Below are 57,671 nucleotides of genomic sequence, written 5' to 3' on the forward strand. Positions count from 1 at the left end.
GCGCCCACCATGAAGAGATCGCCGTGCGCGAAGTTGATGAGCCGGATGATGCCGTAGACCATCGTGTAGCCGAGGGCGACGAGCGCGTAGAACGAGCCGATCGTCAGCCCCTCGACGACGAACTGGAGAAAGGTGCTCATGGGCGGCCCGGGGCGCTTACTTCATCGCCACCCACTTGCCGCTCGCATCCTGCCGCTGATACGGCTCGAACTGGTCGTTGCGCACGATGATCGTGATGTACACGGCGCGGCTGCGATCGCCCTTCGGATTGAAGCCGATCTGCCCGGTGAGGCCCGGATAATTCGTGATCTTGTGCAGCGCCGCAGCGATATCGGCGGGCTTGGTCGATTTCGCGTCGGCAATCGCCTTGGCCGTCACGCCCACGGCGTCGTATTCATACACGGAATACGGTCCCGGCCCTTGCCCATAGGTCTTCGTGTACTGGTCCACGTAGTCGTGCGCGCCCGAAAGGAACTGCGCGAGCGGCGAGGTCGTGATGATCATGCCGTCCGCGGCCGGGCCCGCCGTCTTCATGAGCGTCGGGTCGTTGGTGGCGTCGCCGCCCATGAAGGTCATTTTCAGGCCCACCTGGCGTGCTTCCTTGACGAGCAGGCCGGCTTCGGAGAAATAACCCGTGTAGTAGATCACGTCCGGCTTGAGCGATGAAACCTTGGTGAGCGTGGGCGAATAATCCATCTGGCCCGGCGTGATCGAGTCGGCGTAGACCACGTCCACGCCCATCTTCTTGAGCGCTTCGACCGTGTTCTGCGCGAGGCCCTTCGAGTAAGTCGTGTTGTCGTCGATCACCGCCACGCGCTTCACGTTCAGCGCGTTCTTCATGAAGCTCGCCGCGAAGGGCCCTTGCTGGTCGTCGCGGCCTATCGTGCGAAACACCGTGTCGTAGCCCATTTCGGTGAGCTTGGGATTGGTCGAGGCGTCAAGCACGTAGGGAATCCCGGCCCGGTGGAACGCCGTCAGTTCGGGCAGCGCCGCGCTCGAACAATAGCCGCCCGCCACGGCCACCACGCCCGCGTCCACGAGTTTCTGCGCGGCCTGCACCGCCGTTTGCGCGTCGCACGCGTCGTCCTCGGGCACGAGTTCGATCTGCTTGCCGAGCACGCCGCCCGCCGCGTTGATCTTCGCGGCCGCGAGCTTCGCGCCGTTCACGATGTCCGTGCCGGCAGCAGCGCTGCTGCCCGAAAGCGGCACGGGCACGCCGATCTTGATGGTCTGGCCATACGCGAGACCCGGCACGAGGCCCGGCGCGAGCGCGGCCAGCGCAAAAAGGGCGGCGCCTAACGTTGCGTGCAACGTGCCCCGCTGGCGGGGTGCGTCGGGCGTGCCATTGTTCTGAAGATTCATGTGAGCGGCTCCTGACTATGGACCCGACCGGGCGATGCCGCAACGCAGGCGAGCCCGCGCGGTCAGTTAGCAAAACGAAATAATTCGTCCGGTACGAGACCCCGCGAACGTCGCGCGCTCATGGCGTGCGGCCTGCAAGGGAACCCGGCGCATCATGACTTATCCATGATAGGTGCCCGCGACCGTTTAAATGGTATAGGGTATGCGCGTATACAAACCGCGTGCGCGCGGAGCGCCGCGAGGCAACTTTGTATACACGCGCAGAGCGGGAAAATGGGGACCGCCGTGCCGGGCGAAGCTATCCGGGCGAAGCTATCTGCGGTATTGCACCGCGGCGCGCTCAAAGACGTTTGTGAACGTTTTTGAGCGCATCCGCCTCTCTCAGTGCGCCACGCGATGGTCGATCAACTCCTTCACCACGCGCGGGTCGGCCAGCGTCGAAACATCGCCCAGGTTTTCATACTCGCCATCGGCGATCTTGCGCAGAATGCGACGCATGATCTTGCCAGAACGCGTTTTCGGCAACACCGGGGCCCACTGGATGAAATCGGGGCTCGCGATCGGCCCGATCTCCTGGCGCACGCGCGCCACGAGCGCCGCGCGCAGCGCATCGCTCGGCTCCACGCCCGCCTTCAGCGTCACATAGGCATAGATGCCCTGCCCCTTGAGCGAATGCGGAAAGCCTACTACGGCCGCTTCCGCCACGTCGGGGTGCGAGACCAGCGCGCTCTCCACCTCCGCCGTCCCCAGCCGGTGCCCCGAGACGTTCACCACATCGTCGATACGCCCCGTGATCCAGTAGTCGCCATCGGCGTCGCGGTAGCAGCCGTCGCCCGTGTAATACTTGCCTTCGAACTGGCTGTAATAGACCTGACGCATGCGCTCGGGGTCGCCGTAGACGTAGCGCATTTGCCCCGGCCACGAGTCGAGCATGCAGAGGCTGCCGGCCGCCGGGCCGTCGAGCACGTTGCCCTTTTCGTCGACGATCGCCGGGCGGATGCCGAAGAACGGCCGCGTGGCCGAGCCCGGCTTGAGCGTGGTCGCACCCGGCAGCGCCGTGATCATGATGCCGCCCGTTTCGGTTTGCCACCAGGTATCGACAACGGGGCAGCGCTTGTCGCCCACCACTTCGTAATACCAGAGCCATGCCGCCGGATTGATCGGTTCGCCCACCGTGCCGAGCAGGCGCAGCGACTTGCGCGAAGTGCGCTTGACCGGCCCCTCGCCGTCGCGCACGAGCGCGCGAATGGCCGTGGGCGCGGTGTAGATGATCTGCACGTTGTGCTTGTCGCACACCTGCCAGAAGCGCGAACTGTCGGGATAGTTCGGCAAGCCTTCGAACATGAGCGTGGTCGCGCCATTGGCAAGCGGCCCGTAGACGATGTAGCTGTGCCCCGTCACCCAGCCCACATCGGCCGTGCACCAGTACACATCGCCGTCGTGATAGTCGAACACGTACTGGTGCGTGAGCGACACATAGGTCAAGTAACCGCCCGTGGTGTGGACAACGCCTTTGGGCTTGCCCGTCGAGCCGGAGGTGTAGAGGATATACAGCGCATCTTCGGCGTTCATTTCCTCCACCGGACAATCCGCAGGACTCCGATCGATCAGTTCGTGATACCAGTGGTCGCGCCCTTCGCGCCAGTCGATCTTGCCACCCGTGCGCCGTACCACCACGCACGCGCTCACCTCGGGGCATTTCGCCATGGCGGCGTCGGCGCTGGCCTTCATTGCGATCGTGCGGCCGCCGCGCACGCCTTCGTCGGCCGTAATGACGAGCGTCGAAGCGCAGTCCTGAATGCGGTTGGCAAGCGCCTCGGGCGAGAAGCCGCCGAACACCACCGAATGGATCGCGCCGATGCGCGCGCAGGCGAGCATCGCCACCGCGGCCTCGGGAATCATCGGCATATAGATCGTCACGCGCTCGCCGCGCTTCACGCCCAGCGACTTGAGCGCATTGGCGAACTTGCACACCTCGGCATGCAACTCGCGATACGTGATGGTCCGGCTCACCGCGGGATCGTCGCCCTCCCAGATGATGGCGGGCCGCTCGCCACGCGCGGCCACATGCCGGTCGAGACAGTTGCTCGATACGTTGAGCGTGCCGTCGTAGAACCAGCGTATGTGCAGGTCGCGGCTCGCGAACGAGACGTCCTTCACGCGGGTGTACGGTTTGATCCAGTCGAGCCGTTTGCCCTGTTCGCCCCAGAACGCTTCGGGGTCCTCGGTCGAGCGGCGGTACATCGCTTCATAACCGGCCTGGTCGACCCATGCCTTCGCGGCCCATTCCGCGGAAGGCGGAAAGACCAGATGCTCATCCATGACGTGCTCCTCGGGATGAAGCGCCGCCGGGCGCGATGGCGCGGCGGCGCCGGAAACGCTCAAGCCGCGTGCGGATGCGGTTCGATGTAGGGATGCGTGGGCAGCACGGTGCGCCCAAAGCTTTCGTTGATCACCATGGCCGCCGACGCGTAGAACGCCAGCGCCGCCGTGACGAGCCCCGCATAGCCGCCCAGACGCGTGATGGCCGTCATGTCGGTCCAGATGCCAATGGCCAGCAGTCCGAAGGTAATCCACAGCGCGAGAAACACGAGTTGCACCGACGTACTCGTGTGCATGGAGCCAATCCACATATAGAACGTGAACACGCCCCAAACGAGCAGATACCAGCCAACGAACGACTCGGGCACCTTCGTGCCGAGGAACCCGACGAAAAGCGCGAAGGACCACCAGAACGCGCCGTAGCTCAGGAACGCCACGGTGCCGAGGGTATTGCCGCGCGGAAACTCCATGACGCCCGCGATCATCTGTGCGGTGCCGCCAAATGCAAACGCAAGCGCGAGCACGAGGCCCATCGCATCGGCGCTGTACCAGCCCGCGTTGATCATGCTGAGCATCCACGTGGTGAATGCGAAACCGGCGAGGCCTAGCGGCGCCGGATTGGAAAGCTTGCCGCCCATGGTTGTCCTCCTTGCGCCGGTCGGCAACCCGTTGCACGGCCGCATGCGCGCAAAATAAGTGCACCTTCGTGCATTATAGTCAATACATCACAACGTGATATATTTACCGATAATGACGCGGTAAAGGATGCGCATACGACGTACCTGGGCGGCACACGTCTGAGGAAAGCGTTCGTGTGTTCGAACGGGAGACGCAAAGAAGGAGCGCGCCGGAGCGTCGCGCTCCGGCGCATGCATCATGGCGATGCGATCAGGCGTAAACCGTTTTTCCCGCCAGCGCGTTGCGAATCGCGCCGGCGAGATCGCCCGCGGCGAATTTCGCCACATAGCCGCTCGCGCCCGCGTTCTTCACGTGCGCTTCGTTCGCGGTGCCCGTGAGCGACGAGTGGATCACCACGGGAATGTCCACGGTGCGCGGGTCCGCCTTGATCTTGCGCGTCAAGGTGAAGCCGTCCATCTCCGGCATTTCGAGGTCGGTGAGCACGAGCGCGATGCGGTCCTTCGCGCGCAAGCCTTCGCGCTCCGCGCTCGTCGCGATCGCTTCGAGCTGCTTCCACGCTTCGAGGCCCGTTTTCGCCATCGTGTACTCCACGCCCAGCGCGCTGAGGCTCTGCCCGATCAGCTCGCGCGCGAAGCCCGAGTCGTCGGCCGCCAGCACCTTCGCGCCCGGCGGAATCACCGCGGGCTCGCCCACTTCTTCCGGCACGACTGCGCCATGCTGCGCCGGGAACACGTCGCGCAGCACCTGCTCCACGTCCACCACCTGCACGAGCTTCGTGCTCTCGGGATCGTTGCCGAGGCGCGCGATGCTCGTCACGCGGTTGCCCATCGTCACGTCGGCGGTGAGCACCTGGCTCCATTCGAGCCGCACGATCTCGTCCACGCTTTCGAGCGCGAAGCCCTGCGTGGAGCGCGCGAATTCCGTGACGAGCAAAATGTTGCGGCCCGTGGCCGGTTCACAGCCCATCAGCTTGGGCAAGTCGATCACGGGCATCACCTGGCCCCGGATGTTGGCCGCGCCGAGCACATAGGGGGACGATGCCGCGATCGGCGTGATCGCCGGCATGCTCAGGATTTCCCGCACCTTGAAGACGTTGATGCCGAAAATCTCGCCCACCTCGCTGCCCGGCGCCGCGCCGAGCCGGAACAGCAAGAGTTCGAACTGGTTCGTGCTCGTCAGGCGGGTTCGTTCGTCGATTGCGAAGCCGCTTTCCATGATTCCCTCGTGTCTCTGTCGTGTGATGTGATGCGTCCGGCACCTCAATCGTCTACGGCCTGGCACGGGAAATCTTGAGGCTTGTGCGCAAGGCCGCCCGTGCCGGATCAAGTTTGGCTCACGCGTCCGCCCGCACGCGCTGCGCGCCATGCTCGCGCAGCAGCGCCGCGCAGGCCTGCGCGCTCACCGGCTTGCCGAACAGGTAGCCCTGCTGGCGCTCACAGGCAAGCGAGCGCAGAAACGACGACTGCTCGGTCGTTTCCACGCCTTCGGCCGTCACCCGCATGCCGAGCGAGTGCGCCATCGCCACGACGGCCTGGGTGATCGCCACCGAGTCGCGATTGTCCGGCAGGCCCGCCACGAACGTGCGATCGACCTTCAGGTGATGCAGCGGAAAGCGCTTCAGATACGAAAGCGACGAATAGCCCGTGCCGAAGTCGTCCACCGAGATGCGCACGCCAATGTCGTCGAGCGCGCGCAGGATGGGCAGCACGCTCTGGTTGTCGCTCATGAGGATGCCCTCTGTGATCTCCACTTCGAGCGCCTCGGGCGCGAGGCCCGATTTCGCGAGACAGCTTTGCACCTGCTCGACCACGCCGTCGGCGATCTGGCGCGGCGAGAAGTTGACGGCCATCACAAAGTCGGGCGCGAGCAGGCGCCGCCATTGCGCGGCCTGGCGGCACGCGTGTTCGAGCACCCACTGGCCGATGGGCACGATCATGCCGGTGTCCTCAGCCACGGGGATGAACTCCACCGGCGACACGTGGCCAAGCTCGCCGCTCTCCCAGCGCAACAGCGCCTCCGCGCCGATCATGAGGCCGCTCGCGCCGTCGACGATGGGCTGATAGACGAGCCGCAACTCGCCCGCGGCGAGCGCCCGGCGCAAGCCCCGCTCCACCTGGAAGCGGCGTTGCAGGCGCTGGCGCAGCTCGGTCGTGAAGAACTGGAACTGGTTGGTGCCGCGCTGCTTGGCGGCGTACATCGCCGAGTCGGCGTTGCGCATGAGCGCGGCGGCGCTGCGGCCGTCGTCGGGATACACGCTGATGCCGATCGAGGCGCCCAGGTAATACTCGTTGCCCGCCACCGCGAACGGCGCGGCAATGGCGTCGAGCACGCGCTGCGCGAGCGCGACCAGCTCGGCCACGTCGTCGAAGCGCCGCACGGCGATCACGAATTCGTCGCCGCCCACGCGGGCGAGCGTATCGGCCTCACTCACGCAGCCGGTCAAACGCCGCCCCACGTCGCGCAGCAGCAGGTCGCCCGCCTCGTGGCCGCCCGTGTCGTTGACCTTCTTGAAGCCGTCGAGATCGACGAAGAGGAGCGCGGGCCGCTCCGTGCCGCTCGCGCTTTCGAGCAGCGCATGCATGCGCTCGGCGAGGAAGGTGCGGTTGTAGAGGCCCGTGAGCGCGTCGCGCGTGGCGAGGTAGCGCAGTTGCTGCTGCGCCTCGCGCACCGGCCCGATGTCGGTGAACGAGACCACCACGGAAATCGCCTCGCTCTCGCCCGCCCGGAAGATCGGCAGCACGTTCTCGTTCACCCACACGACCTCGCCGTCGGCAAGCTCAAGCCCCACGGTCTCGCCGAGCACGGCCTCGCCCGTGTCCAGCGCCCGCATGCTGGGACGCTTCGAGAGCGGCAAGGGCACGCCGTTTTCGTCGAGCACGCGCGGGATCAGATGCAGGATGCTGCGGCCGATGGCGTCCTCGGGCAGGCGCAGAATGCGCCGCGCGCTGCGGTTGCAGGCGAGCACGGTGTCGTTGCGCGACTGCATCACGACGCCTTCGTTGAGGTGGTCCACCACGAGGCGGTGGTGCTCCTCGCTGCGCGCGAGCCGCTCGGCGATGGTCTGCTGGTTGAGCATGACCGCCACGCTGCGGGCGATGTCGCACAGCAGGGCCTCCTCAGCCGCGTTGGGCCGCCACGGGCGGTTCTGGTAGACGGCGAGCGCGCCAAGCACGCCGCCGTTGTCGTCGTCGAGCGGCGTGGTCCAGACCGCGCGCAGCCCGCTGTCGAGCGCGATGCGCCGGTATTCGCCCCACGTGTGCGCCGCCTCGAAGTCCTCCACGCAAACCGTGCGCCGCTCGTAGATGGCCGTGCCCGTGGGGCTCGTGCCGGGCCCCACGGGCGTGCCGTCGAACGCGGCGTGATAGTGCGCGGGCAACGACGGCGCGCTGCCGATGCGCAAGCGCCGCCCGTCGCCGTCGAGCCGCAGGATCGAGCAGTTCGCGCCCGCGCCCAGCAGCCGCTCGGCGCGGCAACACACCTCGGCCAGCAACTCCGGCAGCGGCATGCCGCGCGACACGAGGCGCAGCACGCCGCGCTCGGAGGCGAGCGCCTCGTCAGCCCCGCTCGCGCGGTTCACGCCGTTCGACGCTCCCTGCACGCCCGCCTGAACGTCCCATGATCCCGCTGCGCCGAACGCTCCCGCCGCTTCGGAATTGACCATACCCTCGTCCCCTCTTGTTGCCGTGGCGCGCACCGCGCGCCTGAAGCCCGTACCCGGTTCGATCTCAAGTGTGGTGCGCGGCGCACCGCCTGCCGCCAGGCGAGCGATGGGGCCGCCCCTGCATTAACGGCAGGGGCGGCGGGATCTTGAAGCGTGGGGGAAATACAAACGACGGGGCGCGTCAAGCGCCCAGGCGCGGCGGGAGGGAAACGGGGATAAGCGTCGGCGCGCAAGGCCTCAAGGGGTTAAGCCTCGCCCCGCTCGTCCTTGCCATCCTTGTGGAACACGCGCCTGGTCGCGCGCTTGGTGGCCTCGTAACCTTCGCGCGACGCATGCGCGATACCGTGGCCCACGGCCTTCGCCGCGCTCGCGGTGGCGTGGCCGAAGTCGCGCGCGGCGTGGCCGGTTTTCGTGGCCGCCTCCTTCGAATCGTGCTTGATATTCTCCTTCACTTCGTGGAGATCGGCGTGCGCCATCGAGCTCGCCATGCCGAGCACGAGGGCCGCGAGTATGAACCGTTTGGCTTTCATCGTAGGCTCCCTTTGAGGTTGCTATCGAATGACCGCGGACGCGTCGAGCATCACCGCCGCGCGTCCCGTGAGCAGCACGCGGTCGTCGCCGCGCACCGTAAAGGCGTAGAGGATGCTGTTGCCGGTGCCGCTCACGCGCTCGGCGTCGATTGTGAGCGGCGTGTCGAGCGTATCGAGCCGCTCGATGTGCGCCTGGACGTTGCGCACGCTCGCGAGATAGCCCACGCGCGGGCGGCCGGCCGGCGCGCCGTCGTGCGAGGCTTGCGAGTTTTGCAGCACGCCCAGTATCGCGCCGTGCACGGCCATGGCTTGCGCCGCGTACTCCACGCCGCAAACCGCCGAAAGACGCCCGCGCAGACGCAGCGGATTGTGCGGGTCGCGATGGCTCGTCGCCGTGCAGCGAATGCGCGTGTCGTCCCACGCCTGCACGGTGTCGAGCAGGCACATCGCGCCGCCGTGCGGGATGTGCGCGGCAATCCACGCGTGGTCCAGCGGCGCGTTCGCGACGGCATGAGGACCGTTCGAAGCGGCATGGGCGAGCACGTTCGCAAGCGCGCCCGGCAGGCCGGCCTGGGTCGTCATGGCTGCGCTCCGAAGGTCTCGGGCATCGACACCTCGAGTTGCACGCGCGTTTCGCTTTCGGGGAGATAGTCGATCACCACGCGGCCCGGGCGGCGTGCGGCCAGCGCTTCGAGCAGCGGCAGCGCGCGCGCGGCGGGATTGTTCCTGCGCAGCGCTTCCAGTTCGGTTGCGGCGAGCGGGGTCGCCTCCGCTTCGACAAGCGTCACGTCGATGCGCGCCAGCGCCGCCGGGCTCGCTTGCGGCGCGAGCACGAGCGCCACGCCAAACGCATCGGCGATGGGGCGCACCGCGCGCAGCGGCTCGGGATAGTCGGTGTCGTAAGCGACGAGCAGGGTCGGTACGCCGTCCACCGCCACCTGGCACACGCTTTCGAGCAGCCCCGCCGCGAAGCTGCCGTCGTGCGCGCAAAGCACGTTCGACGTGGCCCGCGCGCGCGCCGCGATGCTCCAGTAACCGGCGGGCGCGTTGTGCACGGAGTTGTGAAAGCGTGTGGGCGACAGCAGGCGATCGTCGCCCGCGAGCGCCTCGCAAATCACATGGCAGTTGTGACCGTCGCCGCCCGAGGCCGCGAACACGGCGGCCAGCGTGGTGGCGTCGCGCCCGCTCGCCGCCACGGCCTCGTGGCCCACGGCAAGCGCGGTCTTGACGACGGCGCCCGTGCGGCGGCGCTCGGCGGCGGGCAGCCCGGCGGGCGGCGGCAGCACCGTCTGCGCGCTCACGTAGGGCGTGCGCGCGGCGAGCACCTCGGCGGCATGCGGCCAGTCGGCGAGCCCCGGCCCGATCACGCCAACGCTTTCGATAAAGGCGGAAAGTCTCATGACGTCTGCTCCCGATGTGCCGGATTCCCGCCGCGTGCGCGATCCGCGCGGCCGAGCACGAGGCTACAGTTCGTGCCGCCGAAGCCGAACGAATTGCTGAGCACCACGTCCACGCGCGCCTCGCGGCTCTCCAGCACATAGTCGAGGCCAAGCGCGGGATCGGGCTGCGCGGTGTTGACGCCCGCGGGCATGAAGCGATGGCGCAGCGCGAGCGCCGCAATCACGGCTTCGAGCGCACCCGCCGCGCCGAGCGTATGGCCGGTCGCGCCCTTGGTCGAGCTGCACGGGGTGCGCTCGAACAGCGCGCCGACCGCGCGGCTTTCGGCGGCGTCGTTGCTCGGCGTGGCCGTGCCGTGCAGGTTGATATAGTCGATCTCGCCCGCGCTCACGCCCGCGGTCGCGAGCGCCTGCTCCATCGCCGCGCGCGCGCCGAGCCCGTCGGGATGCGGCGACGACATGTGATGCGCGTCACTCGATTCGCCCACGCCGAGCAGCAGGACCGCATCGTCGTCCGGCGTATCCGGCGCGCGTTCGAGCAGCGCGAACGCCGCTGCCTCGCCAATGGAGATGCCGTTGCGGTTCACGTCGAACGGACGGCACGGGTCGCGCGAGAGCAGTTCCAGCGAATTGAAGCCATATAGCGTTGTCAGGCACAACGAATCGACACCGCCCACCACCGCCGCGTCGATCAGCCCCGCTTCGATCATGCGGCGCGCGGAGCCGAACACCTTCGCCCCCGACGAGCACGCCGACGAGATCGACGTGGCCGGTCCGCGCAGCCCGAACCAGGCGCGCACGAAGGCGGCAAGCGAATACGGGTTGTGCGTTTCGGCGTAGTGAAAGCCCGGCGCGAGCGCGCCGCTTTGCGGGTCGCGCCGCCGGTACGCGTATTCGGTTTCGAGGATGCCCGAGGTGCTGGTGCCGACGAACACGCCCACGCGCGCGGCGCCATAGCGCGCGACGGCGGCTTCGACATGCTGTGCGAAGCCGTCCTGCGTGAAACCGAGTTGCGCGAGACGGTTGTTGCGGCACGCGTAGTCCGCGAGATCGGCGCGCATCGTTTGCGATTCGACGTCGGCCACCGCGCCTATCCACGTGTCGAGTTCCGCGCGCTCGAAGTCGCACGGCGCGAGGCCGCCGCGCCGGTCGCGCAGCGCGTCGAGCGTCGCGGCGAGCCCGCGCCCAAGGCAACTGGTGGCGGTGAAGTGCGAAAGAATCAGGGGTTTCACGTCGATCGGGTCCGGTGTCGCAGCGGTGGTATCAGGGATGGTCGTCGAGGCACGCGCGCAGCGTCGTCCACGGCAAGCGGGCTTCGGCGGCGGCGCGCAGGAGCGCCGGCAGCACGTCGAGCACGAGCGGTTCGCCGCGCGCGTCGCGGGCCGCGTGGCCGTCGTGCACGAGCAGGATGTCGCGCGGCGCGAGGCCGTCGAGCAGGCGGCGCGCGACCGTGCCCGCGTCTTTCGCGCGCGTGTCGAAGCCGCGCCGCGTCCAGCTCGCGAGGTGCAGACCCAGGTCGCACAGCACGGGTTCGAGGAAGGGATTGCGCAGGCCCGCGGGCGCGCGAAAGAAACGCGGCGCGGTGCCCGCGATCTCGGTCAACGTGCGCTGCGCCGCTTCGATTTCGCGCTTCATCGCGCGCGGCCCGGTGAGCGAAAACGTGTGACGGTGGCGCTGGCTATGATTTTCGACCGCGTGGCCGCGCGCGACGATCGCCTCGATCCACTGCGGATGCCGGCGCGCGAGGTCGCCGATGCAGAAGAACGTTGCGCGCGCATCGTAACGGTCGAGCAGGTCGAGGACGCGCGGCGTTACTTCGGGGTCCGGACCATCGTCGATGGTGAGCGCGATGCACTCGCCCGCATGCTGCGGCAAACGCGTCCAGTTGGGCCCGAGCAGCGCGCTGCGCGGCCACAACCCGGCGGCGGTCAACGCGAGATGCGAGGCGACCACGCCGCCTGCGACCCACGGCCAGGCGTGCGGCTGCGCAAGCAGCGCGGCGGCCGCGCCCGCGTGCACCGCCGCCGCGCCGTAGATCGACGGCGCGGGTTTCCAGCGGCGCGCCGTGGCGCACGCGGGCGTCGGGACCGCGGACGGCCTGGAGGGCAGCATGGGCGTGCTCATGCGCTGCCTCCGTGCGAATGGTTCATATGCGCGTGTTCCTCGCGCGCGCGGGCGGGCCGGCGCTGCGCGAGGGAATCGCCGGGGGCGCGTGCGGGAACGCGCGCGGCGGCGCTGGCCTGCGCGAGCGGCGGCGCAAGAATCGCCGCGAACACGAGCGCGAGCATCGCGCCCGGCCCGACCGTCAGGCCGAACGTTTCGAGCAACGGCACATGGGAAAGCGCGAGCAGGCCGAAGCCCGCCACCGTCGCGAGATTGGCGACCAGCAGCGAGACCAGCGTGCGCGGCGTCGCGCGCTGCGTACGGTCGTTGCGCGCCTGCTTGCAGAAGAACAGCGCATAGTTCGAGCCCACCGCCACGATGAGCAGCATGCCCACCAAGTGCAGGATGGTGAGCTGAACGCCCGCCAGCGTGAAGCCCGCCGCCACGACCAGCACGGCCGCCACGAGCGGCGCGAGCGCATGTGCCGCGCGCACGGGCGAGCGCAACGCGAGCGTGAGCAGGACGACGATGGCGGCGAAGCCCGCCAGCGACAGGCGAATGTCTTCGTGCACGTAGTTCACGTAGAGGCGGTCGGCCTCGGCTTTCATATCGACGAACAACGCGCCGGGCACGTTCGCGCGAGCGACGGCGTCGCTCACGGGCGTCGCGTCGAGACTGGGCGTGCTTGTGGCCGTGCTTGCGGCCATGTTCGCGGCCGCTGCGGCCTGTGGCGCACGCAGCGCCAGCATCGCGGTCCACTGGCCATCGCGCCGGGTCAGCAGCCCGTCGACGGCCAGCGCCATCGACGTGCCCTTGAGGTCCGCGCGCGTGACGAGCGGCGCGGCGCGCGCGGCTTCGGCATCGGCGAGGAACGGCGCGAAGGCGTCGGGCTTCACGCTCACCGGCTGGTTCTGGATGGCTTCGTTCAGGCGCGCCGCCAGCACCTGGCGCTCCGGCAGACTCGCGAGGCGCGCGCGCTGCATGGCGTCGCTCGGCAGATAGCGCGCCGGGCTCTCGAAACCGCCCAGCACGCCGCGATCGACGAGCGGCTGCAACTGCGCGCCGACCTTCTCCGCGCCTTCGAGCGCGGCTTGCTCGCTCGCGGCGGGAATCACCACGAGATAGCGCACGTCGGGCGCGCCCACGTCGGCGCGCAGGCGTGTGTCGAGCGCCTGGCTCGCGGCGGGCACCGGGCTCAGCGTGGCAAGCTCCTGACTCCAGAGGTCGCCGCGATGCAGCCACAGCGTGGCGACGGCGCCGAGCACGAGCGCCGCGAGCGGCCAGCGCAAACGCGGCGCACCCTGCGCGAGACGCGCCAGCACCGCGCCGATGCGCGAAACGTCGCGAATCGCGATCGTGCCGCCGCACAGCCTCGGCAGCACGAAGCGCGTGACGAGCGCGGCGCTCGCGAGGCCCGCGATCGAAAAGAGACCGAGTTGCACGAGGCCGGGGAAGCCCGAGAACAGCATCGAGGCGAAACCGCACACGGAGGTCAGCACGCCCAGGCGGATAGTCGGCCAGTAGGCGGCGAGCCACGCGCGCATCGTGTCCTTGCCCTGCTTCGCGTCCTGCGACGACTGCACGAACAGGTAGATCGAGTAATCCACGGCCTCGCCGATCAGCGTCGTGCCGAAACCGAGCGTCAACCCGTGCACGGTGCCGAACGCTAGCGCGACCGCCGCGATGCCGGCCGCCACGCCCGAAAGCACCGGCAGAAGGCCCAGCGCGAGCGTGCGCGGCGAGCGGTAGAGCGTGAGCAGCAGCGCGACGATGAGCACGAGGCTCAGCGTGGAGAGGCGCTCGACGTCGTGGCGAATGGCGTCGCGCGTGGCGACCCCGAACACGCCCGGCCCCGTCATCGACACCTGGTAGGCCGAAGCATTCGGCAAGGTGCGTGCGGCGGCTTCGAAGGCGCGCTGCACGGCCTCGATCGCGCGGGCCTGCGCGTCGGTGTCGGAGCCGGCGGCGGCCGTTTGCGCGACGAGCACGGCGCGCCGGCCGTCACGCGAGGCCCACACGCCGCCACGGCTCACGGGCTGCGCCGCGCTGTCGAGCTGGCCGACCAGCGCCGCCACTTCGCCCGTGGGGTCGCGCGGCAGCAGGTCCTTGGCAACGAACCCCGCCGACGAGCTCAACAAATCGAGGCTCTCGCCCAGCGCGTCGTGCATGCCCTGGGCGGTAAAGCGCTGCGGCGTGACCGCCGGGCTCAGCACGTAGCGGTGCGCGAACATGAACTGCTCGTCGCGTGCGTCGCTCTCGCCCGAGCCGTTGTGCACGGCCGCGAACTGCGGATCGGCGCGCAGGGTCGCGGCCACACGGCGCGACAGCGTGGCGCGCGTGCTCTCGTAGCCGCCGTCGATGGCGACGAGGATCAGCCGCGAAGCGAGGCCGTCGCGCAACTGGTCGACGAGCACGCGTTGCGTCTCGCTCGGCGAGCGCGGCAGGAACGCGGAAAGGTCGGCGCTGAAATTCGCGCGGCCGATCGCCACCGCGCACGCCACGAGGCACAGCAGCCATACCGCAACGGCGTGGCGTTGCACCGCCGCGAGGCCGCGTGCGATGGCGTTGGGGCGCGCTTGCGGGTCCATCAGTTCGTGTCCGCGGCAAGGGCGTGCAGGCGCATCAGCGAATGATCGCCGTCGGCCTGCTGGATCGCGACGCTGCGCAACGCGTCGCGCGTGCCGTCTATGGTGATCGCGCTCACCACCTTGCGCATGCGCGAATCGAGCGGCGTGAGCGTGAGGGTCCAGTCGTCGCCCTGGCCCGCGAGCGCGACCTTGTACACCTGTTCGAGCGCGAAGCGGTTGCCCGCGAGCGTCGCGCGAATGCTCTCGATAAATGCGCCCAGCTCGGGATAGCGCGCGAGCGAAAGCGTGTATTTGTGGTTCTCGCGCTGCACGGTGAGCATGTCGCCGTCCACCACGAGGTGCTCGGGCTTCGGGCTCTGCGTGATCTTTTCCAGATGATCGGGCGCGACGAACACGAGTTCTCCTGACGATTCCAGCGGCTGCGTGGCGATCGACAGGTATTTCGTTTCCGTGAAGCTCGCGCGGCCCGACTTGTGCTGCGCGAGCGTGGACATCAGGCGGTCGAGCGTCCAGGCGGACTGCCCGGCATCGGCTGCCTGCGCCTGCGCGAACGGCGCGAGCGCCAGCGCGACGAGCGCAGCGCTCGCCGCCGCGCGCAAGAACGAGGAAGGACGGAGCGCGTTCATGCGTCGGTTACCTCATGCACGGGCAGCTCGGCGGCGGCGGCACGCGCTTCACGTCGCTCGATGCGCTCGCGGCGGCGCACGGGAGCCGCCGCAGCGGGCGACGGGGAACGGACCGGCGCGGGCGCTCCGACGTTGGCAGCGTTGGCGGCATTGGCGGCGCTCGCCGCCTGCGCGCTCTTCCTGCCGACCTGCCAGAAGTCGAAATAGTTGAACCAGTTGTACGGCGCCGTGCGGCAGTAACGGTCCAGCAGCGAGACGTAGCGCACGAGCGCCGCGTCGATGGCGCGCTGGCGCGCCTCGCGCGGCACGTCCGTGAAATCGGCGAGCGTTTCGAAGTGCACGTCGTAGCGGTTGCCGCCACGGTAAAGGCCCGTCATGAAGAGCACCGGGCGCTTGAGCATCGCGGCCATGTAGAGCGGCCCGAGCGGAAACGCCGCCGGCTCGCCGAGGAAGGCCATGCGCCGCATGGTGGCCGCGTCGTCGGCGAGCAGCGTGCGGTCGGCGAGCATGCCGACCATGCAGTTCTGGTCCAGACGCTCGTGCACCCTCAGCATCGAATCGACCTGGCCGAGACCGATCACCTCGGGTTTCGCGGCCGGGTTCACGGCCGCGAGCGTCGCATTGATCCGCTGCGCGTTTTCCTCGTACATCGTCACGACCACGCGCAGGTCGGGCCGCGTGCGGCCGAGCGCGCGCACCACCTCGAAGCTGCCCAGGTGGCCGCCCATCAGGAACGCGCCGCGCCCCTTCGCGAGCGTGGCGTCCACGAGCGTGTGGCCGTGCGGGCGGATGTCGAACAGGTCGAAACGCGCATTCATCAGATAGATGCGGTCGTGGATCGTCGCGGCAAACGTGAACACATGGCGATACACATCGCGCCATTGCGCGGGGCGGCCCAGCACGCGGCGCAGATAGTCGCGCGAGGCCGCGCACGCGCGCGGCGAGAACAGCACGAAATACACGGCGATCAGATGCAGCACGGCGCGCCCCGCGCGGCGGCCGAGGCGCAGCGAGATCCACGTCATGACACGCAGCAGCAGCGCGTTGCTGCGTTCCTGTTGCCTGGCCCAGTCGGTGCGCTTCGTCATGGCTGCGCTCCGTCGTTCGTGGCGCGCGCCGTCGCACCGCCACTCATTGCGCCGGCGATCACGCCGCTCGCCACGTCGCGCGCGCCCGCGCGCAGCGTGAAGCGGATCGCGCCGCCCGTGCCTTCGTCCCACGCGAGGTCGAACGTTTCGCCGGGCGCGGCCGGGCTCAGGAATTTCGCGGAACTGAGCTTCCACGCGTCCATCGGCCGGTTGAGCGAGGTGCCGATCGCGTCGATGACATGATCGAGCAGCACCACGCCGGGCACGACCGGATGCCCCGGGAAGTGTCCGGGCAGCGCGGGATGGTCGGCGGCGATCGTAAACGAAAGCGCGCGCGGCGCCTTCGTGCCCGCGCCGCGCGTGTGCAGCGCGACGAGCGCCGCGAGCACGTCGTGCGGCAGCTTGCCCGTGTCGTTACGCGGCAGCGAATCGACGAACACGAGCGGGCGCGGCATGAAAGCGGGATCGATACGCTCGCGCAGCGCGCGTTGCAAGTCGGCGGCGGCGAGCGTCGGTGCGACCACCAGCGCGACGAGGCGCTTCACGCCCTCGCCATCGCCCTCGTGTTCCTCATGCTCGGGCATGAAGAACACGCCGTCCACCACGCCCGCAATCGCGTTGAGCTGATGATTGAGGTAGGCGAGCGACGTGCGCTTGCCCGCGATATTGATGAGGTCCGCCTTGCGCCCGTGCAGCAGGAAGCGCCGCGTGTCGAGCAGTTCGAGCGCGTCGCCCATCGGCACGGGTTCTTCCACGTGGCCGCCGGAGACCCATACCGTCGGGCCCTTGTCGTCGCTTTCCGGCGTTTCGCTCGCGCGCGCTTCGAGGCGAATGCGCGGAAACAGCTCCCACGTCGCGCCCTGCGCGGTGCGGCGCGTGGCGATCTGGCCGGTTTCGGTGCTGCCGTAAATTTCGATGAGCGGCGCCGTGAGGCGCGTCTCGGCTTCGAGCGCGAGTTTTTCCGCCAGCGGCGCGGTGGCGCACAGCACGAGTTCGGCTTCGGGCAGCGGCTGGTCGGTAGCGAGCAGCGCGCGCAGATGGATCGGCGACGTGACGAGCACGCGCGGCTGCGGCACCGCTTCGAGTTCCGTGCGGATATCGCCGGGGTAGAACGGCAGGCGGTTGCTGAACGCGAGGCCGCCGATCAGCGCAAGCAGCACCGTCGATTCGAAACCGTACATGTGCTGCGGCGGCACGGTGCCGACGATCGTGCAGGCGCGCGCGTCGAGCAGGCCGAGGCGCGCGGCGGCCGCGCGCACGTTGGCGACGAGAAAGCCCCAGGTCTTGCGGTGCGGCACGGGCGCGCCCGTCGAGCCCGAGGTGAACACATAGGCCATGATGCGCGCGGCGTCGATTTCCGGCACGACGAAAGGCGCGTCCGTGGCGGCGGGTTGAGCCGCTTGTGCCGCTTGTGCCGCTTGTGCCGCTTGTGCAACTTGAGCCACTTGTGCCGCTCCTGCGTCCGGATCGGCCTGCGTCGCTTCGGGATACGCGAAGCGAGGCAGGTCGATCGCGCAGTCGGGCGCGTCGTGCAGGCAGAATGCGTCGGGCGCGAACGAGGCGAGCTGGCGCACCGTCTCGGGCGTATGCGTGGAAGGCAGCAGGCTGATGCGCCCGGCGACGAGCGCCGCGCACAGGCTCACCGTGAAGCGGTAGCGGTCGCGGCACACGTTGAACACGTGGCCGCCCGCCGGCAGCGCCGCGGCCACGCGCGCCACGTCGGCGAGGAAGGTGCGCACCGTGACGGGCGCGCCGTCGCGCCAGGCAACGACCTGGTCGGGCGACGAATGAAAAACAAGCGGATGAGTCGGCATAACTTCAGTCGATACAGATTCCTGGTTCGGCGTGGCGGCATCCATGGTTCAGCGATGCTCCGCGTGCGCCTGCGTGGTGTGCCGCGTGGTGTGCCGGTACGCGCGGATCGCGTCGAGCATGCCGGCGCGCGGTTCGCCCGGCAGCGCAAAACGCCGGCACGCGTGCTCGGCGACGAACATCACCGCGACGAGCGGCAGCGCCAGATAGTTGGCGAACGTCGACCACGCGACAATCGGTGCAATGGCGAACATCAGCGTCGAAACGCTGGCGATCGCGACGAAAAAGAGCGTCCAGGCGAGCGTGATCTGGCGCGTGTAGCGCGCGACGGCCGGCGAGAGCGCGCCTGCGTGCATCATCGACGCAAACTGCGTGCACAACGGCACGCGCCCCGCCGCGAGCGTGCGCCCGAACAGCAGCGCCATCGCGAGGTTGAAGCTCACATGCTCCAGATACAGCCCCCACTCGAAATGTGAAGCAAGAGACGTGCGTGCGAGCCACAGCGCGAGCGCGACGAGCGCCCAGAGCGGCAGCAGCCACGCCCGGCGCGCCGAACGCGCGGCGGCCGCCAGCGCGAGCAGCAGCGGCGGCACGAGCGCCATGGCAAGGCCGAAGCCGTGCGCGCCCGGCGTCGCGACCGCGTAGTGCGCCCCCACCTGCCAGGCGGCCACCGCCGCCACGGCGAGGGCCGCGCGCGCCGCGTTCGCCGTCTGGCTCATCTGCGGCCCCCGCGCGGGCGCGCGCCGTCACGCCGGAAGCCGGGCGCCTTGCGGCGCGGCCGGCCAGCGGCTACGGTGCAACCCAATGCGAAATGAATGGGCGGGATGAACGTGTCAGGCATGTTGGCAAATGCATGTTGGCAAACGCATGTCGGCAAACATCGGAGGATTCGCAGCGACGCGGCGGATTGCCTTCAATCCGCCATCAATCGTCATACGAAAACACAATATTCAGGCCGGTTTCTTGCAGACTTATCGAGGCATGCACATTTTAAGATGCCCGGCGGCGAACATCCGGGCGGACGGCGGCCCGTTTGTAACTGAATGTTTGGAGTCGCGCGCGCGGCGGCGCCCATGCAATCCAGATGGGCGCAAAGCCGCGCAAGCATCTCGCGCGTTCCGGTCCCAAAATGCGCGGCGGCGAGCGCCGACCCTCTGTAACCCTTTCGCGAGGGAGCACGGTATACGCACCGATACCCATCGACTAGAATCCGCGTAACTTTTACATCAAACGAACCCTAAAATCGGGCGGCGAACGCTACCGCCGGCATGCCCGACGAGACCACGCATGATGAACCCACTGGAAAAAGAACTCGCCACGCTGATCGTGGAGGAGCTGAATCTCGAGGATGTCTCGCTCGACGACGTGAACGCCGAAACGCCGCTCTATGGCGAAGGCTTCGGGCTCGACTCGATCGACATTCTGGAGATCGCCCTCCTGATCTCGAAGAAGTACGGCTTCGAGCTGCGCTCGGACAATCCGGATAACGAAAAGATCTTCGCGACGCTCGGCGCGCTGGCCGCCTATGTCGAGGCGCACCGGGTGCGTTGATCGAGCGGATTGCAAGGATTGAGAGGATCAAGAGGAGAAGCGCTCATGCGGGCACTCGTGACAGGCGGCAGCGGCGCAATCGGCCAGGCCATTAGCGAAGCGCTCGCGCAGGCGGGCCATGAAGTCTGGGTGCACGCCAACCGCCATCTCGACGCGGCCGAGGCCGTCGCGCGGCGTATCGAGGCGGCGGGCGGCAGCGCGCACGCCATCGCCTTCGACGTGACCGACGCCGACGCCACCGAAGCCGCGCTCACGCAGCTCGTGCAAGACACGCCCGTGCAGATTCTCGTGAACAATGCGGGCATTCACGACGACGCGCCGCTCGTGGGCATGACGCGCGAGCAATGGCGCCGCGTGATCGACGTCTCGCTCAACGGCTTTTTCAACGTGACGCAACCGCTCCTCATGCCGATGATCCGCACGCGGCGCGGGCGCATCGTCAACATCGCCTCGCTCGCGGGCGTGATGGGCAATCGCGGTCAGGCGAACTACGCGGCCGCCAAGGCCGGGCTGATCGGCGCGACCAAATCGCTCTCGCTGGAACTGGCCTCGCGCGGCATCACCGTGAACGCCGTCGCGCCGGGCATCATCGCCTCGCCGATGGTCGAGCGCGCGTTTCCCGCCGAGCGCATCAAGCAGCTCGTGCCCGCGCAGCGCGCCGGCCAGCCCGCCGAAGTGGCGGGCATGGTCGCCTATCTGGTCTCCGACGCGGCCGCCTATGTGACAGGGCAAGTGCTCTCGATCAACGGCGGCCTGGCCTGACGCGCCCGGCGGCGCGTCATCCTTCTGAGGGAATACGAGTGTCTGTGCAACCCTTCGACGCAAAGCGGCAGTCGCGCGGCGCGCCCGGCGCAAGCATGGGCGCGGGCGGCGAAGCATCCTGTTACGAAAACCTCGCGGGCGCGGCGGCGCGACCTAGAATTTCTTCAACGTCTCCCGCTGCGCAAGCGGCCGTTGCCATGTCCACGCCCAGCGTTTCCACCGCGTCCGACACGCCTTCGTCCACGCATCTCGTCCTGATCCCGAGCTACAACCCAGGCGAGAAGCTCGACGAGACCGTGCGCAGCGCACGCGCGCAATGGAACCCCGTGTGGGTGGTCGTGGACGGCAGCACCGACGGCAGCGCCGCGCGCCTGCAAGCGATGGCCGAGCGCGACCCCGGCCTGCACGTGATCGTGCTGCCCGCCAACCGCGGCAAGGGCGGCGCCGTGCTCGCGGGGATGGAAGCCGCCGCGGCGCGCGGCTTCACCCACGTGCTGACGATGGACTCCGACGGCCAGCACCCCGCGCAACTGATTTCCGGGTTCATGGCCGCCTCGCAGGCCGCGCCCGAAGCCATGGTGCTCGGCTTGCCGAAGTTCGACGCGAGTGCGCCGCAACTGCGCGTGCAGGGACGCCGCCTCTCGAACCTCTTCGCCGACGTCGAAACGCTGTGGGCCGGCATCGGCGATTCGCTGTACGGCTTTCGCGTCTACCCGATCGCGCCGCTCACGGCGATCATGCAGCGCCAGATGTGGATGCGCCGCTTCGACTTCGATCCCGAAGCCGCCGTGCGCCTGTGCTGGGCCGGCGTGCGGCCCATCCGCATCGAGGCGCCGGTGCGCTACTTCAGCGCCGGTGAAGGCGGCGTCTCGCACTTCAACTACGTGCGCGACAACCTGCTCCTCGCGGGCATGCATTTGCGGCTCGTGAGCGGCTTCGCGCTGCGCCTGCCGCTGCTCGTCGGCAGGCGCCTGTTTCCCTGAGCGCCGCTCAGGCCGTGGCGCGCATCGCGGCGGGCATGCGGTAGTCCGCCAGCAGGCGCTCGCGCTTCTTCGCCACCGCAGCGAGATTGCGCGCCTTGACGTGGCCGAAGCCGCGAATCTCGTCGGGCAGCGCCGCCAGTTGCAGCGCGGCGGCAAGGCGTGGCGCGTCGAGGCTCGCGCAGAACTCGTCGACCAGCGCGACATACTCCGCGATCGACCGGCGCTCCTCGCGCCGCTCCTCGGTCTTGCCGAACACATCGAACGCCGTGCCGCGCAGGCCCTTCATGCGGGCCGTGGCGCGCAGCACCGGCAGCATCCACGCGCCGAAGCGCCGCTTCACGAGATGACCGTGTTCGTCGCGCTTCGCGAAAAGCGGCGGCGCGAGCCAGAAGTTCAGTGTGTAGTCGCGGCCCGGCTCGCCTTCGAACTGCTCGCGCAGCTTTTGCAGGTACGCCGGGTCGGCGTAGAGGCGCGCCACCTCGTATTCGTCCTTGTACGCCATGAGCTTCGCGAGATTCACCGCAACCGCGCGCGTGAGCGGCAGCTTCGCATCGCCGCCAAGCTGCGTTTCCTTCACACGAATGCGATCGACCACACGGCGATACTGCTGCGCATAGGCGGCGTTCTGGTACGCGGTGAGCAGGGCCTCGCGCGCGGCAATCGTCTTGTCGAGCGACTCGGGCATGGCCAGCACGATGGCTTGAGGGTCGGCCGCGGGTTTCGCGAACGCGCGCACGGCGGCCTCGCCGTGATGCGCGACATAGCGCCCCCAGTTGAACGCCTGCTGGTTCTTCTCCACCGACACGCCGTTCAGCTCGATCGCGCGTTGCAGATGCGCGAGCTCCAGCGGCAGCCAGCCCTTTTGCCACGCGAAGCCGAGCAGCAGCGGATTGCTGTAGATGGTGTCGCCGAGCAGGGCGAGCGCAAGTGCGTTGGCGTCGATGAACGCGCAGCCTTCGCCGATGCTCGTGCGCAGTTCGGACCCGGTTTGCGCGCCGGGAAACACCCACTTAGGATTCTTGACGAATTCGGCTGTCGGTGTCGCGCCGCTGTTGATCGCGGCCACCGTCACACCATGCTGGGTGCGCGAGAGCACGTCGCCCGAAGCGGAAACAATCGGATCGCAGCCGATCACGAGACGCGCCTCGCCCGTGGCGATGCGCGTGGCGTGCAAGGCACTGGGCGCGGCCGCCACCTGCACGTGGCTGAGCACCGCACCGCCCTTTTGCGCGAGACCGGCCATGTCGAGCACGGTCACGCCCTTGCCCGCGAGATGCGCGGCCATGCCGATCAACCCGCCGATGGTCACGACGCCCGTGCCGCCCACGCCCGTCACGAGAATGCCGTACGGTTTCGCGAGTCCTGGCAACGCGGGCACCGGTAGCACGCCGAAATCGACGCCCGATGCGCCCGATAAACCCAATGCGCGCGGCTTGCGCAACTGCGCGCCCTCGGCCGTCACGAAGCTCGGGCAGAAGCCCTTCACGCACGAGAAGTCCTTGTTGCACGACGACTGATTGATCTTGCGCTTGGTGCCGAGCGGCGTGTCGAGCGGCTCGACGGAAAGGCAGTTCGACTGCACGGAGCAGTCGCCGCAGCCCTCGCACACGGCGTCGTTGATGAACGCGCGGCGGGCCGGATCGGGATACGTACCGCGCTTGCGGCGGCGGCGCTTTTCGGTCGCGCAGGTCTGGTCGTAGATCAGCACGGTGGTGCCCGCGACGTCGCGCAGCGTACGCTGCACGAAATCGAGCCGGTCGCGATGATGCACGTCCACGCCGGCCGGCAGCACGACGCCGGCGTCGTACTTCTGCGGCTCGTCGGTGACGATGACAATGCGCTTCGCGCCTTCGGCGTGCACCTGATGCGCGATCTGCGGCACCGTGAGCACGCCGTCCACGGGCTGACCGCCCGTCATCGCCACGGCGTCGTTATAGAGAATCTTGTACGTGACGTTGGCGCTCGCCGCAATGGCCGCGCGAATCGCCAGCAGTCCTGAGTGAAAGTACGTGCCGTCGCCAAGGTTGACGAACACGTGCTTGTCGCCCGAGAAGTGCATCTGGCCGAGCCACGCCACGCCCTCGCCGCCCATCTGGCTGAACGTTTCGGTCTTGCGGTCCATCCACATCGACATGTAGTGGCAGCCGATGCCCGCCAGCGCGCGCGAACCCTCGGGCACATTGGTGGACGTGTTGTGCGGGCAGCCCGAGCAGAACCACGGCTTGCGCTCCACGCTCACGCGCGGCTTCGCGGCCTCGCGCTCCTTCGCTTCGATGATCGCCACGCGCGCGAGCATGCGCGCGCGCACTTCCTCGGGCACCGCATGGGACACGTCCGCACGCGCGAGACGCCGCGCGATGGCCTTGGCGATCAGCGCGGGCGAGAGTTCGTAGTGCGCGGGCAGCAGCCAGTTGCCGCGCGGCACCGACCATTCACCGCCCTCGTTGTCGCGCTCGTCGAACTTGCCGTAAATCTTGGGGCGCACGTCCTCGCGCCAGTTGTACAACTCTTCCTTGAGCGCGTATTCGAGAATCTGGCGCTTTTCCTCGACCACGAGAATTTCGTCGAGGCCCGTGGCGAACGCACGCGCGTCCTGCGCGTCGAGCGGCCAGACGCAGCCCACTTTCAGCACGCGCACGCCGATCTGCGCGCAGGTTTCGTCGTCGAGACCGAGATCGCTGAGCGCCTGGCGCACGTCGAGATAGGCCTTGCCCGCGGTCATGATGCCAAAGCGCGCGCGCGGCGAATCGATCACCACGCGGTTCAACCGGTTCGCGCGCACATAGGCGAGCGCGGCGTACCACTTCTCGTCGAGCAGACGCGCTTCCTGGGCGAGCGGCGCGTCGGGCCAGCGGATGTTCAGGCCGCCCGCGGGCATCGTGTAGTCGTCGGGCGTGACGATTTGCACGCGATCCGGGTCGAGGTCGATCGACGCGGTCGATTCGATCACGTCGGTCACGCACTTCATGGCGACCCACAGGCCCGAGTAACGACTCATGGCCCAGCCGTGCAGACCGTAGTCGAGATATTCCTGCACGTTCGCGGGATAGAGCACGGGAATGCCGGCCGCGATCAGCGCGTGCTCCGACTGATGCGCGACCGACGACGACTTCGCCGCGTGGTCGTCGCCCGCCAGCACGAGCACGCCGCCGCGCGCGTCGGTGCCCGCCGAGTTGGCGTGCTTGAAGACGTCGCCGGTGCGATCGACGCCGGGGCCTTTGCCGTACCACATGCCGAACACGCCGTCACGCTGGGCGCCGGGCCAGAGGTTGATCTGCTGCGTGCCCCATACGGCGGTGGCGGCGAGGTCTTCGTTCACGCCGGGCTGGAACACCACGTCGTGCGCCTGGAGATGCTTTTTCGCCTTCCATAGCGACTGGTCCAGCGCGCCCAGCGGGGAGCCGCGGTAGCCGGAGACGAAGCCCGCGGTGTTGAGCCCCGCCTGGCGATCACGCGCCTTTTGCAGCATGGGCAGACGCACGAGCGCCTGCGTGCCGCTGATGTAGACGCGGCCTTTTTCCAGCGTGTATTTGTCGTCGAGTGAAACGGATGCGGCTTGCGCCGCGGCTTCTACGGCTGAGCGATCGGGGGCGTTCATGGCGGGGCTGTCTCCGGAATCGGTGCGAAATCTTGACGTTTCGCGGCCGAGTATAGGAAGCCGATATGCCATCGTAAAATCACAAATTGGGAACTCAGGTATGCGAAAAACGGATGGCACGGCGCGATCCGCATACCGGTATCGCGCGCCGTTTTCTCAAGCGCCTTTCGCATGTGCCGTTAACACACGGGACCGCCAACAACCCAATCCGGAGTCCCGCTTGAACGCGAAACTACGCGCTCTCCCATTCGCACTGGCTTTATTCGGAACCTCGCTCATCACGGGCTGCGTCACCGACGCCCGCGTCGTCGCCGGTCCCGCGCGCGCCACGGCCGTGGTTGCCGCGCCCCCGCCGCCGCCCGTCGTCGTTGCCCAGCCTGTTTATGTCCCGCAACAATACGATGCGTACGTTTCGGTCGCGCTCGATCGCGACATCGTCTACACGGGCGGCAGCACCTATATCTGGATCGTGGGCTCGGACGGCCATCGCCAGCGCCACTACTACGGCCACGGCGACCTGCGCGGCGAAGTCCTGCACCGCCGCTCCGAACTGCGCGTGGTGATGGCTCACAACGAAGGTCATCTGCCGATGCAGCGCGTTCACATGGCCGAGCCGCCTGCTCGCGTGCGCGTGACGATGCAGCCGCACGGTCACCGGCCGCCGCCCGCCGGGCATCCGCCTGCGCACGCAGTGCAAGCGGCGTCGCACCGCCCGCCGCCGCCAATCCGCAGCGCCGATGCGGGCCGCCATCGCCGCCCCGAAGGCCACCCGGAAAGCCACCCCAACGCCGCGCCCGCGCCGCGTTTCGCGGGCCAGCCCCCGCACGCCGGCTAATCCGGACGCAAGCCGCCACGCCGCCCGGCGCGGCGGCGTCTGCTCCCTTCGCCTCCCCCAGGCGCGAGGGAAACCGTTGCGCCCCCCATTCCCCGCCCAGACCGCTCCGCCCCCCCCCCCCGCGCCCCCGACGCGACAAACTGTCGCGACATATATCACGTTGCGATATAATCTCGTTTCTTTGGGCGGCTTGCGGCCGTCCGAAAACGCCCGCAACGGGCGTCCCGGTCCCGTTTCTATCCTGCGCTCCCGATCGTGTCACGCTTCAAAGTCCTCCGCTGGCTCACCCGCTTCACCCCGTCCCGGGTCACCGTCAGAAAGCGCGAGCGCCTGCGCGCGGGCCTCGGCGCGCTGTTCGGCATCGCCCTCACCGGCGCCGTCACACACCGGCTGCTGGGCGGCAACCCGAGCATTCCCTATCTGATCGCGCCCATGGGCGCTTCGGCCGTGCTGCTGTTCGGCGTGCCCGCCAGCCCGCTCGCCCAGCCGTGGTCGATCATCGGCGGCAATCTCGTATCCGCGATCGTGGGCGTCACCGCCGCGATGTGGATTCCCGACCCCGTGCCGGCCGCCGCCGTCGCCATCGGCGTGGCGATCATCGCGATGTTCACGCTGCGCTGCGTGCACCCGCCTTCGGGCGCGGTGGCGCTCACCGCCGTGCTCGGCGGCCCGGCCGTGCATGCGCTCGGCTATGAATTCGTGTTCGCGCCCGTCGCGCTGCAATCGGTCCTGTTGCTCGGCAGCGCGCTCGTCTATCACGCGGCCACGGGGCATCGCTATCCACACGCGGTGCGCGCGCCCAAGGTCGCGGGGCCCGTGGCCGCGCAGGCCGGCTTCACGCGCGCCGACCTCGAAGCGGTGCTCGACGATCGCGACGAGCTGCTCGACATCGACACCGACGACCTCGAAACGATCCTGCGCGACGCCGAAATCCGCGCCTATGCGCGCAGTTTCGGCGAGCTGATCTGCGCCGACGTCATGTCCGCCAATGTGGTGAGCATCACGCCCGCGACGACCGTAGGGCAAGCGCGTTCGCTGCTCAAGCGCCACGACGTGAAAGCGCTGCCCGTGGTGGACGCGCAGCGTCACGTGAAGGGCATCGTCACGCGCGCCGACCTCGCCGACGAAGGGCGCGAGCGTCATCCGCTGCGTCTTGTGGCGTTCGCCCTCGCGCGCGCGATCCGCCCGCGCGCCGAGGCCGATCAGCCCGTCGCCACGCTGATGACCACCCACGTGCTCACCGTCGCGGCCACGACGCCGATCACCGAGCTCGTGCGCATTTTCGCGGGGCGCGGCCACCATCACGTGCCGGTCGTGGACAGCGAGCGGCGGCTCGCGGGCATCATCACGCAGGCCGACCTGATCTCGGGCCTCTATCAGCAGGCGAAGACGCCGCAGCGCGCACCCGCCTGAGCGGGTACGCCCGCCTACACGGGACCAGATTGGCCGCTACACGGGCATTTCCGGTCATAAATATCACATTGTGATATATTAGGAGAAGGAAACGTTCCATGGACACCCAATGAAAAAAAGCACGCGTGACCTGAACAAGGTCGACTTCGAGCAGCTCTCCGAATTTCGCTACCAGATGCGCCGCTTCGAACGCTTCTCCGAGCAGGCGGCGCAGGGCGAGGGCATCACGCCGCTGCAATATCTGTTGCTGCTGCACGTGAAGGGCTATCCGGGCCGCGCGTGGGCGACCATCGGCGAGCTGGCCGAGCGTTTGCAGGCGCAGCATCACGGCGTGGTGGCGCTCGTTTCGCGCTGCGAAGCAATCGAGCTGGTCGAGCGCCGCGTGAGCGAGCGTGACCGCCGCCAGGTGGAAGTGCACCTGCTCGCCGCCGGCGAGAAGCTGCTCGCGCGTCTTGCCGAACTGCACCGCGCCGAGCTGAGTTCGCTCGACGGCGCGTTCACCATCCCGCAAATCGATCTTTAACCATGCATTCCGACGACTCCCACAAGCGCGACTTTTCGGCGAACGCACGCCTGCCCGGCATCAGTGCGCTCGCCGCCGTGATCGGCGCACTGGCCACGCTCGCGGCGTTCGTGCTGCTGAGCCTGATCCACTGGTTCACGAACCTGTTCTTCTTCGGCCAGTTCTCGTTCGCCGACCGCTCGCCCGCGCTCAACACGCTCGGGGCGTGGGTCATCGTCGTGCCGGTGATCGGCGGGTTGATCGTCGGGATGATGGCGCGCTTCGGCTCCGAGAAGATTCGCGGCCACGGCATTCCCGAAGCCATCGAAGCGATCCTGTTCGGCAAGAGCAAGATGTCGCCGAAGGTGGCCGTGCTCAAGCCGCTTTCGTCGGGCATCGTGATCGGCAGCGGCGGCCCGTTCGGCGCGGAAGGCCCGATCATCATGACGGGCGGCGCGCTCGGCTCGCTGCTCGCGCAGTGCGTGCGCGTCACCTCCGCCGAGCGCAAGACGCTGCTCGTGGCGGGCGCCGCCGCCGGCATGACGGCCGTGTTCGGCACGCCCGTTGCGGCCGTGCTGCTCGCGGTCGAGCTGCTGCTGTTCGAATGGCGTCCGCGCAGCTTCCTGCCCGTGGCGCTCGCGTGCGCCGTGGCAGGCTTCGCGCGCGCGACGTTCTTCGGCACGGGCCCGCTCTTTCCCATGCAGACGCTGCCGCCGCACGCCACCGCGCTGTTCTCGTGCCTGATCGCCGGGCTGCTCGCGGGCGCGCTGGCCTCAGGGCTCTCGGCGGCGCTCTACAAGGTCGAGGATCTGTTCGGCCATCTGCCCTTGCACTGGTCGTGGTGGCCCGCCATCGGCGGTCTCGTGGTGGGTATCGGCGGCTTTATCGAACCGCGCGCGCTCGGCGTGGGCTACGACGTGATCGGCGACCTGCTCCATCAGCACATCGTCCTGCAAGTCGCCATTGCGATTCTGGTGGTGAAGGCGGTGATCTGGGTCGTGGCGCTCGGCTCCGGCACCTCGGGCGGCGTGCTCGCGCCGCTGCTCATGCTCGGCGCGGGCCTCGGCTCGGTGCTGAGCCACGTGCTGCCCGGCAGCGACCCGGCGCTGTGGCCGCTCGTGTGCATGGCGGCCACGCTCGGCGCCACGCTCGGCGCGCCGCTCACGGCCATCGTGTTCGCGTTCGGCCTCACGCACGACACCAACGCGCTCTTGCCGCTGCTCACGGCCACGCTGGTGGCGCACGGCTTCGCCACGATCGTCATGAAGCGCTCGATCATGACCGAGAAGATCGCGCGGCGCGGCTATCACATCTATCGCGAGTACGGCGTCGATCCGCTGGAGCGTCATTACGTGGATGAAGTGATGACGCGCAAGGTCGACACCATCGACGCGAACGTCACCGTGCGCGACGCCCTCGCGCGCCACTTCGGCGCGACGCAGCAACGCCGCGCGTTCCCGGTGGTGCGCGACGGCGCGGTGCTCGGCGTGGTGGATCGCGCGATGCTCGACGCCGTGCGCGCGAGCGCCGCGACCGAGGAACTCGACACGCCGCTCGGCTCGTTGCTCGCGCAACGTTCTCCCGATGTGGCGCTGCCGGAGGAAACCTGCCGCCAGATCGCCACGCGTCTTGCGATCCACGGACTGGAGCGTTTGCCCGTGGTGGCCGACCGCGAGTCGCGGCGGCTCGTGGGCATCGTCTCGCGCAGCGATCTCGTGAAGCTCTCGCTTTCCCATTTCGAGGAAGAGCACAAGAAGGAGCGCTTCCGCCGCATTTCGATAGGCAATGGCAAACGGCGCTATCCGCCGGTTCGCAAGGCCGGTTGACCGGCTCGCCGCCCCGCTCGCGGCGGGTGGCGGGCTTGGCGGTTAGTTGCAATACAAGAGCCGCATCATGCGGCACCGGATGTTTGCATTCAACGACTGCGCCATTCAGTGATGCAGCGCCAGTCCCTTGACGGCCTTGTCCACCGCGTTCTTCGGGCCATATAGCGCGATCCCCACCAGATCGGGACGCTCAGGGTCCTCGGCGCGGAACACCTCGCGATTCGCCGCGTCGTGTCCCGTCGAGAACATGGCGTGCACATACGGCACGATCGTGAGTTCGCGCGACAGGCCGCGCCGCAACGCGGCCTGCAAACCATCGACATCCGCGCCATAGATCATCATCGGCTGGCCGAGCATGCGGCCGTAGCGCTGCCCGCGCGCGTCTTCGTAGGGCTCGCCCAGCGCGTCGGGCGCCGCCGCCGCGATGCCCGTCGCCAGAAACGCGGTCACATTGAGCTTCTGCCAGACCGCGAGATTCTCCCGCACGACCAGCGCCACTTTCGTATCGAACATCTTGCCTCCTTGTGGAAGGCGCTCATGATCCACGCGGCGGAGCTCGCTGTCTGGAACGTTTGTGCACGCGCACGCTAGAGCGCGGCCTCGTGCAGATGGCGCAGCTTGTCCGGGTTGCGCATGACGTAGATGGCCGTAACCTTGCCGTTCTCGATGTCGAGCGCCGTGGTTTGCAGCTCGCCGTCGGCCTCGCGCGTGACGAAACCGGGCAGCCCGTTGATGAAACCCGCGCGCACGAGCGTCGAGCCGTTCTTGCGGAACAGCTCCGCCAGTTGCGCGTGCAACTTCATCACGCTCTCGAAACCGAATACCGGATGGCCGATGGCCGAACGCTTGCCGCCGCCGTCCGCGTGCAGGCTCACGTCGGCGGCGAGCATGGCGCCGAGCGCGCTCATGTCGCCGCTGCGCGAGGCCGCGAAGAACGCCTGGGCAAGCTCCAGTCCGCGCGCCTTTTCGACATGAAAACGCGGGCGCGCTTGCCTCACATGCGTGCGCGCCCGCGCCGCCAGTTGCCGGCATGCCGCCGGTTCGCGCTGGATCGTGGTCGCGACCTCCTCGAACTCAAGGCCGAATACGTCGTGCAGCAGGAACGCCGCGCGTTCGAGCGGCGAGAGGCGTTCGAGCGCGAGCATGAGCGGCAGCGTGACGTCGTCCTGCTCGTCATCCTCCACGACCGGGTCGGGCAGCCACGGACCGATGTAGGTTTCGCGCCGATGCCGCGCCGACTTGAGCTGGTCGAGGCACAGGCGCATGACCATGCGGCGCAGGAAGGCCTCGGGCACGCGCACCTCGGTGCGCTCCACGTCCATCCAGCGGATAAACGCGTCCTGCACGATATCCTCGGCGTCGGCCACCGAGCCGAGCATGCGATACGCCACGCGTATCAGCTTGCGCCGCAGCGGGTCGAAACTCGCCGCGGCTTCGTTCATGCCCGCGCCGGTCATGCGACGGCCGCCTGCCTGGCCATGGCCTTCGCCGCCGCCGGATCGACCCACAGGCCAAAGCCGACCGCGAGGCGATTCCAGCCATTGATCACATTGATCATCAGCGTGAGCTTCACCTGCTCCTCCTCGGTAAAGTGGTCCTTGAGCGCCTCGCGCGCGCTGTCGAGCACAGGGCCCTCGGAAAGCCGCGTGAGCGCGTCGGTCCAGGCGAGCGCCGCGCGCTCCCGGTCGGTGTAGCACGGCGCCTCGCGCCAGGCGGAAAGCAGATACAGGCGCTGCTCGGTCTCGCCTTGCTCGCGCGCATGGGCGGTATGCATGTTAAGACAATTCGCGCAGCCGTTGATTTGCGAGGCGCGCACTTCCACGAGTGCGATGAGGCCGGGTTCGAGGCTCCCGGCCACGGCGAGCGAAGTGCCCATCCAGGACTTCATCAGGGCCGGAGCGGCGGCGAACAGGTCGAGCTTGGCTGTCATGGTTTCATCTCCTTTCGGTGGGTTGCCATGACATGACGAGATAGCCTGGGCGGCGTGTGACATCGGCGCAAAAAAATTTCTCGCATACCCGCGCAAAGCCTGTGCAGCGCCTGACACGCAACGCGAAGGGCGTGCGGCGGCGTCCTACAATGTTGCGGTATCGGCGCGTTCCGGCGGACAGGCGTGCGCGCGTGCTGTGCCGTTCCATCCTCGTGCGCCATGCCTGTCTTGGCTGGCGCGGCGCACGGTTCCTACCCTACCCAGGAGCAGACGATGCGAAAGATGCAGGCAGTGCAGGTAGCAAAACCGGGCGGCCCGCTCGAACTGGTCGAGCGGGAGATACCCGAGCCGCCCGAAGGACACGTGCTCGTCAAGGTGCAGGCTTGCGGGATCTGTCACAGCGATTCGCTCACGAAGGAAGGCCAGTGGCCCGGCCTGCAATTCCCGCGCGTGCCCGGCCACGAGATCGCGGGCGTGATCGACAAGCTCGGCGCACGCGTGGAAGGCTGGGAGGTCGGGCAGCGTATCGGCGTGGGCTGGCACGGCGGGCATTGCGGCCATTGCGAGCACTGCGGGCACGGCGACTTCGTGCTCTGCCAGAAGGGGCAAATCCCCGGCATCAGCTATGACGGCGGCTATGCCGACTACATGCTCGCGCCGCAGGAAGCGCTCGCGCGTATGCCCGCCGACCTTTCCGACGTCGACGCCGCGCCGCTCCTGTGCGCGGGCATCACGACCTTCAACGCGCTGCGCAACAGCGGCGCGCGAGCGGGCGATGTGGTGGCGATTCTCGGCATCGGCGGGCTCGGCCATCTCGGCGTGCAGTACGCGCGCAAAATGGGCTTCGTGACCGTGGCCATCGCGCGCGGGCAGGACAAGGCGCCGCTCGCGCAGCAACTCGGCGCGCATCACTACATCGACAGCGCCTCGCAGAATGTCGCGCAAGCCTTGCTCGCGCTGGGCGGCGCGCGCGTGATACTCGCCACGGCGACGAGCGGCAAGGCCATGAGCGCCGCACTGGGCGGCCTCGGGCTGAACGGCAAGATGATCATGGTCGGCGTGTCCGAGGAGCCCGTGGAAGTGCCGATCACGCAGTTCATCATGGGGCGCCATTCGGTGCAGGGCTGGCCCTCCGGCACCGCAGCGGATTCGCAGGAAACGCTCGCGTTCAGCGCGTTGTCGGGCGTGAAGCCGATGATCGAGGAGTATCCGCTCTCGCGCGCCGCAGAAGCCTATGAGCGGATGATGAGCGGCAAGGCGCGCTTTCGCGTCGTGCTCAAGCCGGGCGCTTGAGCGGCCGGGCCATGCGGTGCGGCGCGAGGTGCGCCGCACCAGCGCTACATTAGCTGCCCTTGGGCGGCGGTTCGTCATCCTCCGAGATCCCCGCCTCGTCGCAATACCGGTCCACAGCACTGCTTACGGTCGGATCGAAGCGGTCGGGGCCGATCAGATCGAGAAGATCGAAGCGCTTGAGCTTGTCGCGCACGGGGTCCTTCATCTCCGCGAAGTGCAGCGCGATGCCGCGCTCGCTCAACCCCTGGCTCAGCTCGCGCAGCATGTCGGCCGAGGTGACATCCACGCTCGTCACCGGCTCGGCCGCCACCACGACGCGGCGCACGGGCGTGGGCGACGCGTCCACCGCTTCGAGCAGGCGCTGCTGGAACAATTCGGCATTGGCGAAGAACAAGGGCGCGTCCCAGCGAAACAGCACGAGCCCCGGCATGCGCGCGGCCTGCGGGTAGCGCGTGATGTCGTGGTAGCCGCGCAGGCCTTCCACGCGCCCGAGCACCGCGAAGTGCGGCCGCCAGCCGTCCCAGAGGAATTCGATCACGGCGATCACCACGGCAAGCCCAATGCCGGGAATGGCGCCGAACACCGCAACGGCCACGAAGCAGCCGATCGAGAGCCAGAATTCCCACTGCTGGATGCGGTAGATGCGCTTCAGATCGGCGATTTCGAACAGCCCCAGCGCGGCGGCAATGACCACGGCCGCGAGCGCGCTGTTGGGCAGATAGCGCAGCAGATTGGGCGCGAACATCAGCAGCGCCGCCACCGCCAGCGCGCCCACCACGCCGGTCAGTTGCGTGCGCGCTCCGGCGGCTTCGGCAACCGGCGTGCGCGACGCGCTGCTGCTGATCGGGAAGCCCTGGAACAGTCCCGCCGCGAGGTTGGCCACGCCGAGGCCCACCATCTCCTGGTTGGGGTCCACGCGGGCGCGAAAGCGCGCCGCATAGGTGCGCGAAAGCACGCTCGTGTCGGCGAAGGCGATCAACGCCACGGCCGCGCCGCCCAGCACGATCTTGACGAGATCCAGGTTGTTCGCCCACGGCAGCGACAGTGCGGGCAGGCCTTGCGGAATCTTGCCGAGCACTTTCACGCCCAGGCTGTCGAGGTGAAAGAGGCTCACCGCGAGCGTCGCCACGATCACCGCGATCAGGATGCCGGGCACCCGCTCGAAGCGCTTGAGCACGAGGATCAGCACGAGGCTGCCCGCGCCCACGGCGAAGCTGTACCAGTTGGCCTCGCCGCGCGCGACGGCTTGAAAGAGATTGAGCAGGTCTCTGATCGGCCCCTGCTCTTCGACGGAAACGGCAAAGAGCTTGGGCAACTGGCTGATGAGCACCGCCAGCGCGATGCCGTTCATGTAGCCGTATCGAATGGGCTTGGACAGCAGCTCCGTGATGAAGCCCAGACGCAGCAGCCCCATCACCACGCATACCGTGCCGGACACGAGCGCCATCATGCTCGCCACCGCAATCGCGCGCGACGGGTCCGTGCCCGCCACCTGCACGACCACGGCGAGAATCGGCGCCGCGAGCGCGGAGTCGGGGCCGAGCACGAGAATGCGGCTGGGTCCGAACACGGCGTACGCCAGCAGCGGAATGATCGTCGCGTAAAGGCCGTAGACGCCCGGCACGCCGGACGCCGCGGCATACGCAATGCCGACGGGCACGAGCATGGTGGTGAGCACCAGACCCGCCGCGAGATCGTTGAAAAGCCAGGCGCCCTGATACTGCTTGAGCAGTGCCACGCCGGGCAGCCAGCGCAGCCATTGCCGGCCGGCGCTTGCGGGTGCCCCGGGAGGGGCGGAGGGTCTATCCGAATCCATGGGCCGGTGGTTCATGATGAGCATGCTACCGTGGGGATAGTGGGAGCGATGAGGTGCAAAAAGCAGCATAGATGAAATATGGTCGTCACAATAGCGGAGATTCGGGACACACCGTCGCGGCGCAACGCCCGCTTTCCGGCACGCGTGCCTTGCGCACTGCACCACGCAAAGCTTCGGCCATTTCATTTCGGAATCCTGAATTGAACGCGCGGCGGCTGCCTTGCTTCGTGAATCGTCTGAGGGGAACGAATTGACTGCCGCGGTTTGATTGCCGCGGTTTTCCTACCTCGGTTCGACTGCCGCATCGCGCCCCAACGTCAGTTTTCATCCCGCACTTTTTCGTGCATGCGCCGCGCCCTCTGCGCCAGTTGGGTGCAGCGCGACTTCCCGCGCACTGCTGCGGTGCACCACGCCGTGAACGCCATAGAGTCGTGCAGCACGCAGTCGATCCCATCCGGCAAGGCTTTCCCGCCGCAAGGCAAACTGGCACGCACCTTGCTGAATCTTCCGTATGTTCCGCTATGGAGCGCGATGCACCGGACGGCGGCACGCCGCCGTCCCGTCTGGCGCGTAGACGCCGGGCGTGAGAGCAAAGAACCGATCAACCGTCGAAGATTTCATGCCGACGACTCCCCGAATACCCATGCTGCGCGTACTGCTCGTAACCGACACCGACAAGCCTATTGGCGACCTGCGCGACGCGCTCGCGCGGCTCGGCTACGACATGCTCGCCGAGCCCGCCACGCCGCAGGCGCTGCATCGCGTGGTCGAGCGCGAGCGGCCCGATGTCATCATCATCGACACCGAGTCGCCCTCGCGCGACACGCTCGAACAACTCGCGGTCATGAACGCCACTGCGCCGCGCCCCGTGCTGATGTTCAGCCACGACGCCAACCAGCAGTTGATCCGCTCCGCCGTGAACGCGGGCGTGACGGCCTACCTCGTGGAAGGGCTCGCCGGCGAGCGCATCGCGCCGATCCTCGAAGTCGCGCTCGCGCGCTTCGCGCAGGAAGCGCAGTTGCGCGAGCGCCTCACGCAGGCCGAGAACGAACTGGCCGAGCGCAAGCTCATCGACCGCGCCAAGCGCCTCTTGATGGAGCAGCAGAAGATGACCGAGCCCGCCGCCTACGCGACACTGCGCAAGCGGGCCATGAACCAGAGTCTGAAGCTCGCCGAGGTCGCCCGCCAGATCGTCGCGGCGGCCGAGCCGCACGAACGCAACGAATGAAGCACTGCCCATGAACGCCACCACCCCTCTCGCCGCGCCGGAGAAAACCCATCTGAAGATTGGCTTCGTGCCGCTCGCCGACGCCGCGCCGCTCGTCGCCGCGAAGCTGCTCGAATTCGGCCACGCGCACGGCCTCACGCTCGAACTCTCGCGCCAGCCCTCGTGGGCCGCGCTGCGCGACAAGCTGCTTTCCGGCGAGCTCGACGCCGCGCATTCGCTCTATGGGCTCGTGTACGGCGTGCAGCTGGGTCTCGGCGGCCCGCAAACGGACATGGCCGTGCTGATGGTGCTCAACCGCAACGGCCAGGCCATCACGCTCTCGAACCGCCTGGCCGATGCGCTCGCCGAGCACGGCACGCTGCCGCGCGCGCTCGCCACGCTCGATCGCAAGCCTGTGTTCGCGCAGACCTTCCCGACCGGCACGCACGCCATGTGGCTTTATTACTGGCTCGCGTCACAGGGCGTGCACCCGCTCGACGACATCGAAAGCGTCGTGATTCCGCCGCCGCAGATGGTGGCCGCGCTCGCCGAAGACCGGCTCGACGGCCTGTGCGTGGGCGAGCCGTGGCCGGGCCTGGCGGAGCAGCGCGGCGTGGGCCGCACGATCATCTCGAGCGGCGGGATCTGGCCGGACCATCCCGAGAAGGTGCTGGCGTGCCGGCGCGACTTCGTCGCGCGCTATCCGGCTACGGCGCGCGCGCTCGTGCAGACGATGCTGGAGGCGTGCCGCTGGCTCGACGGCGAGGGCCATCGGCGGGAAATTTCGCAGTGGCTCGCGCGACCGGAAATGCTCGGCGTGGATGCCGCGCTGATCGCCCAGCGTCTGGAAGCCGATGCGGGGTCGAGCGCGCCGGGCATGAAGTTCTTCGAGGAAGGCCGGGTGAATTACCCGCACGAATCGGAAGGCGTGTGGTTTCTCACGCAGTTCGAGCGATGGGGCATGCTCGCGCGCCGCGGCGATTACCGCGAGATCGCCCACGCGCTGAACCAGACCGCGCTCTATCGCGAGGCGGCGGGCGCGATGGGAATCGGGACGCCGGACGAAGGCGCGAGCGCCCCGTTCGTGGACGGCCGCACGTGGGACGGCGACGATGCGGTGGCGTATGTGGAGGGGTTTGCGATCCGCGCCTGAGGGACGGCTGTTCAGCGTCTGTGCGGCGCTTGACTGCCGGCGACTAGGCGTTCAGCCAGTTTTCGACCTTCACGCCTGGGTAATGCGCAAAGTCGCGCTCGTTGTTCGTAACGAGCACCACATTGAGCGCGATTGCGTGCGCGGCGATCAGCTTGTCGAGGTGGTCCTTCTTGCGCTCGCGCGTCGCTTCCCGAACCGGGCCATAGGCAACCGCCGCGCCCGCGTCGAACGGCACGACAGGAATATCCTCGATCAAGGCGGCCAGATTGCGCTTTTCTCGCGCGCGATACTCCGACACGGCGACACCGTACTCGAGTTCGGCATAGGTAATTGCCGACATCACGACGTCGCCGACATAGCATTGCGCGAAGCGTTTCGCGACCTGCTCGGGTTGATTCTTCATCAGATAGATGCAGATGTTCGTGTCGAGCATGAACTGCGGCATCAGAGCGCCTCGCGATCGTCCTGGCCCTGCTCGCCGCGCCCCTCGGCCATGAAATCCGGCCCGAATTTCGCGAACTTCTTCATGACGCCGCCGAGCGGGCGGCGCGCCGGACGGATGCGGATTTCATCGCCTATCCGCTCGATCTCGAGTTCGATGTCGCCGCGTTCGTAGGCCAGATCGGCAGGGATGCGCACCGCCTGGGAATTGCCATTCTTGAAGACTCTGGTCGTATGCATGCGCCGCTCCAACCGATGGATGTACATGGATGTACTCTAGCCTGGGACAGAGCAAATGTAAATACACGTGTGTACATTGGACGCATACCAATCAAGCGAGCGTACGCAGGCTGCGCGCGGCACCGCTTGTGGCGTGGCAGCGCAGCCTGCGTCGCGTTCAGCGTCTTACTTCACGACGACTTGCGTATGCCCCACGACCGGCGGCTTTTCGAAGTACGGGCCGACAAGGCGCCGCCACTCCTGGAAGTCCTCCGACTCGCGAAAGTGGACCATGTGGTCCTCGATCGTATCCCACTGCACGACGAGCACATACTGGTTCGGCTCTTCCACGCCGCGTTGCAGTTCCACGGCAAGGCAGCCGCGCGCGCGATGAAAGAGCGGCAGCGCCTGCGCCACGCCCGCTTCGAATTCGGCGTTCTTGCCTGCGCTCACCGTGATATGCGCCATCTCGTAGACCATCGTGTTCTCCTTGTGATTCGCTAGTGCGTTCAGTTCAGGTTCAGGTTCAGGCATTCGACCACTTCGTCCGCAATGGCGAGCGAGGCGGTCAGCCCCGGCGATTCGATCCCATAGAGGTTCACGAGCCCGCTCACGCCATGCCCGCGTGCCCCCTGGATCACGAAATCGCCCCCGCCGTGCGTGCCGCCGCCGGCGAGTTTCGGGCGGATGCCAGCATAACCCGGTTGCAGCGCGTCGTCAGGCAGCGCGGGCCAATACGTGCGGATCGCCTCGTAGAATTTCGCGGCGCGCGCCGGGTCGACGGTGTAATCGATCGTGTCGATCCATTCGACGTCGGGGCCGAAGCGCGCCTGGCGGCCGAGGTCGATCGTCAGGTGCACGCCGAGGCCGCCCTCTTCGGGAACCGGATAGATGAGCCGTGAAAACGGCGCGGCGCCCGTAAGCGAATAGTAATTGCCCTTCGCGTAACGCCCCGGCGGGATCGATTCGCGCGCGATGCCTTCGATCGAAGCCGCCACCTGCTGCGCAAAGAGCCCCGCGCTATTCACCACGCGCCTGGCGGCCAGTTGCATCGGCTCCGCGCCGCCCACCTCCAGCACGATGCCGTCCGCGCGCACCGCGCCGCCCGTGACCGGCGAGCACAACGCCACCATGCCGCCCGCCGCCTCGAAATCGCCCTGCAACGCGAGCATCAGGCCGTGGCTGTCGATGATGCCCGTGGAAGGCGACTCCAGCGCGGCCACGCAATGGAGCGCGGGTTCCAGCGCCTGCGCCTGCACACCTTCCAGCCAGCGCAAGTCGTTCACGCCGTTGGCCGCCGCCGCCGCGCGAATGGCGCGCAGCGCGTCGAGCTGCCCCTCGTTCGTCGCGACGATGAACTTGCCGCAGCGGCGATATTCCACGCCTTTTGCGTCGCAGTAGGCGTAAAGCTGCTGCTTGCCTTGCACGCACAGACGCGCTTTGAGCGAGCCCTGCGGATAGTAGATGCCCGCATGGATCACTTCGCTGTTGCGCGAACTGGTGCCGCTGCCTATGGCGTTTTCCGCCTCGACGAGAACGGTCTCCCAGCCTTGCCTTGCGCAAGCGCGCGCCACCGCGAGACCGACCACCCCGGCGCCGATCACGACGCAATCCACCGTGTCCGTCATGAAACTTCCCTTCTCGTCACGCGAGTGCTGTTTCGATTGGCGCTATTTTGCCCAATTCGCGTGGTTTGCGTGCCCGGCGGGAGGCTGGAGTGAGTCCGCGCGCAGCCGAGATCGCGGAACGCGGCAAAAAAACGCCGCCCGTGTGGGCGGCGCGCAATGACAAGCCGAGAAGACGCAATCGGAAGTGCCGATCAGAAGTGGGTATGCAGGCCCACGCGCGCGACCGCCTGGGTCTGGCCGCTCGACGCACCGTCCGACGAGTTCATGCCGTTGATCTGCGCGAGGCCGCCCGAACTGGCGCGCTGGTACACGCCGAGCACGTACACGCTCGTGCGCTTTGAGAGCGCATAGTCGACGATCGCGGCAACCTGGTGCGCGTGGTTGTTGTCCACCACGTCGTTGCCCTTCATGTACATGTACGACGCGCCGGCGCTGAGCGCGGGCGTGAAGTTGTAGTGCGCGCCCACCGAGCCTTCGTACACCGAGCCGCCATTGGCGGAGTTGTGGACCGTGGTGAACAGCGCGTTCGTGATCCAGCCGCCGAAGCGGTAGTGCGCGCCGATACCCCAGTTGCGGATGCTCACGTCGCCCTCGCCCGTCACCACGGTCTTGAGGTTCGTATAGGCCGCGTTCACGCCGAAGTCATGCGCCGCGTAGTTCAGCGCGAAGCTCGTGCCGTTGCCCGTGCCGATCGAACCGGCCACGCCGCCGAAGCTGTACATCGCGCCCGCGCTAAAGCCGCCGTAGGTCGGCGACAGGTACTTCACGGAGTTGTTGACGGTTTCGCCCGCCATGCGGTCCCAGTCGAACGCGCCGGTCGGATTGTTCGGCAGCGCGAGTTTCTGGAACGGACCCGCGCGGAAATCGTAGAAGTGCCCCGAAAGCTCCGCCGGATCGTTGCCGGCGAAGTAGAGCGAGTCCGTCATGAAGTCGTACTGATTGCCGAGCGTGAGCTTGCCGAAGCGCTCGTCGCTCAAGCCAACGATCGACGTGCGGCTAAAGAGGCTCTTGTTCGGCATGAAGCTGCCGTTGTCGACCTGGAACTGGTTGACGAGCTGGAAGAACGCCTTCGTGCCGCCGCCCAGGTCTTCCGTGCCGGTCATGCCCCAGAGGTTCGGGCCGTTCACGCCGTCGTCCATCTTGACGTTGTGCTTGCCGCCCTGGTTGCTCACATAGGTGATGCCGGTGTCCATCATCCCGTAGAGCGTCACGCTGCTTTGCGCGAACGCGGGTGCGGCGCCCGCCATCACGCCGATGGCGCCCACGATCGCCATCGCAATCTTTTTGTACTGCTTATTGTTTTCCATTCTCCAAGCCTCCTGTTTTGAACAAACCTGTTTTTTCGTGCATCGACGGTGATCCAGCCCGCCACCCCGGAATCCGGCGGACCGCAAGCAACCGCGCGGCGTGCGCGCCGCGAGGTCGTACGCGAGGCGAGCGGGCTGTGCCGCCCGCTCGTGCGCAAAAGGGAATCAGGACATCGGGCGGCAGGTCAGGCGTGCGCCGCCGCCGCGCCGGCGCTCAAACCGCGTCGGGCACCCTGCGCGTCTTGAGGAACGCTTCGAGGGTTTCGCCGCGCATGCTCGCGTACATGCCGAGATTGGTGATCTTCACCACGCGCGCGAACTTCTCCAGCACGAAGAAGCACACGCCGTACTGGATCAGGCCGAGCCAGTCCGTCGCGTCCACCAGCGCGCGTTCTTCGTCAGTCAGGGCCGCCGCGTCGTAGGCGGCCTTGCGGTCGTTAAGCCATAGGTCGCGTGCCTGCGGCAAACGCATTTGCCAGAAGAAACGGTTCAGGCGCATGGCCTTCATGCTCTGGCGAATGTCGAACGCATACGTGCCCGTCAATTCCTCGATGCCCACCAGTTGCGGATTCATTGCCGGCCCTCTTCTTCGTAGACCGTGACCGCCATCGCCGTGCTGGTCGCGAGGTAGTAATTGCGGTGGATTTCGCGAATCTTGCCGCCAAGCGCGCCGCGCATGGCGAGCCACATGATCGTCTCCACGCTCTCCGCGCCACCCAGGCGCACGTAGTCCACGTGCTTCATGCGCGCGAGCCGTTCGGGATCGTTCACGATCAGGTCGAGGAACTCCATGTCCCACTCGGTGTTGTTGAAGCCGCTGCGCTCGCCGTGCACCTGGTGCGAGAGGCCGCCCGTGCCCACCACCACGACGTCGAGATCCTCCTCGAACGATTCGATGGCGCGGCGCAGCGCCTGGCCGAGCCGGTAACAGCGGTTGGCCGTGGGCAGCGGGTACTGGAGCACGTTCACCTGCACCGGCACCAGCGCCGCGGGCCAGCCGCCTTCGTGCGGGAGCATGAGCGAGAGCGGCGAATTGCAGCCGTGATCGAGCGGCTTGTCCTGGAAGATCGTCAGGTCGAACTCGTCGTTCACGAGTTGCTCGGCAATATGGATCGCCAGCTCCGGGTGGCCCGCGATATCGGGCAGCGGACGCTTGCCCGCGCCTTCGTCGGCGAACTCGTGACTGGCCGACACGCCCAGCGCGAAGGTCGGGTAGCAGTCGAAGAAAAAGCTGTTGGCGTGATCGTTATAGAACATCACGAGCGCGTCCGGCTTGCGCTCGGCGAGCCACTTCGCCACCGGTTCGTACCCCTGGAAAAGCGGCGCCCACGCGGGTTCGTTCTGCTTGCCCTTGTCGTACGCCATGCCGATTGTCGGCACGTGCGATGTGCCGATGCCGCCCACTATTCTTGCCATGATGTTGCCCTCTGCCGCAGTTCATGCGGCGCATGCGCGCCGCGCCGGACCGGATACGCCCCCTGACGCTTTCGATCCATCAATTGGGATACGAAATTACAAAAGTACCGCGCAAACGGTAAGTCAGGGTTAACCACGGAATTTTTGCTTTTTCTCGTATTTTCAGGGCTTCCATGCATTTTTCGGTGCCTGGAGCGGTTCCCAAACCCGCGCGCCGCAACGGTTTTTGGTATCCTGAAACCCTGTTGCGGGAATCCGTTGACGATCGCCCAGGCAACCACTCCATAAACGAAACAGATATCAAAAGAACAAACTCGCAAGGGCGGCATGCGCCGTCACGGGCGCGCCCCGCCCGCTGCGATTCACGCATGACATGAACGGGACAACCCAGCAAACCATCGTACAGGCGCTGCGCACGCGCATTCTTTCCGGCGAGCTTGCGCCCGGCGAGCGCCTCGTCGAGGCGCAGCTCGCCGAGCGCCTGGGCATCTCGCGCACGCCGCTGCGCTATGCCTTGAGCGTGCTCGCCACCGAAGGCATGGTCGAGCGCTCGGGCGCGCGCGGCTACACGGTGCGGCGCTTTTCCGTGACCGACGTGCTCAACGCCATCGACGTGCGCGGCGTGCTCGAAGGGCTCGCCGCCCGCTCGGTCGCCGAGCGCGGCGTGGACGCGGCGCTTGCCCGCGCGCTCGAAGACTGCCTGCGCGAAGGCGACGCGCTGTTCGCGGCGGGCGTGCTCGACAGCGAGGCCGAAACGCGTTACGCCGCGATGAATGGCCGCTTCCACGCACTGATTGTCGAAGCGGCGCACAATCTCGCGGTAACCGCCGCGCTCGGGCTCAACGACAAGATTCCGTTCGTTTCCCCCGGCACGGTGGTTTTCGACAAGGCCGCGCAGGAGCGCCAGTTCATGATGCTTTCCTATGCGCACCGCCAGCACCACGCGATCGTCGGCGCACTGGTGAACGGCGAAGGCGCGCGTGTCGAGGCGCTGATGAAGGAGCACACGCATATTTCCAAGGAAAGCCTCAATCTTTCGGTCGACCGTCTGCATCTGATCGCAGGCGCCGCGTGAGACACGGCGCGTTCCCCACCCCAGAAAACATCATCGAGCCGTGAGCCAGCCCGAACTCCTGAACCTCGCGCATCTGCGCGCCTTTCGCCTCGTTGCCGACACCGGCAGCGCCACGCGCGCCGCTTCGGCCCTCTATCGCGCGCAGTCGGCCGTCACGCGCTCGGTGCAGGAGCTGGAGACCGCCCTCGACGCGCCGCTATTCGAGCGCAAGCCCTCGGGCATGCTGCCCACGGCCGTGGGGCGCGTCGTGCTGGAACGTTGCGCGCGCATCTTCTGCGAGCTGGAAGAACTCGCGCAGTGGTGCGCCGCGCGCCAGGCGCGCCGCCGCGCGTTGAGCGAGGGCACGCTGCCCGCGTATCTGCTCAATACGCGCCGCCTCCAGCTTTTCGTCGCGCTCGCGCGGCACCGCCACATGCCGAGCACGGCCAATGCGTTCGGCATCAGCCAGCCCGCGGTGAGCAGCGCGATGCGCGTGCTCGAAAGCGGCTCGGGCGTGACGCTGTTCCATCGCGGCCCGCGCGGCGTGCTGCTCACGGCCGAGGGCGAAACCTTCTTGCTGCACGTGCGGCGCGCGCTCAACGAACTGCGCCACGTGCCCGACGACATCGCGGCGCTGCACGGCAACATCCAGGGGTCGGTCACGGTGGGCGCGCTGCCGCTCGGGCGCACACTGATCCTGCCGGCGGCCATCGCGCGGCTTTCCGCGTTGCATCCGGGCGTGCGCGTCGTCACCGACGAAAGCGCCTACGAACTGCTGGTGGCGGGCCTGCGCGCGGGCGACGTGGACTTCGTGCTCGGCGCGCTGCGCGAGAACGACGCGGCAAGCGGGCTTGCCAACGAACGGCTGATGTCGGAGGACATGGTCGTGCTCGCGCGCCGGGACCATCCGCTCGCGAAGAAGCACAACCTCACGCTGAACGACCTGCGCGACGCCCAGTGGATTCTTTCGCGCACGCATTCGCCTTCGCGCGGATTGCTCGAAGCGCAGTTCCGCCGCGTGAAGCTCAGGCCGCCCATGCCCACCGTCGAAACAGCCGATCTCGCCGTGATTCGCGGGCTGCTGCTCGGCACGGACATGATCACGTCGCTCTCGGCGCAGCAGTTGCACTATGAAATCGAGTCGGGCCAGCTCGCGGTGCTCGACGTGCCGTTGCAGCACACGCGCCGCGACATCGGCCTCACTTTGCGCGCGCAGGGCTCGCCCTCGCCGGCCGCGCGCGCGTTGATCGACGCGATCCGTCTTTCCGTGATGGATGTGGCGCCGGCCACGCGCGTGGTGGAAGGACGGCGCACCGGGTGAGCATGGCGCGCCGCCGGGCGCGCATGTGAAACGAGCGCCGGTGCGGCGCTCGCTGTTGGTCAGTCGGTCAGTCGGTCAAAGCGTATGGACGGCTTGCACGCGTCCTTGCCACATCGAGGCGGGCATACCCACCACGCCGTTCGTCCAGCGCCATCGATGGTTGCGCGCTCAAGCGTCTGCGGGCGTGTCGACGTAGCGCAGCCCCTTTTCGGCCAGGCGCTCGCGCATGCTGTAGTAGTCGAGGCCGAGCGTGCCGCCCGCGAGCACCGCGCGCGTCTTCTCTTCCTTCGCAAGACGCGCCTGGGTGGCTTCCACGACCTTCGCCACCGTGGCGAGCGGCACCACCACCACGCCGTCGTCGTCGGCCACGATCACATCGCCGGGGTGTACGATCTGCTGCGCGCACACCACCGGCACGTTCACCGACCCCAGCGTTTCCTTGACCGTGCCTTGCGCCGAGACGGCCTTCGACCACACCGGGAAGTCCATCGCCTTCAACGCGCGCACGTCGCGGCAACCCGCGTCGATGATGAGCCCGCGCACACCGCGCGCCGCAAGCGAAGTCGCGAGCAATTCGCCGAAGTAGCCGTCCTCGCAGGGCGAGGTGGGCGCGGCCACGAGCACGTCGCCTTCGCGGCACTGCTCCACGGCCACGTGCAACATCCAGTTGTCCGAGGGCGGCATGAGCACGGTCACGGCCGAACCCGCGATCGCCGCGCCCGAATAAACGGGCCGCAGGTACGTGGCGAGCAGGCCGAGACGGCTTTGCGCCTCGTGCACGGTGGCCGTGCCCGCTTCCTTGAGGATTTGCACATGGCGCGCGTCGGCGCGCGGAATCTGGGTAACGACTACACCGCGTTTCATGCCAGGTCTCCCACTACTGCGGGCGTCAGGCGCATATAGCCTTCCGCATATTGAATGTCGCGCTTCGCCGTGATGCCGATGTTGCGCTTCGCCTGCACGCCGCGCTGCTGCGCGACGCGCGTGTAGTACTCCCAAAGATGTTCCTGGCCCGCCATGCACTCGATGGCGCGGCGCTTCACGTCCCATACTTCGGTGATGTCGAGGAAGGTGTTCGGCGTCCACTCGCACTGTTCGGTCTGGTGCGGCTCGAACGCATAGACGGGCGGCGCGCCGACGATCTTCTGCCCCGCATTGTGACCTTCGGCCTGGGCGATGATGCGCGCTTCCTGCGCCACGTGCATGGCGAGCGGGTGATCGAAGTTGTACGGGTCCTTCTGCGAGTGGCTCAGCACGAAGGCCGGTTGCACGTCGCGGTAGACATCCACGAGGCGCAAGAGCGCTTCGTCGGACACGCGCAGCGGGTAATCGCCCAGATCGAAGAAGTCGACTTCCGCGCCGAGAATGTCGGCGGCGGCGAGCGCCTCCTCGCGGCGCGCGGCCTTCACCTTTTCGATGGTCATGTCGGCACCCTTGCGCCAAAGCTTCGCGGACTCGCCGCGCTCGCCGAACGAGAGGCACACCACCTTCACGCGGTAGCCATTCTTCTTGTGCAGGGCGATCGCGCCGCCCGCGCGCCATACGAAATCGGCGCTATGCGCGCTCACCACGAGCATCGATTTTTCAGTCATTTCCGGTTCACCAGACGTCGATCATCACGAAGCCCCATTGTAGGTTTGGGCGCGCGACGCGGACTAACGAAAGGACTGCCTAAAGGCATCGAATCTGTTTATCGACCGGGATTCTTGCCGCACTGCGCAAGCGCGCCGGGAAGGGCTCGACCATGCGGCGGCGGGCGCTGCCTGGCGCATTGGTTGAGCACGCAACGTGGTGGCGACGCCGGACAAAAAGCACGCCATAACCGGCGCAAGCACGGCGGTTCGCGTCGCGCCCCGAGTGCCGGACCCCAAATAACCTGACCTTTCGTTGCGCATGCATCGGGTTCGCGAAACCGAAATTGTTGCGTAAACGCTGAATACACCTATTGACAGCATGATTTAAATAACAAGCATTCTCATTTGCAATACAATCCGCATACTTTTGCCGGCCCGGCCGCGGCGCGCTCCTGCAAGCCCCGCCCGGCGGCGAACACAACCCATCTGCCCCGAGCCTCGTGACATCACAAAGGCGTCGCGGGCCGCCAGTGCCAGCTTTCGCTTCGAACTTTTTTATGTCCGCACCCCGTTTGCACACGCCTTTCAATTCGCCTTCGCGTTTCCCCGCCTCCGCCACCCGCGCCTCGATCCTCGCCGCCATTGCCGTCGCGTTCAGCTTGCCCGCCGTCGCGTTCGCGCAGGCCGCGGCAGCGACGAACGGCGGCGACACCGCTAACGCCACGCTGCCCACAGTCAAGGTGCAAGCCGCGCAGGACACCCTGCCGGGCGACCTGCAACCGACCTTTGGCGGCGGCCAGGTGGCGCGCGGCGGCGACTTCGGCGTGCTCGGCTCGCAGAAGAACATCGACGTGCCGTTCAGCATGACGACCTACACGGCGAAGCTGATCGAGGACCAGCAGGCGCGCTCGGTCGCCGACGTGCTGTCGAACGATCCCGCCGTGCGCACGGCCTACGGCTACGGCAACTTCCAGGAGGTCTACGTCATTCGCGGCTTCACGCTCGACAGCGACGACATCTCCCTGAACGGCCTCTACGGCATCACGCCGCGCCAGCTCGTGGAAACGGCCGCGCTCGAACGCGTGGACATCTTCAAGGGCGCGAGCGCGTTCCTGAACGGCGCGTCGCCCAACGGCAGCTCGATTGGCGGCAGCGTGAACCTGCAACTCAAGCGCGCCGACGACAAGCCGCTCACGCGCGTGACGCTCGAAGGCAGCGCCTCGGGCGAGTTCGGCACGCATATCGACGTGGGCCGCCGCTTCGGCGACAACGACCAGTTCGGCATTCGCGTGAACCAGGCGAACCGCGACGGCGAAACGAGCATCGACGGCGAAAACCGCCGCAACAACCAGACCGCCGTGGCGCTCGATTACCGCGGCGACAAGCTGCGCCTCGAAGGCGACTTCCTCTATCAGCGCCAGCGCGTCTCGGACGGCCGCCCGGTCGTCTACGTGAAGGGCGACGAGATTCCGGGCGTGCCCTCGGCAAGCTACAACTACGCCCAGACCTGGTCGTACAGCAATGCCGAAGACACGGTCGGCATCCTGAAGGCCGAGTACGACTTCCTGCCCGGCTGGACGGCCTACGTGACGGGCGGCGTGCGCCACACGAACGAGCACGGCGAATACCTCTCGCCCTACTACACCGACGCCGACACCACCACGGGCTCGCGCCTTGGCGTGGTGCGCAAGGAAGGCGCGACGTCGGCGGAAGCAGGCGTGCGCGGCCACTTCGACACGGGCCCCGTGAGCCACTTCGTGACGGCGGGCGCCTCGATCGTGCGCGTGATGACGCAATCGGGCTGGACGCTCTCCAACTCCTTCCCGACCAGCCTCTACAACACCGTGCAGGTGCCGTATCCCGCCACGGCGTATCAGGCCGGCATGGACGGCAACCCGCCGATCACGGCGCTCAACCTGATGCGCAGCCTCTCCGCGTCGGACACGCTCGGCTTCTTCCATGACCGCGTGCTGTTCACGGTGGGCGTGCGCCACCAGGAGATTCTCTCCAACGGCTACTCGTCGTCGACGCTGCTGCAAACGTCGAACTACAACGACTCAATCACGACGCCGCTGTTCGGCCTCGTCGTCAAACCGTGGGAGAACGTTTCGCTCTACGCGAACCGCAGCGAGTCGCTTTCGGCGGGCGGCACCGCGCCTCAGGGTTCGCTGAACTACGGCGAACAGCTCGCGCCGGAGCGCACGAAGCAGTATGAAGTGGGCGCGAAGTACGACAACGGCAAGTACGGCGCGCAGCTCGCGCTGTTCCAGCTCGAAAAGCCGCAGACGTACACCAATGGCGCGGGCATGTATGTGGCCAACGGCAACGAGCGCCATCGCGGTGTGGAAGCGTCGATCTTCGGCGAGGTCTACAAGGGCGTGCGCCTGATCGCGGGCGCGACCTACCTCAACGCCGAACAGCTCGACACCGACGGCGGCGCAACCGACGGCAAGAAGCCCGTGGGCGTGCCAAGCTTCCTCGTCAACCTGGGCGCCGAATACGACGTGCCCTGGGTTCAGGGTCTCACGCTCTCGGCGCGCTGGACGCATACGGGTCCGCAGTATTTCGACGCCGCCAACACCATGTCGATCAAGGCATGGGACACGGTGGATCTCGGCGCGCGCTATTCGACGAACGTGTTTGGCCGCCCGACCACGTTCCGCGCGAACGTGTATAACCTCGCGAACAAGGCTTACTGGTCGTCGACCAACGGCGGCTATCTGACGATGGGCGCGCCGCGTACGGTGTTGTTCTCGATGACGACGGACTTCTGATCGCGCACCATGCGCGTATAGCGGCATGAACGAGGGCCTGGCAGGATGACTGCCAGGCCCTCTTCGCTTGATACGTGCCCGCGCGCTTGTGCGATGCGTTGCCGCCTAGCTTCCCACCACCGTAATCGCAAACCCGTCCCAGCCCTTGCTGCCTACCGTTTGTACCGCCGTGGTCTCCAGCCGCTTGTCGCCGGACAGCATCTCGAAGTAGCGCCGCAAACCCACCACATCGTCTTCGTGATGCGCCGGATCGGTCACACGCCCTTCGCGCACCACGTTGTCGGCCACGATGACCGTGCCGGGCCGCGACAGCTTCAGCACGCGTTCGAGGTAGTTCGCGTTGTTGCTCTTGTCGGCATCGATGAACACGAAGTCGAACGGCGGCACCCCTTCGGCGATGAGCGCATCGAGCGAATCGAGCGCGAGGCCGGTCATGACCTTCACCTTGGCGTCGAGCCCCGCGCGCGCGATGTTTGCGCGCGCAACCGCCGCGTTCTCCGGACTGAATTCGAGCGATACGAGCGAGCCGTCTTCGGGCAGCGCCCGCCCGAGCCAGATCGCGCTATAGCCCCCCAGCGCGCCGATTTCGAGGATGCGTCGAGCGCCCTGGATGCGCGCGAGCAGATGCAGAAACTTTCCCTGGTTCGGTGCGACGTTGATCGCCCGAAGTCCCGCTTTCGCGCTTGCGGCCAGTGCGCCGTCCAGCGCGTCGTCGGGGCCGATCAGCCGCTCGCAGAACCAGTCGTCAACGGCTTGCCACGTTTGCTCGTTCATTGCCCTGCTCCCGTGTGGATCACGCGGCACAGCTTACCGCACTCGCGCGCGCGGCCGCATGAGCGTGGCACGTCCGCTTTCCGGCTTCGCTTTCATTCTTGTCACGCGGCATCTTTGATAGTATTCCTCTGTTCGCCGTCTCCCGCGCGAACGCTTCATCGCTATCAAGGTGCCCATTGGATTCCACTACGCCCACCGATTCCGCTCCCACCGCACGCGGCCGGGGACGGCCCGTCACGATCTCGCGCGAGCTGCGCCGCGAACAGATTCTCAAGGTGGCGGAAAGCCTCTTCAAACAGGCGGGCTACGCCACCACCAGCATGGCCGACATCGCGCGCGCGTGCGAAACCTCCAAGCGCACGCTCTACGAACTCTTTCCGGCCAAGGAAGACCTCTTTCGCGCGCTCGTTGCCGACGTGGAGTCGTTTCCCGACACGGCACACGAGATGGACGATACGGCTGGCCCACAGGAGGTGCTCGAAGCCACGCTCGCGGCCATCGCGCACTATGTGCTGAGCGAGCGCCACGTGACCGTGAGCCGCCTCGTGATCGCCGAGTCGAATCTCTTTCCCGAGATTCGTCGGCATTACTACGAGCAGGGCATCAACCGCAGCAAGCAGTGGCTCGAATCGCGCATCGCGGCGCTCGTCGAGCGCAAGCGCATTGCGCCCGTGAACGTGGATCGCACCGCGGACATGCTGTTCGGCGCCGTGATCGGCACGCACCTGATCACGGCCATCAGCTATCGCGAGACGCCCGATATGGCCGAAGTCGCGCACAAGGCGCGCGAGGCGGTCGCACGCCTCGTCGATACGCTGTAATCAGTCATCCGAAATAGTACTGTGGCCGTGCCGCGCATGGGTCTCCCGGATCAGGAAAGACTCGACAGCGGCACACTCGCGTCGGCAAGCGCCGCGCAGTCGGGCCGCAACCCTTTGGCGAGCGCACTGCGCCCCTGCACGAAATCCTTCGTCGCGTTCACGCAGTCGATGGCAATCAGCGCGCCATCGCGCAGGTACGCCACCGAAAACGAACCTGAGGCCGGATCGCCTCGCACCACGGCCTTGTCGTGTCCGCCGGAAAGACCAGCCATCTGGATGCGGATGTCGTACTGCGTGGACCAGAACCACGGCGGCGCCGCCTTCGGCGCGGGCCGCCCGACGATATCGCCCGCCACAAGCGTGGCCTGATCGACGGCGTTCTGCACGCTTTCGATGCGCAGCGCGGTACGCCCGGCAAACGCGTTCGCCTGGCGCGCGCAATCGCCGATGGCGTAGACATCGTCGAGCGCGGTGCGGCATTGCGCATCGACATCCACGCCTGCCGGGCCGCCAATGCCCACCGCGCGCAGCGGCTCGACGCACGGCTCGATGCCAATGCCAACGATCACGAGATCGGCGGGCAGGCTGCGCCCGTCGTGCAGTTCGACGCGCTTCACGCGGCCGCCTTCCCCTGAAAGCGCTTCGACCTTCGCGCCCAGGCAGATTTCCACGCCGCACGCGCGATGCTGGTCCTGCATGAACGCCGAGAGCGTTTCCCCTGTGACTCTCGCGAGCACGCGCTCGAACGCCTCGACCACGCTCACGTCCTTGCCTTGCTTGCGCAGCGCCGCCGCCGCTTCGAGGCCGATAAAGCCGCCGCCGATCACGACCACGCGCCGCGCCTCGTCGAGTTCGGCTTTCAGCCCGTCGACGTCATCGCGCGTGCGGATCACGTGCAGGCCGCGCAGGTCCGCACCGGCGCACGAGAGTCGGCGCGCACGGCCGCCCGCGGCCCAAACGAGCTTGCCATAAGCAAGCGTGCCGCCGTCCGCGCACGTCACGACATGGCGCGCCGCGTCCACGCTCGTCACACGCCTGCCGCCGAGCAGGGCGATGTTCCGGTCACGCCAGAACGACGCCGGTTGCAGCCCCATCTGCTCGAACGCTTTCGCGCCGCCCAGGTAGTCCTTCGAAAGCGGCGGGCGCTCATAGGGCAGATGCGCCTCGTCGCTCACGAGACCAATCGTGCCCGTCAATCCGAACTGACGTAGCGCCGCCGCACAGTGCGCGCCCGCGTGGCCCGCGCCGACGATGAGCACGTCATGAAAATCCGTGGATGCATTCGCCATGATCGCCGCGCGCCTCACTCTTCGGGCGCGATCTCGACGCGCATGCCATCCATGCTGTCGTGAAACGCGATCTGGCACGAGAGGCGCGAATTCGGCTTGCGATGACCCGAGCAGTCGAGCAGATCGTTCTCTTCCGCGTTCGGTGCGGGCAGGTCGTGTGCGTAGCGCTCGTCCACGTAGACGTGGCACGTCGCGCACGAGCACCCGCCGCCGCACAGCGCGAGCAGTTCGTAGCCGCCGCCGTCGCGAATCAGCTTCATGAGGTTGTCGCCCGGCTTGCCGGGGACGTCCAGGGTGTTTCCATCTCTGAGAACCAGTGTGATTTGGGCCATGACCGCGCGCGCCTCGTTGTTGCCTGTGTTGCTGGTGGAAGGCCGGGGTGCCGCCGTAACTGACGCCCCGCCTTTCATTTCGTTATGCCAATCGACTGATTACACCGTGGCGGCTGCCGCTGCGTCCTGCTCCTTGCGGATCATCGTTTCGAGCATGCGCCGCACGCGCGTCGAGCCAATGTCCGGACCGAGGTGAACGGGCTTGAGATCCCAGAAGTTCTCGGTGCCTACTGCACGCTGGGCAGCTTCGATCACCGGGCCATCCTCGTCTTCAAATGCACCGCGCAACATGCCGTAAAGGCGCTTGTCCTCATCGACCGAATCGAGCTTGATGCCGCGCGCCACGCCCCAGAAGTAGTGCGACGTGGTGGCCGTTTCCGGCGTGACGATGTGCGCGAGCAACTGCTCCAGGCCCTGTTCGCGCGGCGCGCCAACCGGGGTCTCGCCGATCTTCATCACGACGCTTGCCGGCGCGCTCCAGCGCGTATCGATCCACATGTCCACGCGCTCCCAGGGAATCGTCTCGTAGATGGGGATGGGCTGCTGCGGCACGTCGGGGAACGACCAGTTGATCCACAGCGCCTCGCCTTCGGGCACCACGGCATGCTGGCCGAGTTGCACGAGGCCGTTGCCGCCGAACGAATTACGGTGGCACCACTCGATATGGCTCGCGTCCATCAGGTTATCGGTGATGTATTCGTAGTGCGACGCCATGTGGATGTAGTCGCGCACCACGCGGTTCGCCGAGGTGTCGTTGAGGAACGCGTAATCGGGAATCAGCGCTTCGTCGGCTTTCTCCTGGTCGCCGAGCCAGAGCCAGACGATCGTGTCTTTCGCGACAACCTTGAAGTGGCGGATCGTGCTGCCCGCCGGGATCTTTTCCGAGAACGGATTGACCACGCACTTGCCCTGGGTGTTGAAGCCGAGGCCGTGGTACGGGCAGACGAGATTCTCGCCTTCGACCGTGCCCATGCTAAGCGGCGCGAAACGGTGCGGGCAGCGGTCGAGCACGGCGCCGAGTTTGCCGCTCTCGCTGCGGAACACGACGACAGGAATATCGGCGATGCGGCGCGCAAGCTTGCCCGGCGCCAGTTCGTGCTCCCAGCCCGCCATGTACCACGTGTTCTGCAAGATCCCTTCCATTTTCTTCTCCAGTGGGAGCGTGCGCTGAGGCCACTCCATTATTTCGTCATACTGATTGAATGTATTGCGCGCTTTGTGTGATTCGCGTGTTGTGGGAACCCGTGCGCTAGCGGAAGGCTCCGCGACAGCTCGCTTCCCGGTTCCGTCCGCGATGATGCGACTCATCGACGATTGAATTGTCGAATACGGGTCTCATAAACGGTACTAGTGAGTACCCTAAATATGACACCAGATCTGTCCACCAGTGGAAAGGCCCAGATCGTTGCCGCCGCAACCAGAAAAAACGGCCGGAGCCCCGTGGGGACTCCGGCCGTTGCTTTCCTGCACCTGCGGATCAGGAGAATCAGGCGTCCTCGAAGAAAACGGAGCGGAAGCCGCTCGCCTCGCCCGGCTTTTCGTTCGGGCGCTTCATGCCCGCCAGGCGGTGATACTCCTTGAAGATCGCATCGGCCTCGGCAAACGGCAGCACCTTCTCGATATCGTCGAAACGCGCACCGCCCGTGCGATCCTCCACGATGCGCCGCACGACTTCGGGACCGTCGCCGCGATTGGCCATTACGATGCGGTTCGCAATCGGCAGGCGCTCGGCTTCGTAGTGCTTGAGCGCCTCGGCCGGGTCGGCGAACGCCGCGAGCTTTTCGGCGATCACGCGCGCGTCCACGAGCGCCTGGCATGCACCATTGCCGCCGCGGGGGTACATGGCATGCGCGGCGTCGCCCATCAGCGCCACGCGATCGAACGACCATTGCTGGAGCGGATCGTGGTCGATGAGCGGGAACAGGTAAACCTCCTTTGCGTTGCGCAGCATCTCGCCCACGTCGACGAAGTCGAGCTTGCACTCGTCGAACATGTGTGCAATTTCCGCCACGTCGGCTTTCTGGTTCCAGTCCTCCACGCTTTCGTCGCGGCCGTTCTGCTCGACGATCCAGTTCGTGAGCGTGAGGCCCGTGCCTTCATAGTCGTCCACGATCGGATAGACGATCAGGCTGCCCTGGCTCGGCGCGCCGATATGCAGGATCGTGCCACCCGACTTGAACGGCTTCATCAGCGTGACGCCGCGCCAGAGCGTGATGCCCGAGTAATGCGGCTTCGACGATTGCGGATACAACTGCTCGCGTACTGCCGACTTGATCCCGTCCGCGCCGATCACGACGTCCGCGCGCACTTCCTCCGGCACGGGGCCCGCCGCGTTCGGGTTCGCGCGAAAGCGCACGGTCACGCCGCTCTCGTCCTGCGTGAAGCCCGCGCAACGCGCGCCGAGCACCACGGAATCGGGCCCGAGCCGCTCGATCACGGCTTTGTAGAGCAACATTTGCAGCAGACCGCGATGCACGAAGCGCTGCCCGTGCGGGTAGCCCATATGCGTGCCGCAGCGCTCGCCGTAAATCTCCTGGCCGTACTGGTTGTAATAGATCGACTCGACCGAATCAACGGTCATGGCATTGAGTTCGTCGAGCAGACCAAGCTCGGTGATCTCGCGCGTGCCGTAAGGCTGGCTCACGATGCCCACGCCAAGCGGGCGCAGTTCCGAGGTCGATTCGTACACGCGCGCGCGCATGCCCTGCTGATGCAGCCGCAGCGCAAGGGTCAACCCGCCGATGCCCGCTCCAATGATCGCAACATCCAACACGATAAGTTCCTCCAGTATGGCGACGGGCACTTTCAAAACGGCCCGTTTTGCCCAGATAGTGATAAACCCAAATCCCGCACTCAGGCCGCGACCGCCACGTTTGCGCCATGTTCCGCTGCGAGCGCCTGCGCGAGCACGGCAAGCGCGCCGCCCAGATCGGCCGCCGAGCGCGCGCTGCCCCAGGCAAAGCCGTCCGGCCGCACGATAGCCGCCACGGCGTTGTGGTCCGCGAGCCAGCGGCGCACGGTGTCGCGTTCTTCTTCGCAGTAGAGCACGCCGGGCGTGTCGCCGCTCGCACCACTCGCGCCATTCCCGCCCAGGCAGACCACGGCCGCGCCTTCCAGCCAGCGCGTCTCGCCCAGTTGCGCACGCGCCTGCGCGGCTATGCCCGCATCGGTGCAGACCACATAGAAGTCACCGCGCACCCGTTCGTCCAGGCGCGTTCGTTCGATCTGCGCGCCGTTCACCCATGGTTGCGGGAACAACGTTCCTGCGCCCTCTCCCAGTTCGCCTGCGCCCGCGCCTTGCAGCAGGCCCGCCGCCAGGTCCGGAATGAACGCCTGGCGCACGGTGGGCGCGGTGCCGGCCGCCAGCGCCGCGCCGAGCACGCGGTCGCGTTCGAGCGCAGCCGCCTCATCCAGTTCGCCGATGATCAGCCCAAACGACTTCGCATGCTCGACCACGGTCTGCACATGCGGACGGCGCTCCGCGCCGTAGCTGTCGAGCAGCGCGTCGCCGGCCTTGCCGCGACGCACGGCGTCGAGCTTCCACGCGAGGTTGTACGCGTCGCGCACGCCCGCGCACAGCCCCTGGCCGAGGAACGGCGGCATCTGGTGCGCCGCGTCGCCCAGCAGGAACACGCGGCCCTGGCGCCATTGCTCCGCCACCACCGCGTGGAAGCGGTAGATCGCCACACGCAGCACGTCCACGCCGCTCGTGTCCACGAAGGTGGAGAGCACGCGGTCCAGATGCTCGGGATCGTTGAACGACTCGGGCGTTTCGCCGGGCATCACCTTGATTTCCCAGCGGCGCAGGCGCTCCGGGCCCACGATATACGTGCCGGGGCGCGACGGACGGCAGTATTGCACGCAGCGCTCGGGCAGTTCGATATCGCCATGCAGGTTCGCATCGACCACCACCCACCATTCGTCGAACGCCAGGTCGTGCAGCGGCGCACCGATCGTTGTGCGCACAACACTGCGCGCGCCGTCGCAGGCGAGCAGCCAGCGCGCGCGCAAGGTCTTTTGCGCGCCGTCCGGGCCCGCCACGGCCACATCCACGCCCTCGGCGTCCTGCCGCACGTCGAGCAGCGCGTGCTCCAGCATCACGTCCACCGCGGCGAAGCGCTTCACGCCCTCGCGCAGAATGGCTTCGAGCGTCGGCTGAAAGAACATGAAGGTCGGCTCCCAGCCAAGCGGGCCGGGCGCGGGCATCGGATAGAAGCGCTTGATGACCTCGCCCTTCACGCCGACGAAATCGGTGCCGGGGTGCGGGCAGGTGCCTTCCTCGATCTGTTCGGCGAGGCCGATGGCCTGGAATGCGCGCATCGCCTCGTGGTCGGCCGTGATCGCGCGCGGCTTGTCGTAGATTGCCTTCTCGCGTTCGACCACGGCCACGCGCATGCCCATCGTGCCGAGCAGGTTGGCGAGCGTCGCACCGGTGGGGCCGTAGCCCGCGATGATTGCGTCGTATGTCTCCATGATTTCCTTCTGCCTTCTGTTGTTGCCTGTTCTGTCGCTTCGGTTGCCCTTCGGTTGGCCTTCAGTTGCCCGCTTGCGGCGCGCGAAAGCCATCCCATACGGTGTCGTATGCCGACTGGCGATGCGCCGCCGCAAGCGCGCGGCGCGTCACGCGAAACACGCGGCGGCTCTCGAACATGAACGCGAGCGTGTTGTCGACCTTGTGCGGCGCGAGCGTGGCCGCGCTCGCTTTCTCGAAGGTCGTCACGTCGGGGCCGTGCGGCATCATGCAGTTGTGCAGGCTCACGCCGCCTGGCACGAAGCCTTCGGCCTTGGCGTCGTACACGCCGCGCACGAGGCCCATCAGTTCGCTCATCACGTTGCGGTGGAACCAGGGCGGACGGAACGTGTCTTCGGCCACGAGCCAGCGCGGCGGGAAGATCACGAAGTCGCAGTCGGCCGTGCCCGCTTGCAGCGAGGGCGCGGTGAGCACCGTATAGATCGACGGATCGGGGTGATCGAACGAGATCGTGCCGATCGCCATGAAGCGCGCGAGGTCGTACTTGCACGGCGCGAGATTGCCGTGCCACGCGACCACGTCGAGCGGCGAATGCGACTGCCGCGCCTGCCAGAACTTGCCGAGGAATTTGCGCACCACCGTCACGTCGCGCGGGCCTTCTTCGTAAGCGGCAACGGGCGTGAGGAAGTCGCGCTGGTTCGCAAGACCGTTCGAGCCGATCGGGCCCAGTTCGGGCAAGCGGAACGGCGCACCGTAGTTCTCACAGAGATAGCCGCTTGCCTGCGCCTCGCGCAACTCCACGCGGAAATGCACGCCGCGCGGAATCAGCGCGATTTCGCCGGGCGCCACGTCGAGCACGCCCATTTCCGTCTTGATGACGAGCGCGCCCGCTTGCGGCACGATCAGCATTTCGCCGTCCGCATTCAGCAAGTAGCGGTCGGTCATCGAGGCGTTCGCGTGATAAACGTGCGCCGCAATGCCCGACTGCTCTTCCGGGTCGCCGTTTCCGGCCACCGTCACGATGCCGTCCACGAAGTCGGTGCGCGCCGCGGGCGCGGGCCACGGGTCCCAGCGAAAGCGGTTCGCGGGCGTATCGACTTCCTTGAAGGGCCCCGATTCCCATGTGGCGTGCGCGAGCGGCCGGTACTCGCCGTGCATGGCCGAAGGCAGCAGGCGATACAGCCACGTCCGGCGGTTTTCCACGCGCGGCGCGGTGAAGGCCGCACCCGAGAGCAGTTCCGCATACAGACCGT

At 67.3% G+C, this 57,671-nt stretch carries 50 protein-coding genes and 1 pseudogene (2 of these 51 running past the window's edge); 14 read left to right on the plus strand and 37 right to left on the minus strand.

The window, feature by feature from the left end; all coding sequences use genetic code 11:
• The 16 genes and pseudogenes from C7401_RS06985 to C7401_RS07060 form a co-directional block, all read right to left on the minus strand.
• Window positions 1-140, minus strand: partial view of a branched-chain amino acid ABC transporter permease gene (locus tag C7401_RS06985; protein WP_112170616.1) — the beginning only. It extends 760 nt beyond the left edge of the window; the window shows 140 of its 900 coding nt (coding positions 1-140); its start codon is at window positions 138-140; the stop codon falls past the left edge of the window.
• A 16-nt stretch (window positions 141-156) separates the two neighbouring features.
• A complete protein-coding gene (locus C7401_RS06990) occupies window positions 157-1,362 on the minus strand; it encodes a branched-chain amino acid ABC transporter substrate-binding protein (protein WP_112170617.1) in 1,206 nt (401 codons plus the stop codon).
• Window positions 1,363-1,743: 381 nt separating this feature from the next.
• On the minus strand, window positions 1,744-3,684 hold the full coding sequence (acs, locus tag C7401_RS06995) for an acetate--CoA ligase (protein WP_112170725.1): 1,941 nt from the start codon (window positions 3,682-3,684) through the stop codon (window positions 1,744-1,746).
• Between the two features lie 59 nt (window positions 3,685-3,743).
• Window positions 3,744-4,322, minus strand: coding sequence for an acetate uptake transporter (locus C7401_RS07000; RefSeq protein WP_112170618.1), 579 nt, complete (start codon window positions 4,320-4,322; stop codon window positions 3,744-3,746).
• Between the two features lie 250 nt (window positions 4,323-4,572).
• Window positions 4,573-5,538, minus strand: coding sequence for a chemotaxis protein (locus C7401_RS07005; RefSeq protein WP_112170619.1), 966 nt, complete (start codon window positions 5,536-5,538; stop codon window positions 4,573-4,575).
• 118 nt (window positions 5,539-5,656) lie between these two features.
• A complete protein-coding gene (locus tag C7401_RS07010; protein WP_112170620.1) occupies window positions 5,657-7,984 on the minus strand; it encodes a sensor domain-containing phosphodiesterase in 2,328 nt (775 codons plus the stop codon).
• 245 nt (window positions 7,985-8,229) lie between these two features.
• Window positions 8,230-8,514, minus strand: a complete 285-nt coding sequence (locus tag C7401_RS07015) for a hypothetical protein (RefSeq protein WP_112170621.1) — start codon at window positions 8,512-8,514, stop codon at window positions 8,230-8,232.
• 21 nt (window positions 8,515-8,535) lie between these two features.
• Window positions 8,536-9,096, minus strand: coding sequence for a hotdog family protein (locus C7401_RS07020; protein WP_258396913.1), 561 nt, complete (start codon window positions 9,094-9,096; stop codon window positions 8,536-8,538).
• Window positions 9,093-9,914, minus strand: coding sequence for a beta-ketoacyl synthase chain length factor (locus tag C7401_RS07025; RefSeq protein WP_112170622.1), 822 nt, complete (start codon window positions 9,912-9,914; stop codon window positions 9,093-9,095). The genes C7401_RS07020 and C7401_RS07025 overlap by 4 nt, the downstream gene beginning before the upstream one ends.
• Entirely contained in the window at window positions 9,911-11,143 is a 1,233-nt protein-coding gene (locus C7401_RS07030) for a beta-ketoacyl-[acyl-carrier-protein] synthase family protein (RefSeq protein ID WP_112170623.1), read from the minus strand. Before C7401_RS07030 ends, C7401_RS07025 begins: the two co-directional genes overlap by 4 nt.
• A 31-nt stretch (window positions 11,144-11,174) precedes the next feature.
• Entirely contained in the window at window positions 11,175-12,035 is an 861-nt protein-coding gene (locus tag C7401_RS07035) for a polysaccharide deacetylase family protein (RefSeq protein ID WP_258396914.1), read from the minus strand.
• Entirely contained in the window at window positions 12,032-14,602 is a 2,571-nt protein-coding gene (locus C7401_RS07040) for an MMPL family transporter (RefSeq protein WP_112170624.1), read from the minus strand. The genes C7401_RS07035 and C7401_RS07040 overlap by 4 nt, the downstream gene beginning before the upstream one ends.
• A complete protein-coding gene (locus tag C7401_RS07045; protein WP_112170625.1) occupies window positions 14,602-15,228 on the minus strand; it encodes an outer membrane lipoprotein carrier protein LolA in 627 nt (208 codons plus the stop codon). The genes C7401_RS07040 and C7401_RS07045 overlap by 1 nt, the downstream gene beginning before the upstream one ends.
• A 155-nt stretch (window positions 15,229-15,383) precedes the next feature.
• A pseudogene (locus C7401_RS07050) lies at window positions 15,384-16,316 on the minus strand (lysophospholipid acyltransferase family protein); the annotation flags it as partial.
• Window positions 16,313-18,130 carry an AMP-binding protein gene (locus tag C7401_RS07055; RefSeq protein ID WP_112170627.1) on the minus strand — a complete coding sequence of 606 codons (1,818 nt, stop codon included), beginning with the start codon at window positions 18,128-18,130 and terminating at the stop codon, window positions 16,313-16,315. The pseudogene C7401_RS07050 and the gene C7401_RS07055, both read right to left, overlap by 4 nt.
• A 48-nt stretch (window positions 18,131-18,178) precedes the next feature.
• Window positions 18,179-18,847 (minus strand): COG4648 family protein, encoded by a 669-nt coding sequence (locus C7401_RS07060; RefSeq protein WP_112170628.1) that lies wholly within the window; start codon window positions 18,845-18,847, stop codon window positions 18,179-18,181.
• Between the two features lie 571 nt (window positions 18,848-19,418).
• Here C7401_RS07060 and C7401_RS07065 point away from each other — a divergent pair.
• From C7401_RS07065 to C7401_RS07075, 3 genes are all read left to right on the plus strand, one after another.
• Window positions 19,419-19,679, plus strand: coding sequence for a phosphopantetheine-binding protein (locus C7401_RS07065; protein WP_112170728.1), 261 nt, complete (start codon window positions 19,419-19,421; stop codon window positions 19,677-19,679).
• Window positions 19,680-19,724: 45 nt separating this feature from the next.
• Complete coding sequence (gene fabG / locus C7401_RS07070; RefSeq protein ID WP_112170629.1) at window positions 19,725-20,441, plus strand: 3-oxoacyl-ACP reductase FabG; 717 nt, start codon at window positions 19,725-19,727, stop codon at window positions 20,439-20,441.
• Window positions 20,442-20,638: 197 nt separating this feature from the next.
• Window positions 20,639-21,424, plus strand: coding sequence for a glycosyltransferase family 2 protein (locus tag C7401_RS07075; protein ID WP_244314805.1), 786 nt, complete (start codon window positions 20,639-20,641; stop codon window positions 21,422-21,424).
• 7 nt (window positions 21,425-21,431) lie between these two features.
• Here C7401_RS07075 and C7401_RS07080 read toward each other — a convergent pair whose 3' ends face one another.
• Entirely contained in the window at window positions 21,432-25,022 is a 3,591-nt protein-coding gene (locus tag C7401_RS07080; protein WP_112170630.1) for an indolepyruvate ferredoxin oxidoreductase family protein, read from the minus strand.
• A 220-nt stretch (window positions 25,023-25,242) separates the two neighbouring features.
• Between C7401_RS07080 and C7401_RS07085 the strand changes: the two genes are divergently transcribed.
• The 4 genes from C7401_RS07085 to C7401_RS07100 all read left to right on the plus strand — a co-directional run bounded on the left by C7401_RS07085 (window position 25,243) and on the right by C7401_RS07100 (window position 29,598).
• Window positions 25,243-25,857 (plus strand): hypothetical protein, encoded by a 615-nt coding sequence (locus tag C7401_RS07085; RefSeq protein ID WP_112170631.1) that lies wholly within the window; start codon window positions 25,243-25,245, stop codon window positions 25,855-25,857.
• A gap of 255 nt (window positions 25,858-26,112) precedes the next feature.
• A complete protein-coding gene (locus tag C7401_RS07090) occupies window positions 26,113-27,270 on the plus strand; it encodes an HPP family protein (protein ID WP_112170632.1) in 1,158 nt (385 codons plus the stop codon).
• Between the two features lie 109 nt (window positions 27,271-27,379).
• On the plus strand, window positions 27,380-27,793 hold the full coding sequence (locus tag C7401_RS07095) for a MarR family winged helix-turn-helix transcriptional regulator (RefSeq protein ID WP_112170633.1): 414 nt from the start codon (window positions 27,380-27,382) through the stop codon (window positions 27,791-27,793).
• A gap of 2 nt (window positions 27,794-27,795) precedes the next feature.
• Window positions 27,796-29,598, plus strand: coding sequence for a chloride channel protein (locus C7401_RS07100; protein ID WP_112170634.1), 1,803 nt, complete (start codon window positions 27,796-27,798; stop codon window positions 29,596-29,598).
• A gap of 105 nt (window positions 29,599-29,703) precedes the next feature.
• Here C7401_RS07100 and C7401_RS07105 read toward each other — a convergent pair whose 3' ends face one another.
• From C7401_RS07105 to C7401_RS07115, 3 genes are all read right to left on the minus strand, one after another.
• The gene (locus C7401_RS07105; protein ID WP_112170635.1) at window positions 29,704-30,111 is read right to left on the minus strand and encodes a DUF2000 domain-containing protein; all 408 of its coding nucleotides are present in this window, start codon (window positions 30,109-30,111) and stop codon (window positions 29,704-29,706) included.
• A 74-nt stretch (window positions 30,112-30,185) separates the two neighbouring features.
• On the minus strand, window positions 30,186-31,055 hold the full coding sequence (locus tag C7401_RS07110) for a sigma-70 family RNA polymerase sigma factor (RefSeq protein ID WP_112170636.1): 870 nt from the start codon (window positions 31,053-31,055) through the stop codon (window positions 30,186-30,188).
• Window positions 31,052-31,528: a carboxymuconolactone decarboxylase family protein gene (locus C7401_RS07115; RefSeq protein ID WP_112170637.1), complete on the minus strand. Its 477-nt coding sequence runs from the start codon at window positions 31,526-31,528 to the stop codon at window positions 31,052-31,054. Before C7401_RS07115 ends, C7401_RS07110 begins: the two co-directional genes overlap by 4 nt.
• Window positions 31,529-31,801: 273 nt before the next feature.
• On the opposite strand from C7401_RS07115, the gene C7401_RS07120 reads away from it, so the two are divergent.
• Window positions 31,802-32,821, plus strand: a complete 1,020-nt coding sequence (locus C7401_RS07120) for an alcohol dehydrogenase (RefSeq protein WP_112170638.1) — start codon at window positions 31,802-31,804, stop codon at window positions 32,819-32,821.
• A gap of 49 nt (window positions 32,822-32,870) precedes the next feature.
• Here the strand turns inward: C7401_RS07120 and C7401_RS07125 are convergent, their stop codons facing one another.
• Complete coding sequence (locus C7401_RS07125; RefSeq protein WP_112170639.1) at window positions 32,871-34,637, minus strand: SulP family inorganic anion transporter; 1,767 nt, start codon at window positions 34,635-34,637, stop codon at window positions 32,871-32,873.
• A gap of 643 nt (window positions 34,638-35,280) precedes the next feature.
• On the opposite strand from C7401_RS07125, the gene C7401_RS07130 reads away from it, so the two are divergent.
• Window positions 35,281-35,865 (plus strand): ANTAR domain-containing response regulator, encoded by a 585-nt coding sequence (locus C7401_RS07130; RefSeq protein WP_112170640.1) that lies wholly within the window; start codon window positions 35,281-35,283, stop codon window positions 35,863-35,865.
• 10 nt (window positions 35,866-35,875) lie between these two features.
• A complete protein-coding gene (locus C7401_RS07135) occupies window positions 35,876-36,997 on the plus strand; it encodes a CmpA/NrtA family ABC transporter substrate-binding protein (protein ID WP_112170641.1) in 1,122 nt (373 codons plus the stop codon).
• A gap of 43 nt (window positions 36,998-37,040) precedes the next feature.
• Here the strand turns inward: C7401_RS07135 and C7401_RS07140 are convergent, their stop codons facing one another.
• The 7 genes from C7401_RS07140 to C7401_RS07170 form a co-directional block, all read right to left on the minus strand.
• Window positions 37,041-37,442: a type II toxin-antitoxin system VapC family toxin gene (locus tag C7401_RS07140; protein WP_112170642.1), complete on the minus strand. Its 402-nt coding sequence runs from the start codon at window positions 37,440-37,442 to the stop codon at window positions 37,041-37,043.
• Window positions 37,442-37,678 carry a type II toxin-antitoxin system VapB family antitoxin gene (gene vapB, locus C7401_RS07145; protein WP_112170643.1) on the minus strand — a complete coding sequence of 79 codons (237 nt, stop codon included), beginning with the start codon at window positions 37,676-37,678 and terminating at the stop codon, window positions 37,442-37,444. Before vapB ends, C7401_RS07140 begins: the two co-directional genes overlap by 1 nt.
• Before the next feature lie 165 nt (window positions 37,679-37,843).
• Window positions 37,844-38,137 carry an antibiotic biosynthesis monooxygenase family protein gene (locus C7401_RS07150; RefSeq protein ID WP_112170644.1) on the minus strand — a complete coding sequence of 98 codons (294 nt, stop codon included), beginning with the start codon at window positions 38,135-38,137 and terminating at the stop codon, window positions 37,844-37,846.
• Window positions 38,138-38,166: 29 nt separating this feature from the next.
• Window positions 38,167-39,285, minus strand: coding sequence for an NAD(P)/FAD-dependent oxidoreductase (locus C7401_RS07155; RefSeq protein ID WP_112170645.1), 1,119 nt, complete (start codon window positions 39,283-39,285; stop codon window positions 38,167-38,169).
• A 191-nt stretch (window positions 39,286-39,476) separates the two neighbouring features.
• Window positions 39,477-40,559: a porin gene (locus C7401_RS07160; protein WP_112170730.1), complete on the minus strand. Its 1,083-nt coding sequence runs from the start codon at window positions 40,557-40,559 to the stop codon at window positions 39,477-39,479.
• 247 nt (window positions 40,560-40,806) lie between these two features.
• Window positions 40,807-41,166, minus strand: a complete 360-nt coding sequence (locus C7401_RS07165) for a protocatechuate 3,4-dioxygenase (protein WP_112170646.1) — start codon at window positions 41,164-41,166, stop codon at window positions 40,807-40,809.
• A complete protein-coding gene (locus C7401_RS07170; protein ID WP_112170647.1) occupies window positions 41,163-42,008 on the minus strand; it encodes a gallate dioxygenase in 846 nt (281 codons plus the stop codon). The genes C7401_RS07165 and C7401_RS07170 overlap by 4 nt, the downstream gene beginning before the upstream one ends.
• A gap of 373 nt (window positions 42,009-42,381) precedes the next feature.
• Here C7401_RS07170 and C7401_RS07175 point away from each other — a divergent pair, with 373 nt between their 5' ends.
• Window positions 42,382-43,083 (plus strand): GntR family transcriptional regulator, encoded by a 702-nt coding sequence (locus C7401_RS07175; protein ID WP_112170648.1) that lies wholly within the window; start codon window positions 42,382-42,384, stop codon window positions 43,081-43,083.
• Window positions 43,084-43,123: 40 nt separating this feature from the next.
• Window positions 43,124-44,383, plus strand: a complete 1,260-nt coding sequence (locus C7401_RS07180; protein ID WP_112170649.1) for a LysR family transcriptional regulator — start codon at window positions 43,124-43,126, stop codon at window positions 44,381-44,383.
• Between the two features lie 168 nt (window positions 44,384-44,551).
• Here the strand turns inward: C7401_RS07180 and C7401_RS07185 are convergent, their stop codons facing one another.
• A complete protein-coding gene (locus C7401_RS07185) occupies window positions 44,552-45,247 on the minus strand; it encodes a 4-carboxy-4-hydroxy-2-oxoadipate aldolase/oxaloacetate decarboxylase (protein ID WP_112170650.1) in 696 nt (231 codons plus the stop codon).
• Window positions 45,244-45,975 (minus strand): PIG-L deacetylase family protein, encoded by a 732-nt coding sequence (locus tag C7401_RS07190; RefSeq protein ID WP_112170651.1) that lies wholly within the window; start codon window positions 45,973-45,975, stop codon window positions 45,244-45,246. The genes C7401_RS07185 and C7401_RS07190 overlap by 4 nt, the downstream gene beginning before the upstream one ends.
• A gap of 539 nt (window positions 45,976-46,514) precedes the next feature.
• Here C7401_RS07190 and C7401_RS07195 point away from each other — a divergent pair.
• Window positions 46,515-48,731: a TonB-dependent receptor gene (locus tag C7401_RS07195; protein ID WP_112170652.1), complete on the plus strand. Its 2,217-nt coding sequence runs from the start codon at window positions 46,515-46,517 to the stop codon at window positions 48,729-48,731.
• A 105-nt stretch (window positions 48,732-48,836) separates the two neighbouring features.
• Here C7401_RS07195 and C7401_RS07200 read toward each other — a convergent pair whose 3' ends face one another.
• Window positions 48,837-49,505, minus strand: a complete 669-nt coding sequence (locus C7401_RS07200) for an O-methyltransferase (RefSeq protein WP_112170653.1) — start codon at window positions 49,503-49,505, stop codon at window positions 48,837-48,839.
• A gap of 176 nt (window positions 49,506-49,681) precedes the next feature.
• On the opposite strand from C7401_RS07200, the gene C7401_RS07205 reads away from it, so the two are divergent.
• Entirely contained in the window at window positions 49,682-50,326 is a 645-nt protein-coding gene (locus C7401_RS07205) for a TetR/AcrR family transcriptional regulator (protein WP_181565513.1), read from the plus strand.
• A gap of 50 nt (window positions 50,327-50,376) precedes the next feature.
• Here C7401_RS07205 and C7401_RS07210 read toward each other — a convergent pair whose 3' ends face one another.
• The 6 genes from C7401_RS07210 to hmgA form a co-directional block, all read right to left on the minus strand.
• Window positions 50,377-51,615, minus strand: a complete 1,239-nt coding sequence (locus C7401_RS07210; RefSeq protein WP_112170731.1) for an NAD(P)/FAD-dependent oxidoreductase — start codon at window positions 51,613-51,615, stop codon at window positions 50,377-50,379.
• Window positions 51,616-51,629: 14 nt separating this feature from the next.
• Window positions 51,630-51,947 carry a 2Fe-2S iron-sulfur cluster-binding protein gene (locus C7401_RS07215; protein ID WP_112170655.1) on the minus strand — a complete coding sequence of 106 codons (318 nt, stop codon included), beginning with the start codon at window positions 51,945-51,947 and terminating at the stop codon, window positions 51,630-51,632.
• Window positions 51,948-52,046: 99 nt separating this feature from the next.
• Window positions 52,047-53,090, minus strand: coding sequence for a Rieske 2Fe-2S domain-containing protein (locus C7401_RS07220; protein ID WP_181565514.1), 1,044 nt, complete (start codon window positions 53,088-53,090; stop codon window positions 52,047-52,049).
• A 343-nt stretch (window positions 53,091-53,433) separates the two neighbouring features.
• Window positions 53,434-54,720, minus strand: coding sequence for an FAD-dependent monooxygenase (locus C7401_RS07225; RefSeq protein ID WP_112170657.1), 1,287 nt, complete (start codon window positions 54,718-54,720; stop codon window positions 53,434-53,436).
• Window positions 54,721-54,800: 80 nt separating this feature from the next.
• Window positions 54,801-56,420, minus strand: a complete 1,620-nt coding sequence (gene mhpA, locus C7401_RS07230; RefSeq protein ID WP_181565515.1) for a bifunctional 3-(3-hydroxy-phenyl)propionate/3-hydroxycinnamic acid hydroxylase MhpA — start codon at window positions 56,418-56,420, stop codon at window positions 54,801-54,803.
• A gap of 61 nt (window positions 56,421-56,481) precedes the next feature.
• A protein-coding gene (gene hmgA, locus C7401_RS07235) for a homogentisate 1,2-dioxygenase (protein WP_112170659.1) crosses the window boundary here: on the minus strand, window positions 56,482-57,671 show its 3' portion. Its footprint extends 121 nt past the window's final position; 1,190 of the gene's 1,311 nt are visible here — the last part of the coding sequence; the start codon falls outside the window, past its right edge — the gene reads right to left on this strand; it ends in the stop codon at window positions 56,482-56,484.

It is taken from the genome of Paraburkholderia unamae (genome assembly GCF_003268775.1).
GTDB classification, from domain to species: Bacteria; Pseudomonadota; Gammaproteobacteria; order Burkholderiales; family Burkholderiaceae; genus Paraburkholderia; species Paraburkholderia unamae.

Coding starts and splice junctions, on each gene's coding strand:
- C7401_RS06990 (WP_112170617.1), bottom strand. CDS start 1,362: ATGAATCTTCAGAACAATGGCACGCCCGACGCACCCCGCCAGCGGGGC.
- acs (WP_112170725.1), bottom strand. CDS start 3,684: ATGGATGAGCATCTGGTCTTTCCGCCTTCCGCGGAATGGGCCGCGAAG.
- C7401_RS07000 (WP_112170618.1), bottom strand. CDS start 4,322: ATGGGCGGCAAGCTTTCCAATCCGGCGCCGCTAGGCCTCGCCGGTTTC.
- C7401_RS07005 (WP_112170619.1), bottom strand. CDS start 5,538: ATGGAAAGCGGCTTCGCAATCGACGAACGAACCCGCCTGACGAGCACG.
- C7401_RS07010 (WP_112170620.1), bottom strand. CDS start 7,984: ATGGTCAATTCCGAAGCGGCGGGAGCGTTCGGCGCAGCGGGATCATGG.
- C7401_RS07015 (WP_112170621.1), bottom strand. CDS start 8,514: ATGAAAGCCAAACGGTTCATACTCGCGGCCCTCGTGCTCGGCATGGCG.
- C7401_RS07020 (WP_258396913.1), bottom strand. CDS start 9,096: ATGACGACCCAGGCCGGCCTGCCGGGCGCGCTTGCGAACGTGCTCGCC.
- C7401_RS07025 (WP_112170622.1), bottom strand. CDS start 9,914: ATGAGACTTTCCGCCTTTATCGAAAGCGTTGGCGTGATCGGGCCGGGG.
- C7401_RS07035 (WP_258396914.1), bottom strand. CDS start 12,035: ATGAGCACGCCCATGCTGCCCTCCAGGCCGTCCGCGGTCCCGACGCCC.
- C7401_RS07040 (WP_112170624.1), bottom strand. CDS start 14,602: ATGGACCCGCAAGCGCGCCCCAACGCCATCGCACGCGGCCTCGCGGCG.
- C7401_RS07045 (WP_112170625.1), bottom strand. CDS start 15,228: ATGAACGCGCTCCGTCCTTCCTCGTTCTTGCGCGCGGCGGCGAGCGCT.
- C7401_RS07055 (WP_112170627.1), bottom strand. CDS start 18,130: ATGCCGACTCATCCGCTTGTTTTTCATTCGTCGCCCGACCAGGTCGTT.
- C7401_RS07060 (WP_112170628.1), bottom strand. CDS start 18,847: ATGAGCCAGACGGCGAACGCGGCGCGCGCGGCCCTCGCCGTGGCGGCG.
- C7401_RS07065 (WP_112170728.1), top strand. CDS start 19,419: ATGAACCCACTGGAAAAAGAACTCGCCACGCTGATCGTGGAGGAGCTG.
- fabG (WP_112170629.1), top strand. CDS start 19,725: ATGCGGGCACTCGTGACAGGCGGCAGCGGCGCAATCGGCCAGGCCATT.
- C7401_RS07075 (WP_244314805.1), top strand. CDS start 20,639: ATGTCCACGCCCAGCGTTTCCACCGCGTCCGACACGCCTTCGTCCACG.
- C7401_RS07080 (WP_112170630.1), bottom strand. CDS start 25,022: ATGAACGCCCCCGATCGCTCAGCCGTAGAAGCCGCGGCGCAAGCCGCA.
- C7401_RS07095 (WP_112170633.1), top strand. CDS start 27,380: ATGAAAAAAAGCACGCGTGACCTGAACAAGGTCGACTTCGAGCAGCTC.
- C7401_RS07100 (WP_112170634.1), top strand. CDS start 27,796: ATGCATTCCGACGACTCCCACAAGCGCGACTTTTCGGCGAACGCACGC.
- C7401_RS07105 (WP_112170635.1), bottom strand. CDS start 30,111: ATGTTCGATACGAAAGTGGCGCTGGTCGTGCGGGAGAATCTCGCGGTC.
- C7401_RS07110 (WP_112170636.1), bottom strand. CDS start 31,055: ATGACCGGCGCGGGCATGAACGAAGCCGCGGCGAGTTTCGACCCGCTG.
- C7401_RS07115 (WP_112170637.1), bottom strand. CDS start 31,528: ATGACAGCCAAGCTCGACCTGTTCGCCGCCGCTCCGGCCCTGATGAAG.
- C7401_RS07120 (WP_112170638.1), top strand. CDS start 31,802: ATGCGAAAGATGCAGGCAGTGCAGGTAGCAAAACCGGGCGGCCCGCTC.
- C7401_RS07125 (WP_112170639.1), bottom strand. CDS start 34,637: ATGGATTCGGATAGACCCTCCGCCCCTCCCGGGGCACCCGCAAGCGCC.
- C7401_RS07130 (WP_112170640.1), top strand. CDS start 35,281: ATGCTGCGCGTACTGCTCGTAACCGACACCGACAAGCCTATTGGCGAC.
- C7401_RS07135 (WP_112170641.1), top strand. CDS start 35,876: ATGAACGCCACCACCCCTCTCGCCGCGCCGGAGAAAACCCATCTGAAG.
- C7401_RS07140 (WP_112170642.1), bottom strand. CDS start 37,442: ATGCCGCAGTTCATGCTCGACACGAACATCTGCATCTATCTGATGAAG.
- vapB (WP_112170643.1), bottom strand. CDS start 37,678: ATGCATACGACCAGAGTCTTCAAGAATGGCAATTCCCAGGCGGTGCGC.
- C7401_RS07150 (WP_112170644.1), bottom strand. CDS start 38,137: ATGGTCTACGAGATGGCGCATATCACGGTGAGCGCAGGCAAGAACGCC.
- C7401_RS07155 (WP_112170645.1), bottom strand. CDS start 39,285: ATGACGGACACGGTGGATTGCGTCGTGATCGGCGCCGGGGTGGTCGGT.
- C7401_RS07160 (WP_112170730.1), bottom strand. CDS start 40,559: ATGGCGATCGTGGGCGCCATCGGCGTGATGGCGGGCGCCGCACCCGCG.
- C7401_RS07165 (WP_112170646.1), bottom strand. CDS start 41,166: ATGAATCCGCAACTGGTGGGCATCGAGGAATTGACGGGCACGTATGCG.
- C7401_RS07170 (WP_112170647.1), bottom strand. CDS start 42,008: ATGGCAAGAATAGTGGGCGGCATCGGCACATCGCACGTGCCGACAATC.
- C7401_RS07175 (WP_112170648.1), top strand. CDS start 42,382: ATGAACGGGACAACCCAGCAAACCATCGTACAGGCGCTGCGCACGCGC.
- C7401_RS07185 (WP_112170650.1), bottom strand. CDS start 45,247: ATGAAACGCGGTGTAGTCGTTACCCAGATTCCGCGCGCCGACGCGCGC.
- C7401_RS07190 (WP_112170651.1), bottom strand. CDS start 45,975: ATGACTGAAAAATCGATGCTCGTGGTGAGCGCGCATAGCGCCGATTTC.
- C7401_RS07195 (WP_112170652.1), top strand. CDS start 46,515: ATGTCCGCACCCCGTTTGCACACGCCTTTCAATTCGCCTTCGCGTTTC.
- C7401_RS07200 (WP_112170653.1), bottom strand. CDS start 49,505: ATGAACGAGCAAACGTGGCAAGCCGTTGACGACTGGTTCTGCGAGCGG.
- C7401_RS07210 (WP_112170731.1), bottom strand. CDS start 51,615: ATGGCGAATGCATCCACGGATTTTCATGACGTGCTCATCGTCGGCGCG.
- C7401_RS07215 (WP_112170655.1), bottom strand. CDS start 51,947: ATGGCCCAAATCACACTGGTTCTCAGAGATGGAAACACCCTGGACGTC.
- C7401_RS07220 (WP_181565514.1), bottom strand. CDS start 53,090: ATGGAAGGGATCTTGCAGAACACGTGGTACATGGCGGGCTGGGAGCAC.
- mhpA (WP_181565515.1), bottom strand. CDS start 56,420: ATGGAGACATACGACGCAATCATCGCGGGCTACGGCCCCACCGGTGCG.